The sequence below is a fragment of the Paraglaciecola sp. genome (assembly GCF_030730205.1).
Classification (GTDB): Bacteria; Pseudomonadota; Gammaproteobacteria; order Enterobacterales; family Alteromonadaceae; genus Paraglaciecola.
On the sequence record NZ_JANQVQ010000304.1, the window covers coordinates 1 to 57671 of the forward strand.

Annotated in this window: 45 protein-coding genes (1 of these 45 running past the window's edge); 26 read left to right on the forward strand and 19 right to left on the reverse strand. The window is 43.8% G+C overall.

The annotated features are described in order from the left end of the window. Entirely contained in the window at positions 1-102 is a 102-nt protein-coding gene (locus tag NWQ57_RS19765; protein ID WP_306023976.1) for a hypothetical protein, read from the forward strand. A gap of 90 nt (positions 103-192) precedes the next feature. On the opposite strand, the gene NWQ57_RS19770 is transcribed toward NWQ57_RS19765, so the two are convergent. Beyond that, positions 193-2277, reverse strand: coding sequence for a TonB-dependent siderophore receptor (locus tag NWQ57_RS19770; protein ID WP_306023907.1), 2085 nt, complete (start codon positions 2275-2277; stop codon positions 193-195). 214 nt (positions 2278-2491) lie between these two features. After that, entirely contained in the window at positions 2492-3169 is a 678-nt protein-coding gene (locus NWQ57_RS19775) for a hypothetical protein (RefSeq protein ID WP_306023908.1), read from the reverse strand. Between the two features lie 300 nt (positions 3170-3469). Between NWQ57_RS19775 and katG the strand changes: the two genes are divergently transcribed. After that, the gene (katG, locus tag NWQ57_RS19780) at positions 3470-5698 is read left to right on the forward strand and encodes a catalase/peroxidase HPI (protein WP_306023909.1); all 2229 of its coding nucleotides are present in this window, start codon (positions 3470-3472) and stop codon (positions 5696-5698) included. A gap of 294 nt (positions 5699-5992) precedes the next feature. Continuing rightward, on the forward strand, positions 5993-6868 hold the full coding sequence (locus tag NWQ57_RS19785; RefSeq protein ID WP_306023910.1) for a putative RNA methyltransferase: 876 nt from the start codon (positions 5993-5995) through the stop codon (positions 6866-6868). Positions 6869-6950: 82 nt separating this feature from the next. On the opposite strand, the gene NWQ57_RS19790 is transcribed toward NWQ57_RS19785, so the two are convergent. Further along, the gene (locus NWQ57_RS19790) at positions 6951-8495 is read right to left on the reverse strand and encodes a DUF3413 domain-containing protein (protein ID WP_306023911.1); all 1545 of its coding nucleotides are present in this window, start codon (positions 8493-8495) and stop codon (positions 6951-6953) included. Between the two features lie 9 nt (positions 8496-8504). Then, positions 8505-8723, reverse strand: a complete 219-nt coding sequence (locus tag NWQ57_RS19795) for a DUF1414 domain-containing protein (protein ID WP_306023912.1) — start codon at positions 8721-8723, stop codon at positions 8505-8507. 147 nt (positions 8724-8870) lie between these two features. Here NWQ57_RS19795 and yejK point away from each other — a divergent pair, with 147 nt between their 5' ends. The 4 genes from yejK to NWQ57_RS19815 all read left to right on the forward strand — a co-directional run bounded on the left by yejK (position 8871) and on the right by NWQ57_RS19815 (position 13075). Continuing rightward, positions 8871-9893: a nucleoid-associated protein YejK gene (gene yejK, locus NWQ57_RS19800; RefSeq protein WP_306023913.1), complete on the forward strand. Its 1023-nt coding sequence runs from the start codon at positions 8871-8873 to the stop codon at positions 9891-9893. A 58-nt stretch (positions 9894-9951) separates the two neighbouring features. Further along, positions 9952-10827, forward strand: a complete 876-nt coding sequence (locus tag NWQ57_RS19805) for a 6-carboxytetrahydropterin synthase (RefSeq protein ID WP_306023914.1) — start codon at positions 9952-9954, stop codon at positions 10825-10827. Next, positions 10820-11626, forward strand: a complete 807-nt coding sequence (locus NWQ57_RS19810; RefSeq protein ID WP_306023915.1) for a M23 family metallopeptidase — start codon at positions 10820-10822, stop codon at positions 11624-11626. Before NWQ57_RS19805 ends, NWQ57_RS19810 begins: the two co-directional genes overlap by 8 nt. 936 nt (positions 11627-12562) lie before the next feature. Further along, complete coding sequence (locus NWQ57_RS19815; RefSeq protein ID WP_306023916.1) at positions 12563-13075, forward strand: VC2046/SO_2500 family protein; 513 nt, start codon at positions 12563-12565, stop codon at positions 13073-13075. Positions 13076-13113: 38 nt separating this feature from the next. Here NWQ57_RS19815 and NWQ57_RS19820 read toward each other — a convergent pair whose 3' ends face one another. Together NWQ57_RS19820 and NWQ57_RS19825 are read right to left on the reverse strand one after the other, a co-directional pair. Next, positions 13114-13701: a CBS domain-containing protein gene (locus tag NWQ57_RS19820; protein ID WP_306023917.1), complete on the reverse strand. Its 588-nt coding sequence runs from the start codon at positions 13699-13701 to the stop codon at positions 13114-13116. A gap of 47 nt (positions 13702-13748) precedes the next feature. Beyond that, entirely contained in the window at positions 13749-14069 is a 321-nt protein-coding gene (locus tag NWQ57_RS19825) for a hypothetical protein (protein WP_306023918.1), read from the reverse strand. 283 nt (positions 14070-14352) lie between these two features. Here NWQ57_RS19825 and NWQ57_RS19830 point away from each other — a divergent pair, with 283 nt between their 5' ends. Together NWQ57_RS19830 and NWQ57_RS19835 are read left to right on the forward strand one after the other, a co-directional pair. Beyond that, positions 14353-15348 carry a rhodanese-related sulfurtransferase gene (locus tag NWQ57_RS19830; RefSeq protein ID WP_306023919.1) on the forward strand — a complete coding sequence of 332 codons (996 nt, stop codon included), beginning with the start codon at positions 14353-14355 and terminating at the stop codon, positions 15346-15348. 105 nt (positions 15349-15453) lie between these two features. Further along, positions 15454-15702, forward strand: a complete 249-nt coding sequence (locus tag NWQ57_RS19835; RefSeq protein WP_306023920.1) for an EF-hand domain-containing protein — start codon at positions 15454-15456, stop codon at positions 15700-15702. Positions 15703-15768: 66 nt separating this feature from the next. On the opposite strand, the gene NWQ57_RS19840 is transcribed toward NWQ57_RS19835, so the two are convergent. From NWQ57_RS19840 to NWQ57_RS19850, 3 genes are all read right to left on the reverse strand, one after another. Next, positions 15769-16944 carry a trans-acting enoyl reductase family protein gene (locus NWQ57_RS19840; RefSeq protein WP_306023921.1) on the reverse strand — a complete coding sequence of 392 codons (1176 nt, stop codon included), beginning with the start codon at positions 16942-16944 and terminating at the stop codon, positions 15769-15771. Between the two features lie 179 nt (positions 16945-17123). Beyond that, the gene (gene pyk / locus NWQ57_RS19845; protein WP_306023922.1) at positions 17124-18557 is read right to left on the reverse strand and encodes a pyruvate kinase; all 1434 of its coding nucleotides are present in this window, start codon (positions 18555-18557) and stop codon (positions 17124-17126) included. Positions 18558-18772: 215 nt separating this feature from the next. Next, positions 18773-19624: a MurR/RpiR family transcriptional regulator gene (locus NWQ57_RS19850; protein ID WP_306023923.1), complete on the reverse strand. Its 852-nt coding sequence runs from the start codon at positions 19622-19624 to the stop codon at positions 18773-18775. Positions 19625-19905: 281 nt separating this feature from the next. On the opposite strand from NWQ57_RS19850, the gene zwf reads away from it, so the two are divergent. Genes zwf through NWQ57_RS19875 form a run of 5 tightly spaced genes read left to right on the forward strand, consistent with a single transcriptional unit; the run spans position 19906 to position 25538 of the window. Beyond that, positions 19906-21396, forward strand: a complete 1491-nt coding sequence (zwf, locus tag NWQ57_RS19855) for a glucose-6-phosphate dehydrogenase (protein ID WP_306023924.1) — start codon at positions 19906-19908, stop codon at positions 21394-21396. Then, positions 21396-22088, forward strand: coding sequence for a 6-phosphogluconolactonase (gene pgl, locus NWQ57_RS19860; protein WP_306023925.1), 693 nt, complete (start codon positions 21396-21398; stop codon positions 22086-22088). Before zwf ends, pgl begins: the two co-directional genes overlap by 1 nt. Positions 22089-22097: 9 nt before the next feature. After that, a complete protein-coding gene (edd, locus tag NWQ57_RS19865) occupies positions 22098-23915 on the forward strand; it encodes a phosphogluconate dehydratase (protein ID WP_306023926.1) in 1818 nt (605 codons plus the stop codon). Between the two features lie 22 nt (positions 23916-23937). Next, the gene (locus tag NWQ57_RS19870) at positions 23938-24891 is read left to right on the forward strand and encodes a glucokinase (protein ID WP_306023927.1); all 954 of its coding nucleotides are present in this window, start codon (positions 23938-23940) and stop codon (positions 24889-24891) included. Between the two features lie 5 nt (positions 24892-24896). Beyond that, positions 24897-25538, forward strand: a complete 642-nt coding sequence (locus NWQ57_RS19875) for a bifunctional 4-hydroxy-2-oxoglutarate aldolase/2-dehydro-3-deoxy-phosphogluconate aldolase (RefSeq protein WP_306023928.1) — start codon at positions 24897-24899, stop codon at positions 25536-25538. A 78-nt stretch (positions 25539-25616) separates the two neighbouring features. Here NWQ57_RS19875 and NWQ57_RS19880 read toward each other — a convergent pair whose 3' ends face one another. After that, on the reverse strand, positions 25617-29552 hold the full coding sequence (locus NWQ57_RS19880; RefSeq protein WP_306023929.1) for a GDSL-type esterase/lipase family protein: 3936 nt from the start codon (positions 29550-29552) through the stop codon (positions 25617-25619). Positions 29553-30189: 637 nt separating this feature from the next. Between NWQ57_RS19880 and NWQ57_RS19885 the strand changes: the two genes are divergently transcribed. The 3 genes from NWQ57_RS19885 to NWQ57_RS19895 all read left to right on the forward strand — a co-directional run bounded on the left by NWQ57_RS19885 (position 30190) and on the right by NWQ57_RS19895 (position 38326). Beyond that, the gene (locus tag NWQ57_RS19885; protein ID WP_306023930.1) at positions 30190-34056 is read left to right on the forward strand and encodes a carbohydrate-binding protein; all 3867 of its coding nucleotides are present in this window, start codon (positions 30190-30192) and stop codon (positions 34054-34056) included. A gap of 101 nt (positions 34057-34157) precedes the next feature. Then, positions 34158-37145 carry a TonB-dependent receptor gene (locus NWQ57_RS19890; protein WP_306023931.1) on the forward strand — a complete coding sequence of 996 codons (2988 nt, stop codon included), beginning with the start codon at positions 34158-34160 and terminating at the stop codon, positions 37143-37145. Positions 37146-37243: 98 nt separating this feature from the next. Further along, on the forward strand, positions 37244-38326 hold the full coding sequence (locus NWQ57_RS19895; protein WP_306023932.1) for a HupE/UreJ family protein: 1083 nt from the start codon (positions 37244-37246) through the stop codon (positions 38324-38326). 49 nt (positions 38327-38375) lie between these two features. On the opposite strand, the gene NWQ57_RS19900 is transcribed toward NWQ57_RS19895, so the two are convergent. From NWQ57_RS19900 to argC, 7 genes are all read right to left on the reverse strand, one after another. Further along, positions 38376-38720, reverse strand: coding sequence for a HopJ type III effector protein (locus NWQ57_RS19900; RefSeq protein ID WP_306023933.1), 345 nt, complete (start codon positions 38718-38720; stop codon positions 38376-38378). Between the two features lie 90 nt (positions 38721-38810). After that, positions 38811-40121 carry an amino-acid N-acetyltransferase gene (gene argA, locus NWQ57_RS19905; RefSeq protein ID WP_306023934.1) on the reverse strand — a complete coding sequence of 437 codons (1311 nt, stop codon included), beginning with the start codon at positions 40119-40121 and terminating at the stop codon, positions 38811-38813. A gap of 32 nt (positions 40122-40153) precedes the next feature. Continuing rightward, positions 40154-41530 (reverse strand): argininosuccinate lyase, encoded by a 1377-nt coding sequence (gene argH, locus NWQ57_RS19910; RefSeq protein WP_306023935.1) that lies wholly within the window; start codon positions 41528-41530, stop codon positions 40154-40156. Next, complete coding sequence (locus NWQ57_RS19915) at positions 41530-42771, reverse strand: argininosuccinate synthase (protein ID WP_306023936.1); 1242 nt, start codon at positions 42769-42771, stop codon at positions 41530-41532. The genes argH and NWQ57_RS19915 overlap by 1 nt, the downstream gene beginning before the upstream one ends. Before the next feature lie 44 nt (positions 42772-42815). Next, positions 42816-43745, reverse strand: a complete 930-nt coding sequence (locus tag NWQ57_RS19920) for an ornithine carbamoyltransferase (RefSeq protein WP_306023937.1) — start codon at positions 43743-43745, stop codon at positions 42816-42818. A gap of 17 nt (positions 43746-43762) precedes the next feature. Next, a complete protein-coding gene (gene argB, locus NWQ57_RS19925) occupies positions 43763-44557 on the reverse strand; it encodes an acetylglutamate kinase (RefSeq protein WP_306023938.1) in 795 nt (264 codons plus the stop codon). 4 nt (positions 44558-44561) lie between these two features. Then, positions 44562-45578 carry an N-acetyl-gamma-glutamyl-phosphate reductase gene (argC, locus tag NWQ57_RS19930; protein ID WP_306023939.1) on the reverse strand — a complete coding sequence of 339 codons (1017 nt, stop codon included), beginning with the start codon at positions 45576-45578 and terminating at the stop codon, positions 44562-44564. 303 nt (positions 45579-45881) lie between these two features. Here argC and argE point away from each other — a divergent pair, with 303 nt between their 5' ends. From argE to trmL, 8 genes are all read left to right on the forward strand, one after another. Beyond that, the gene (gene argE, locus NWQ57_RS19935; RefSeq protein ID WP_306023940.1) at positions 45882-47033 is read left to right on the forward strand and encodes an acetylornithine deacetylase; all 1152 of its coding nucleotides are present in this window, start codon (positions 45882-45884) and stop codon (positions 47031-47033) included. A 38-nt stretch (positions 47034-47071) separates the two neighbouring features. Continuing rightward, positions 47072-48214 carry a diguanylate cyclase gene (locus NWQ57_RS19940; RefSeq protein ID WP_306023941.1) on the forward strand — a complete coding sequence of 381 codons (1143 nt, stop codon included), beginning with the start codon at positions 47072-47074 and terminating at the stop codon, positions 48212-48214. Between the two features lie 44 nt (positions 48215-48258). After that, positions 48259-48666, forward strand: a complete 408-nt coding sequence (locus tag NWQ57_RS19945) for a methylglyoxal synthase (RefSeq protein ID WP_306023942.1) — start codon at positions 48259-48261, stop codon at positions 48664-48666. Between the two features lie 165 nt (positions 48667-48831). After that, positions 48832-49527: a response regulator gene (locus NWQ57_RS19950; RefSeq protein ID WP_306023943.1), complete on the forward strand. Its 696-nt coding sequence runs from the start codon at positions 48832-48834 to the stop codon at positions 49525-49527. Then, positions 49524-50957, forward strand: a complete 1434-nt coding sequence (locus NWQ57_RS19955; RefSeq protein ID WP_306023944.1) for an ATP-binding protein — start codon at positions 49524-49526, stop codon at positions 50955-50957. The genes NWQ57_RS19950 and NWQ57_RS19955 overlap by 4 nt, the downstream gene beginning before the upstream one ends. Before the next feature lie 104 nt (positions 50958-51061). Further along, positions 51062-51496 (forward strand): CBS domain-containing protein, encoded by a 435-nt coding sequence (locus NWQ57_RS19960; RefSeq protein WP_306023945.1) that lies wholly within the window; start codon positions 51062-51064, stop codon positions 51494-51496. Between the two features lie 77 nt (positions 51497-51573). After that, complete coding sequence (locus NWQ57_RS19965; protein ID WP_306023946.1) at positions 51574-52551, forward strand: alpha/beta fold hydrolase; 978 nt, start codon at positions 51574-51576, stop codon at positions 52549-52551. An 84-nt stretch (positions 52552-52635) separates the two neighbouring features. Next, positions 52636-53100: a tRNA (uridine(34)/cytosine(34)/5-carboxymethylaminomethyluridine(34)-2'-O)-methyltransferase TrmL gene (gene trmL / locus NWQ57_RS19970; RefSeq protein WP_306023947.1), complete on the forward strand. Its 465-nt coding sequence runs from the start codon at positions 52636-52638 to the stop codon at positions 53098-53100. Positions 53101-53113: 13 nt separating this feature from the next. Here trmL and NWQ57_RS19975 read toward each other — a convergent pair whose 3' ends face one another. Together NWQ57_RS19975 and NWQ57_RS19980 are read right to left on the reverse strand one after the other, a co-directional pair. Next, complete coding sequence (locus tag NWQ57_RS19975; RefSeq protein WP_306023948.1) at positions 53114-54166, reverse strand: FecR domain-containing protein; 1053 nt, start codon at positions 54164-54166, stop codon at positions 53114-53116. Next, positions 54163-54732, reverse strand: a complete 570-nt coding sequence (locus NWQ57_RS19980; protein WP_306023949.1) for a sigma-70 family RNA polymerase sigma factor — start codon at positions 54730-54732, stop codon at positions 54163-54165. The genes NWQ57_RS19975 and NWQ57_RS19980 overlap by 4 nt, the downstream gene beginning before the upstream one ends. 366 nt (positions 54733-55098) lie before the next feature. Between NWQ57_RS19980 and NWQ57_RS19985 the strand changes: the two genes are divergently transcribed. Further along, on the forward strand, positions 55099-57671 hold the 5' portion of the coding sequence (locus tag NWQ57_RS19985) for a TonB-dependent receptor (RefSeq protein WP_306023950.1). 511 nt of this gene lie beyond the right edge of the window; the window shows 2573 of its 3084 coding nt (coding positions 1-2573); the start codon lies at positions 55099-55101; its stop codon lies beyond the right edge, outside the window.

Genomic DNA, 57671 nt, shown 5'->3' on the forward strand with positions numbered 1-57671 from the left:
ATGTTGGTCAATCAAGGTCTATTAGGAATTAAATATTGGACAGGGCAAGATGCTAACAGTGATGTTATGCGTCAGACCTTAAACGCTATTTTTGCTAAGTAAACGCCCTTTTTTGTTGAGCAGTAGTCAGGCCACATTGCACTATTGGCTGAGCCTCAAGCCACTTTAAGCTTGGAGGCTGTTAAACGTTTGTTAGCCCTTAAAGCGGATCCTGACACCTGCGTTGACAATAAATCCATCGTTACGTGACCAAATATCGGTGGTCCACTGACCATCTGGTGCTTGGGCGGGCAAAACCAAGGGGTCTTCTTTGGTCTGGCGAATATTAAGCAGATTTTCTGCATTGATAAACCAGCTGAATTGGCCCATGGTTATTTCACCCAATAAACCCAGGTGCCAATACGCTTTACTCGTAGCGCGATACGGATTGCCATCAAGGCGTTGATCGCCAGTATAATAGGCTTCAAAACCTACACGTCCTTCGCCGTGTCGCTCCCACATGGCAACCAAACCAGCAGAATGACGAGGTGTAAGCGCTATGCGCTGGCGTGTTTCACTGTTTACATCAAACTCGGTGGCGTCTAAAAACAGGTAACTGCCGGTTACTTTAACGTCTTGCCATTTATAACGTAACATCAGCTCAGAGCCGTAGATGCGAGATTTACCCCTTGCATTGACTAAACGAACGCGGTCCAGTGGTCCAGCGGTTTGCGACGAAAAGGCCTCCAACTCGGTCACACCCTCCACCATTGAGCTAAACAAGGTTAAGCTGGTTTCAAGTTGTTTATACTGATAAACCGCATCCAACGAAGATGTTACCGCGCTTTCTTCTTGAATATCACGTAAGGGCGCAAGGCGAGCAAGACCCGCCGCTTCAATCGCCTCAACAAAGGGCGTGGGGGCAAAATAACCTCGCCCATAGGATGCCCTGATAGTCCACTCATCGGGCCGGTAAAGTAAAGAAATGCGTGGGCTGAACTGCGTGCCAAATTCGCTATGATCGTCTAAGCGACCACTCAACGAACTTGATAGTTGCTCGCTGATTTCATAATCGGCTTGAGCAAAGATGCCAGGTACGTCGTAGCGATAGTTGAAGCTGGGAAAATCCGCTGATTGAAAACGATCAGATTGCAAGGCAACGCCGACCACCCATTGAGTGCTTAAGGTGTAGCCGGCAACGGCACTTTCAAGTAGATAACTTTCGTGACGGTCGTCATCTACGACCTCTCCAAACTGTTTGTTATGATTTTGCACCATGGCCGAACTACGCAAAGACCAATCTAAGGCTTCACTTAAGGGCACGTTTGCAATCATACCTGCATCAAAGCGTTCGCTGTCTTGGTTTTGCACAAAGGCATTACCATCAGGAGTGGTGCGGCCAGATATCGTGCCACCTTGACGCTCCTCTGTCATGAAACCAGCTGTCGCGTATAGGTTTGCGCCGTTTTCACCTTGCCAAAACACACGGGGTCTTGCGGTAAAACGTTCATAGCCCGCCAGATCAATCCATCCATCATCGTCAAAATCCTGCGTGCTTTGATGATGGCCACCGAGGGTCAACGAAGCCCCTAGCGAATCATTGACGGGCGATGCAACGTACCCAGTGATATCTTGTCCATCTCGTGATGTCGCGTTTAAAAGCAACTCGCCTTCTGCCTCATCTTTAGGCTTACGTGAAATTAAATTGATCACTCCGCCCATCGCCGACCCCCCGTAAAGGGATGATGCTGAGCCTTTAATGATTTCGACCCCAGATAAATCAGTTGGAGGAATTTGCAGCAAACCAATAGAGGCGGCCTGGCCTCCGTAAAGCGGTAACCCATCATTCAGTAGCTGGGTGTAACGACCATACAGGCCTTGTAAACGAATATTCGCACTACCGAGAGCCGGAGAGGTGGTTTGAACTCGTACCCCACCTGTTTCTGCCACTAGCATAGAAATATTACCCGGGCGCATCATGGCTTTTTCTTCGAGCTCTTCTTGATTAATAATTTCTACACGGATGGGCTCATCATTGACTGAGCGCCCTAAACGGGTTGATAACACAACGATAGATTCGACCTCTTCGTCATGCTCGTGGTGTTCGCCCTCATCTTCATGCGCCTCTTTTGGCTCGTCATGCTCGTGAGAGTGTTGTTGCTGAGGGACTTGTTGAGAAGCGCTTAGCTCTGGGACCCGACTATCGAAGGCACTATTGGCGCGTGATTCAAAACTCCCAAGCAGATTAAAAATGATAAAAAGTACGCTGGTAGTTTGGTGTGTAGATAAAGAAAACATCGTATGGCTATCCTTAAACGAAGAAAAATAAGGCTCTGTGCAGTGTAATATTGCTAAAAAATAAAGCCTCGAACAATAGCATTAAAGCCAAGGTCGACCGAGGAGATTTAAGGGCCAATTTATAGCGGCGAGCGACAAACTCGTTGGACTTTATTCTCTAGATCACCGCTATCACTGATGTCGTTAAATTGAATGTTTGGTGACATAATTTGTTTTAAGGCTTTTTAGCCAAAAAGATAGTGTGTTTACTGCCCTTACCTGGGCGCGAACGCACGATACGAGTATCTACCTTAAAACCAGCGTTTTTCAAACGTACAGTGAACAAATAATCAGGACCGGCTGACCACACCGCAAGCCTGCCGCCAGGGCGCAAGGTGGTAAAAATACTCTCTAATCCTTCAATTGAATAAATCCAATTGTTATCCGCATGAGTGAGGCCTTCAGGGCCGTTGTCGACATCAAGCAAAATGGCATCAAAGGTGGGCGTGTTGCTCACTAACAGCTGTTTGACATCACCGATGTGTACTTGTGTACGCGGATCAGCTAAGGGGTTTTTAGCACAAGCGCCTAAAGGACCTTGGTTCCATTTAACGACTTCTGGGATAAGTTCTGCCACGGTGACCAGTGCGCTACTGTTTACCGCTTTTAATGCGGCCGCCAAGGTATATCCCATGCCAAGTCCACCAACCAAAACGTGCGCTTTATCGGTATGTGTGAGGTGAGCACAACCAAGCTCAGACAGGACTTTTTCAGAGTTAAACACTCGGCTATTCATTAACTCACCGCGTACCCCTGACAAACGAATTGAAAACTCGTCACCTCGCTGCATAAATTTTAATTCGCCGCCATTGTTGGGAATGTGGGCGCTATCTAGATGGGTCCAAGGGATCATATTCTGCCTAATCGATATGTAAAATACGCACTAATACCAATTGGTATAAATAAGCCGCGCACAGTAGCATATTTTGCGGCGTTTACCTCGTGGATTACGTCATTATCTTCAGTTTTAATGGCGTTAAGGCCATTGGCATAAGGGATTTAGTTTACAGCGCATAACATAAGTCGCTAAAAAATAAAATGCTACAAATGATTAACAAAGCCGATTAGGTCAATCTGTTTTTCCAGCTCTGCTATTTGCTCATTGCTATCTATGCTTATCAGCGGACATCAGTGCAACAACAGGACAACTATTATGCTGAAAAAACCGCTCCATATCCTTACTGCTATTTCATTGGCGCTTACGCCACTGCTTAGCTCGCAGTCAGCTTTTGCTGAAGGCGAACCTAAAACCAATCAATTTTGGTGGCCTAAACAACTTAACCTTCAACCTTTACGCCAGAATGACCCAGCGTCTAATCCACTTGGTGCATCATTTGATTATGCCCAAGCTTTTAACAAACTTGATCTTGAAGCTGTCAAAAAAGATATCACTGAAGTATTGACCACCTCACAAGATTGGTGGCCTGCAGATTATGGCCATTATGGGCCTTTCTTTGTGCGCATGGCGTGGCACAGCACAGGCACCTATCGTATGTCTGACGGTCGAGGCGGCGGTGCAGGCGGACAACAACGTTTTGAACCCCTTAACAGCTGGCCAGACAACGTTAACCTAGACAAAGCACGCCGTTTACTGTGGCCGATTAAGCAAAAATATGGCCGCAGTATTTCGTGGGCTGATTTGATGGTGTTAACTGGTAACGTGGCGATGGAGTCCATGGGCTTTACCATTTTTGGTTTTGCCGGTGGCCGTGAAGATGACTTCGAGCCTGACCTCGTATATTGGGGACCAGAAAAAGAATGGCTTGGTGGAGATGAACGTTACAGTGGTGAAAGAAAGCTAGAAAAACCTCTAGCGGCTGTGCAAATGGGCTTGATTTACGTAAACCCAGAAGGCCCAAATGGTAATCATGATCCGATATCAGCTGCTGCTGATATTCGTGATACCTTTGGTCGCATGGCAATGAACGATGAAGAAACGGTTGCTTTGATTGCAGGTGGACATACCTTCGGTAAGGCGCACGGTGCGCACAAACCGGAAGAATGTGTGGGCGACGCTCCCGCTGCGGCTGGGGTTGAAGAGCAAGGTTTTGGCTGGAAAAACAAATGTGGTAAGGGCAACGCTGAAGATACAGTCACCAGTGGTTTAGAAGGTGCTTGGTCAGTGAGTCCCACTCAATGGACCATGCAATATTTGGATAACCTCTTTGGTTTTGAGTGGGTAAAAACCCTCAGTCCAGCGGGTGCGACGCAGTGGATACCGAAAGACGGTGCCGCCGCTAATTTAGTACCTGACGCGCATGTGGCAGGTAAGCGTCATGCGCCGATTATGTTCACTACGGATTTAGCCTTAAAAGAAGATCCAAGTTACAACAAAATCGCTAAAGCGTTTCATGAAGATCCTAAAGCCTTTGAACTGGCGTTTTCAAAAGCGTGGTTTAAGTTAACGCATCGCGATATGGGGCCAAGAGCACGTTACATCGGTACCGATGCGCCCAAAGTGGATTTGATTTGGCAAGACCCGATTCCAGCTGTCGACTATAAACTGGTTAGTAGTAAAGACGTTGAAAAGCTTAAAAAAGCCATTCTAAAGTCTGACTTAACGGGGCCAGAGATGATCAGAACGGCGTGGTCAGCGGCCTCTAGTTTCCGTGGTACGGACATGCGTGGCGGTGTAAATGGGGCACGCATAGCCTTAGCACCACAAAAAGACTGGGCAGCCAATAATCCACAAGAAGTGGCAAAGGTGCTGGGTGTATTAAGCAGCATTCAGAACGACTTCAATAAAAACGCCAGAGGCGGTAAGCAAATATCCTTGGCTGACTTGATTGTATTAGCGGGTTCAACTGCGGTTGAAGAAGCGGCTAAACAAGGTGGATATAAACTATCGGTACCTTTCGCGCCTGGTCGTAACGATACAACGCAAGAGCAAACCGATGTTGAATCTTTTGCGGTGCTCGAACCTCACGCAGATGGTTTCAGAAACTATTTTGCCGAAGGTAACACGCTTTCGCCTGCCCAGTTGTTAGTAGACAAAGCCAATATGTTGACCTTAACTGTGCCGGAAATGACGGTGTTAGTTGGTGGCCTGCGCGCACTTGATGCCAATATAGCAGGCAGCAAACATGGCGTACTTACCAGTAAACCGGGCGTATTAAGCAATGACTTTTTTGTTAACTTGCTAGATATGTCAACCATGTGGCGCAAGTCTGATACAACGGAAGGGTTATACCAAGGTTACGATCGTAAAAGTGGTGAATTACGTTGGACTGCAACGCCTGTTGACTTGTTGTTCGGTTCAAACTCAGAGTTAAGAGCGGTGTCTGAAGTGTATGCGTCAGACGATGCTCGTCAGCAGTTCGCCGATGACTTTGTTAAAGCCTGGACTAAAGTGATGCGCTTAGATCGCTTCGACATGATGTAAACACCCCCTAAAACATAGTGGAGTAAAAAGGCGATCAGTGGATCGCCTTTTTTGTGACGTTTACGATGCCACACAAAAAGCTGGCTAGTAGCAAAAACAGCCGAAGCATAGACGGGATACTTTGTTATAAAGTTGGAGTATTTAGGCGTATCGCTAAACCAAGGTCATCGGCATGATAAGGAGACCCTTACATTAACAGTCTCATATCAGCAGTATACGATGAGCTAAGCAGTAAATGGGTTAAATCTGTTATCATCGCGATTTTGCTACTCAAAGTGGGTAAATAGGACGCCAATGCACAGTAACAATCACAATCACTCTCCGTTTTGGCTATGCCCCAGTTGTCACAATCCACTCTTGCTGCAAGACAAGGTATGGCGTTGTGACAAGCAACACAGTTTTGATTGTGCCAAAGAGGGTTACGTTAATTTATTATTAGCCCAGCAAAAGAGCAGTAAAGATCCTGGCGACAACAAAGAGATGGTCGCTGCCAGAAGAGCGTTTTTAGCACAAGATCACTATTTACCTTTGGCCAGCAAAATAGCTGAGCTGCTATTTGTGGCGCTAAAGAGTGATAAGACGGCCGCTGAGAAACAAGCAGTCTATTCGATTTATGATGCGGGATGTGGTGAGGGTTACTACCTTGCTACCATTCGCAGCATGTTGGCTGAAAAAGGCTTCACGCTTAATGCCAGCGGCAGTGATATTTCAAAATCTGCTATTCAAAAAGCGGCGAAAAAATATAAAGATATTCAGTATGCGGTAGCCAGTAGTTTTAATTTACCGCTTACGGATGACAGCCAAGATGCGCTGATTCAGGTATTTGCTCCTAGTGATAGTTCACAAGTGAGCCGAGTGCTAAAAAGTGGGGGGCTATGGCTCAAGGTTACCCCAGCCAGTCAGCATTTATTTGAACTGAAACAATACGTCTACGAGCACGCGGTAAGTCATGATGTTGACACATCCATACCCGCTCACTTCAATCTAGTAAGTCAACATCGTTTAGCCTTTACCTTACGCTTAGACTCTGATTCAGAGCGTGAAAGTTTATTGATGATGACACCATTCTACTGGACTATATCAGCAGACAAAAAGCGTGAATTACTGCAAGACCTAAAGACAGTAAGTGCTGACTTTGACATTACCTTAATGATCAATAACAAAGACTAATATTAGCTATCAAGGCGCATAAAAAAGGGAGGCTGAGGCCTCCCTTCTTATTTAAATCGTTTCTTGCTTGTATTTATGACGCTTAATTTTTTTGCTTCGCTGAAAATCGACTGAGCTTTTTAATCGCCTGACTGAGCAAGTTAACATCTACCTGATTAAATACCTCTTCGCCGGTTTGTAAGTCATAAGCTCTAACATTACCGTTACTTAAGACTTCAAAGCGGTTAGTCGGCGTAAACAGCATCACTCGGTTACCTTTAGTACTGACCACATAATCAGACGTATTAGCATGGGTTAAACTGGTGCCAGTGCTATACGCTTTGGCAGGCGCATTACACCCTAATAAACGCAGGGCGGTTGGGGCCAAATCTTCACGATTAGAAATACTGTGATTTACACTAAAGTTGGTCATTAAACTTTGTGAAAAGTTGGTATTATTGGCAAAGGTACTGAGCATTATTTTATACTCATTGACTACGTTTTGGGCAAGTAGCTCAGTGAGTTGCTCGCTATCAATAAAACCAACAGAGAGATTGCTGGTGCCGGAATTTAGGCCCAATTTAAAGTCTTGCCATGATTGCTTAAAGTCAGACCAACTAGCGTCTTTATTACTCTCTTTATTTAAATACACCGATACGTTTAGGCCTTGGGTTTGCGGCAAATCAAACAGAATGGGTGTATAGCCTTTTAGCGCATTGTGATACAGCTCTGGCAGACCATACACAACCGAGCTAATGGCATTGTCAGTGCTACTGTTAACACCGAAGTTATTCTCAACGCGCATCAAACCGGGCAAGCTAGCTGGCAGGTCACCGTCCATTACAATTAATATCGCCACTTTGTTCGCGCTATCCACTGGGCAGTAAATAGGCTCACTGGGGTAGGCGATACCGGTAATATTTTGATTAAACTGTAACTCTTTGCGCTGTTGGTAATCTTCAATATCAAGCAAGTTATACTTTGCCAATAAGGTTTTGGCTTTTGCTGGATATGAAAGAGGGAACATATCGTCTTGGCGCACAATAGGTTGATACAGATTAGCATCAGCCCAAACGTGCATGGCATGACTCGCGACAAAACAGGTCACAAAAAAAGTGGTAATAGGTAAGCCTAATTTACGCTTTTGCAGGCGCTCAATACGTTTCCATAAGGCGTTGGCCACAATAAGCTGAAAGGATAACCACACCACGAACAGTAAAAACAAAAATCCCCACTGTTGCCAGCCAAATTCGGCTAAGGCGGTTTGTGCTTCGTCACGTATTAAGTTGGCAGAACCAAAACTAAGGTGTACGCCATATTTGTTATACAGCAGTGCATCAAAGGCCAATAAAGCCAGCGCAATCGCGGCGGTTACCGAGGCGGTGACTTTGACCACTTTGGCGTTTTTAACCCAATAACACATGGGCAGAATTAAAATAACAAAACCAAAAAAGGTCAGAAAGCCGATGTGGCTGAACCAGTTAGTAAATAAATATAAGGTGCCCAGCGGTGTACCTGGAGCAGGTGAGTTCAATATATAAATCGCCGCAATTATAATGGCAATAACAATATTGAGCAGTGTAAACCAATGTCCCCAATTAACTAATTGGGTGACTAATTTGCGACGTGGCGTTTCAACTAAAATCATAGAACTTTTTTATTTTCCATTGATACTTTTAAGTAGCACTTGTGTAAACTGTTCGGCCATTTTAGCCCGCTGATTATCTGGTACTTGTTGTTGAAAAATAGTGGTTAAGATATTACCTAGTACCATGAGCGATAAATCGCGATTTACTTGATGTTTTTCCAGCACAACAATAATGTCATGCATGATGGTTTCAAACTGATTGTCAGAATATTTTGATTGTTGTGGCATGTAAAATAACTCAGAAAATAATGGCGAGTGCAATTAGCGAGATAGTAACAATGCACGGGGAAAAATGCGAATAAACCTCGCGTTTTGGCCTAACATAGTTAGTGCACTTAATTTTAATCGATTCGTAATAGCGCAAAAGGATATACCGTGAGTGCTCTAATACACCACTTTGTTGTACACCAACTTAGTATTAACCAACAACAAGAGTTGGTATTAATTCCTCGAAATAGCTGTTTTGACGTCAGTCCAGCCATTGAAGATTTAGCGCAGCAAATTAATCATGCGTTTAACGTAAAACCTGCCAAAGGTGTAGGTGGTTTTGTTGAACCAGCAGCAGAAGACGACGAGCCTCAAGTACCGTTTGCTGAGATGTTAAAAGAAGCCATTCGTGATGAAGGTGACTTTGTTAAATTTAGCGTGAACGCAAGTGAACGCCTTAAAAAATCTCTGTTAGATACCGGCAGTGTTGAAACCGGTTTTGTTATTTTTAGTCACTATCAGTTTTTAGCCACGGATTATTTACTGATCGCTATTATCAACACTAAGCAACACGTTGAAATCAACAGTGCACTTGAACTCACTGCCAGTGACCATCTAGATTTGGCTAAAATGCAGTTAGCGGTACGTATCGATTTAACGCAGCTAAGCGTGATGCCTGAACAACAGCGCTATATCAGCTTTATCAAAGGTCGGATGGGTCGTAAAGTCTCTGACTTCTTCATGCACTTCATTGGCTGTGAAGAATTGGTTGATATCAAACAACAAAACAAGCAGTTACTGAATACGGTTGATGCATACTTAGCCGCTGAAGCGCTTGATCCGCAAGAAAAAAATCAAGCCCGTCAAAAGGTTGCAGAATACTACAAAGAAAAGCTCGAACACGGTGAAGATATTCAGGTGAAAGAGTTGGCCAGCAAACTGCCAGGTGAAGAAAACAGCTTTTACCAATTTAATCAAAACGCTGAAAAACCCGTTGAAGAAACCTTTCAAGCTGACCGCAGTGCGCTTAAAACCCTCGCTAAGTTCAGTGGCGCAGGGGGGGGCATTACCTTGAGTTTTGAGCGCAGTTTATTAGGTGACCGTATCAGTTACGATGCATCTAGTGATACCCTGATGATCCGTGGCATTCCGCCTAATTTGAAAGACCAATTAACCAAGTCACAAAGCTGACAGATTATAATGACTCGATATACTTACGAAACAGTGACAGAGGACAACGGACGCAACCATGCAATTATTTGTTAACGATTTAACCGTGATGGATTTTTCTTATCTTTGCCCAGAAAGAGGCATGGTAGGCGAAAGCTGGATTGTCGATGTGATCCTAAACGGTGACCTTAATGAAGAAAGCATGGTGCTGGATTTTTCTAAGGTTAAAAAACAATTAAAATATTTAATCGATTTGCACATCGATCATAAGCTATTAGTACCGGTCGAGCATGCTTACACTCAGCTAGAGCGCAATAACAAAACCGATTACGTCAAAGTAGATTTTTTGCGCCCGGGTGGCCGCTCGATTCATTTAAATTGTCCCGCCGAAGCGTATGCCTTTGTGTATGCTGACAACGTCACGATGCCCAGCGTCAGTGACTATCTTAAGGACGTGATTGCCACGCACCTACCTGACAACGTAGAAGGTATTGAGTTGATGCTCCGTGCTGAAGTGATCAATACGCCCTATTATCACTACACCCATGGTTTGAAAAAACACGACGGAAATTGCCAGCGTATCGCCCATGGTCATCGTTCAAAAGTGGTGGTGTTTACTAACGAGCAAGAAAACCTTGAGTTAGAAGCGTATTGGGCACAACGCTGGCAAGATATCTACATCGGCTCATCAGAAGACATTGTTGATGAAACACAAGTCTGTTTTACTTTAAGCGAAGGGGATTTTTCACAGCACTGGTTATTTGCGTATGAGTCTTCACAAGGGCGTTTTGAGCTGGCCATCCCCCAAGCCGAGTCTGAAATAATCGATACGGATACAACCGTAGAGTGTTTAGCCCAATTTATGGCCAATGAACACCAACGTTTAGCGCCGCAGCTTGCTTATAAAGTGTTGGCCTTTGAAGGTGTAGGTAAAGGGGCGATTGCCTATGCTTAGTAAACTGTTTTTTTGTGTGGGTTTGCTGCTTTCATCCAGCCTTTTTGCACAAGGATTTGAGTTAGTCGGGCAATTAACCCAAGGCAGTTTGCTACGCGGTGAATTAAAAAACGGATCTGAGCTAAAGCTCAATGGTAAGGATATTACCGTATCGTCAGAGGGCTATTTTGCCGTCGGCTTTGGGCGTGATGCCGAGCTCAGCCAGACCTTAAGCTGGAAAGACGCCAGCGGTAAACTTATGCAAAAAACGCTGCAACTTAGCCCACGGGAATATAACATTCAACGAATCGAAGGCGTGGCGGGAAAGTATGTTTCACCGCCCCCAGAAGTCACAGAACGCATCCGTTTAGATAACAGCCAAATAGCCGCTGCACGTCAACGTGATGATGATCGCAGCGACTTTATGCAAGACTTTATTTGGCCCGCACAAGGCCCGATAAGCGGTGTTTATGGCAGCCAGCGGGTGTTTAACGGTACACCAAAAAATCCTCACTACGGGGTAGATGTGGCTGGGCCGACAGGCACACCAGTGTATGCGCCAGCTGATGGCATTGTGACGCTTTTTGTGCCAGATATGTATTACTCTGGTGGCACCATGATCATTGACCATGGCTTAGGTGTTAGCTCAACGTTTTTACACTTAAGTAAGGGCTTAGTTGAACCAGGCACACCGGTAAAACAAGGGCAGTTAGTCGCTGAAATTGGTGCGACAGGCCGAGTGACAGGCGCGCATCTTGACTGGCGGATCAACTGGTTTGGTGAAAGGCTGGATCCTGCGTTGTTAGTGCCTAAACGCTAACACTTTGATTGTCGCTTTGCGACAATGCATGCGCGTTACTTACAAAGCAGCAGCATGTGCTTCGCACACTAAGCATGGCCTGCGGCCACTAAGATTATGCGCTGCGCTGCGCGCACCAAGCATGCGCTGGCGCTTATGGCATCCATGCCTAATTTCAAACCACGTCCCGTGGCTCGACTCACTTTTTACCAACAGCCGTAAAAAGTAAGCAAAAAGGGCCGCTCTCCAGCAAGGCTCTCACTCCGATTATTAACCAAATTAAGCAGGCCGCTTTTAGCTGTTCCCGACAGCGAATAGCTCAATTGGCTATCCCGCGCGGCGTCCGCATGCCAATTGACCTACTAAATTTAGCCAATAACCGGCGAGCCTTGAGTCGAGAGTACATGGCCTGAGGCCACCAAGACAATGCGCTTCGCTTACCGCAATCTATTGCGGATATGACATGTCATCCCTGACATGCCAGTTACTCTTTCTTCAACAGCTAAGAAAAGTAGGCAAAAGAAGCCGCCCCCACTAAACGTTCTGATCCTGAGTAGCTTGAATTTACCAAGCGGCTTTGACGTGTTCCCGACACGACAAAGCTAAACTGGCTTTCCCTGCCAGTTTGCTCAGTAAATTCTGGTGCAACTCAGGGAACGTTTATACGGGGAGAAAAAAACAAAATTTCTTCGAACTAGGATGCAAGTTGAGGACTACGTCGGCCGAAGAACGGCCCTTTTGGGTTACTTCTTCTGGCTGTTGAGAAGAAATGTCTGGCTGACCATGGATGGTCAGTCATATCCCGCATGGATGCGGGTAAGTAAAGCGCATGCCCTATCGAGTAGCGATACTTTGCCGGCCGCAGGCCAACTCTTTTATCTTTAAAAAACGATAAACCCCTCAAGTATGCACCGCACTCAGCGATACAGTACATAGGATATTGTTTGGAGTGTTTGTTTGCAGAATGTCAATTCGACAATTGAGTCTGGCTCGGTTTTTAGTGAGCAACTTAGGGACATTGAATATAACGGTGAGTTAAACCGCGCAGCCCAGCAGGGCGCTAAGTTTGCTTTACTGTTATCTATGCTTGAACAAAATATACTGTTTCGCCCACACATAGCAGCGGATGAAGCGCAAAGTCCAGCCTCTGACATTCCTTCACTTTCACATTATCGTAGTGCACCTTTAGCTGCGAATGTTGACTATTGGCAAGAGGTGGTACACACCGAGCGCTTTATTCAAAGGGGGGAGTTACAAAATGCAAGATTATGGTTGGCGATGCATCCCGAGCCTTTATCGCTGTTTAACGATGCGAAACACATTCCTGATGAGGTGCTAGAAAACTGTGCATTAACAACCCGTCAGCGTGTGAAGCCGGGTAATAATAGTGAGGTGGCCCAAGACCCCACTAAGCTGTTTGATTTATTGGCAGGCATTAATCAAACCGAGCCTATTGCAACAAGCGCTTAATAAAAAAGAGAGCCAATGCTCTCTTTTTTATCGTGGTATCAACCTAATTCAGTGTGCTCATGAATGACATTAAAGACATCTTTAAAGCTATGGGCAGTGGCGTTGATGTCCAAAGGAATACGTAAGGCGCGACCAATATCGACAGCTGAAATAACACCGCGAATATGTTTGTCGTTATCGTACACTAATAGATGTTGTTCGCCTAAGTTGCGCATGGTGGCCAATATATCACCTATGCTTGAGCCTTGAACTTTTTGTAGCTTCACCGCGTGTAAATCAGATACTTTGACCATCACATCAGTAAGGGCTATTTCAGAGCGTTTTACACCTTTTTGATTGGCCGTCATCAGTACCTTGCGACTCATCAAATCCGCTAAATTGACAATACCAATAAGGCTGAGGTGTTTGTCGACCACTAACTTTGAGCGCACATGAATTTTATTCATAATATTAATGGTTTCATCGATACTGGTATCGCCATCGATTATACGTGGGCTACGACGGCTAAAATCGGTCATGACAAAAGTTGCTGGACTATCAAGTTCTAGGGGTTCAACAACTTCATTTACGTTTAAGGTTTTTACTTGTGACAAGGGAATAGATACAAGTGTTTTGTATTTGCTCATGGTAATACTCCAACAATAACTAAATTAAAATAAGGGTTTAGTAGGTGTTAAAGTGAATAAGGCGGTGCGCGCGATTGAGGTACAGAGATGTCATGAAAATACACTGACAGCAATGTACTGAAATGAGGAATACTAAAAAATGAAGGAAGGTGCTTAGACGCTTGAGCTGGAATACCCAAGTCAAAATCGACATCTTCTGGGTGTAGATCTAAGAACGGTAATACATTTTGTTCAACTTTTGTAAAAGCGCTTTCGCTAGCGTTGGATTTGAAGCTCGCTTGCCACGTTAGCAAAATACAAACGATAGCACTTACCGTAATCCCCAAGAGGGAAGTACGTCTAACTTCTGTGTTAGTAAGTGTGCTCATTGTTTGCCTTAAAAATTATCAAAAGAAGTAAATAGACTCTTTATATTGCGCTATTTTACTGATGTTTCTTAACTCTACATTAAGCAATAGTGGTGCTGATAGGTTTATTCAATGCTAGATGGTTTTTTTTACGCTAATTTTACACTTAGACGTGATTATTTGTTAGAAGCGCTTAAAATATACACATTATTTATTGCGGTTGCTTGAATCACATGGCGCACTTTGTTAAATTCCACGCCCTTTTTTTGCTCTGGGATTACGCCCCAACTCGCAAGGTAATATTATGTCTAAATTTGTTGTTTGTGCCCTGTATAAATTTGTTACGTTAGAAAATTACGAAGCGCTACGTTTGCCCTTGCTGTCTTTTATGGAAGAAAGAAATATCAGAGGTACCTTACTCTTAGCCTCTGAGGGTATTAATGGAACGGTTTCTGGTACCCGTCAAACCATTGATGAATTACTCGCTTATTTAAACAGTGATCCTCGTCTAAAGCCAATATCGTTCAAAGAGTCATTAGATGAAACGCAACCCTTTCATCGCATCAAAGTAAAATTGAAAAAAGAAATCGTGACCATGGGCGTTGAAGGTATTGATCCGCTAAAAACGGTAGGTACGTATGTACAACCGTCAGATTGGAACGCCTTAATCTCTGATCCTGAAGTACTCGTCATCGATACCCGTAATGATTATGAAATAGAAATCGGTACCTTTACTAATGCGGTAAATCCCAATACCGAGTCATTTCGTGAATTTCCCCACTATGTAAAAGCGCATCTTGACCCAGCTAAAAACAAAAAAGTAGCGATGTTTTGCACCGGTGGTATTCGCTGTGAAAAATCCACTGCCTATTTGAAAGAGCAGGGTTTTGCTGAGGTGTATCATCTTGAAGGCGGTATTTTAAAATACCTAGAAGAAGTGCCCAAAGAGCAAAGTTTATGGCAGGGTGATTGTTTTGTATTTGATAATCGGGTTGCCGTTAATCATGATCTCGAGAAAAGCCACTACGACCAATGTTATGGTTGTCGTTTACCCATTACCGAAGAAGATAAGCACAGTCCGCAATTTGAAAAGGGCGTAAGCTGTCCCAAATGTTTTGGTACCCATAGCGAAGAGCAACTAGCCCGTTTTCGCGAAAGAGAAAAACAGGTTAACTTAGCCAAAGCGCGGGAAGAAGAGCATTTGGGATTAGATGCTCGCAAAGCAATTAAACATAGACGTCAGCAAAAAGCGGCTGTGCGCCGTGCTCAGCGAGCTGCTTTGGGCAAAAGTAACGGCTAATTGATGGTTTTAAGAGCAGAAAAAACAAGTGTTTGCATTACAGCCTAGACACTCGCTAGGCTTAAACGGTAAACTCACTGTAACAAAACTTAAATTGAATTGACTATGTCTGAACAAAATACGCTTTCCGCTGAAAAAGTTGCAGAAATCCGCAAAGAATTTGATTTTTTTGACACTGATGGCAATGGTGAAATTGGTCTTGCTGAATTTATCGATTTACTGACCATACTCTCGCCTAAAACTAAAGCTAGCCATGTTGAAGAAGGTTTTAACTTAATTGATGAGAACCACGATGGTTCAATTGATTTTGAAGAGTTTTTAGAATGGTGGCAGCAATCTTGGTGGGAATACTAAGCCCAGTTTGTTCATCAAAAAGCCCAATGAAACATTGGGCTTTTTAGTTTTTAAAGGGGGTAAGTGTTACTCTTGCTTAAAGCTCAAGCCTGCATTGTCTACCAAACGTTTAATGAGTTTGTCACCCATGGCCGGTGCTGTTGTCCAAATACCGCCTTTTGTGTCGGTGGCATCTTTGACTAAGCAAATAGCACTTTCTGCGATCATGCGTGATGTCGAGCCATAACCTGGGTCAAGTTCCCCTGAGACACTCACTTTGATTTGTTGTCCATTGGTATCGATACCGACAAATAATGCGTCGTAAAACCCTGCTTCACGTTCTTCTTTACTTGGCCCTTCGCCGGGTTTTGGCCCTTTGTCACCTGACATGCTTTTGTCAGAGGCAACAGCGTTTGCTATGGCTTCACCTTTTTCGCCTGGGCCGGTCATCAACATTTCATCGTAAACAAAATCTTCACCATATGCGTAATTAAGGAGGTGGTTAGAGCGGTGTACGTTACGAGTATTAATCGCTGCCATGATAAAGCTTGTTACCCAACTGCCCAAGTCTTCATCATAATAAGGTTTATTGCCGTGGGGCTGCTCTGTGCCCTGAAAACCTGGTGTAAGTGAAAAAGGATTGAGCAGCAATTGCATTTTTGTTGGATCTTGTTTGGCTGCCGCTAAAGTCGCTTTTAAACTTGCCGCGGTGCCGCCTGAAAAGGTGCCGCGCATTTTACGTACCCGGCCTTTCACGCGACTCACCGTATGGCCAAGTTGTTGTTTGGCGAGCTCTTGTAAGTGAAATACACCCAAATCAAAGGGAATAGAGTCAAAACCACAAGAAAACACAATTCGTGCGCCACTACTTTTTGCTGTTTCGCCATGGGCATCAATCATTTCACGCATCCAAACGGGTTCGCCACATAGGTCTACGTAATCTACCCCTTTGCTTGCACACATGGCGACGAGGTCTGAACCATATAATTGATAAGGCCCTACTGTGGTTAAGACGACTTTGGTCCGGTCTAGCATATGCTCCATGCTGACTTTATTTTCTGCGTCAGCTACCACTAAAGGTATGTCAGAGGGAGCGCCAATTTCATCACGAACTTGCGCTAGTTTTTGCTCGCTACGACCCGCCATTGCCCATTTTAGTGATGAGTCGTTGGCGTATTGCTTGACTAAATATTCTGCCACTAAACGGCCGGTAAACCCTGTCGCGCCATACACAACGAGATCAAATTCTTTTGACTTGTTCATGAGAGCTTCCTGTTGATAAAAGTTAACTATGAGTCGATATTCATATTCTAAAGCGCTTTATCTATTCGCTAAATTTATTTAAATAATATAGTTCCATTAACTAAGGTTATTAGTTATTTTGAGGCAAAAAAAAACGAACTCTATAAGTTCGTTTTTAATAGTGGCTTGAAGCCCTTTACTTAAGCGGTAACAATCTTACAAGCGTTGGTGCCGCCAACCGTTTCCATGGCGTCACCATAGGTCATGATGAACTGGTCGCCTTTTTCTATCAGACCTTTTTCGAGCATGATCGTCACCACGTCATTTTTTAATTGACCGGGGTCGCTGCCTCTTGAATCAAAAAACACTGGCTTGACGCCACGATATAAGGCCATCACGTTGAGGGTGGACTCATGACGCGAAAGAGCGTAAATCGGTAAGGAAGTGGTGATACGAGACATAAGCAGTGGCGTGCTACCACTTTCGGTCAAAGCTACAATGGCTTTGATGGTTTTTAAATGATTTGCAGCATATACCGCACTTAATGCCGTGGTTTCGCTAATGGTGTTAAAGCTTTCATCCATGCGATGTTTTGATATTTTGATGCTAGGATGGGTTTCAGCACCTTGACAAACACGAGCCATGGCGGCGACAGTTTCAACTGGAAACTCACCGGCTGCGGTTTCAGCTGACAACATCACTGCATCAGTTCCATCTAGTACTGCGTTGGCTACGTCCATGACTTCAGCGCGCGTTGGCATTGGGCTGGTGATCATCGATTCCATCATTTGCGTAGCAGTAATAACCACTTTATTTAGCTGACGTGAACGAGAAATCAGCTTTTTCTGTACGCCAACTAATTCAGCATCGCCAATTTCAACGCCTAGATCACCACGAGCAACCATGACCGCATCAGAGGCCTCAATAATATCATCCATGGCTTCGTCGCTGGCGACTGCTTCAGCGCGCTCTACTTTTGCACACATCATCGCCACACAACCCGCTTCTTCTGCAAGGCGACGGGCGTAACGCATGTCATCACCATTACGTGGAAACGACACTGCAAGGTAATCAACACCAATAATTGCTGCAGTTTTAATGTCTTCTTTATCTTTTTCAGTCAAAGCTTCAGCAGATAAGCCGCCGCCTAAACGGTTGATACCTTTATTGTTTGATAATTTACCGGCTACGGTGACTTCGGTATTAATTTTATTACCGTTAACGTCTATGACTTTTAACTGAATACGGCCATCATCCAACAACAAAATATCGCCAGAACTCACATCACCAGGCAGCGCTTTATAATCGATACCTACCGCTTGCTGATTTCCAGCACTGCGGTCCATATCAGCATCTAAAATGAATTTGTCGCCAATTTTAAGCACAATAGAATTGTTTTCGAACTTTGCCACACGAATTTTAGGTCCCTGTAAGTCACCTAAAATGGCGACATATTTACCTAGTTTTTTTGCTGCAGCTCTTACTCTGTTCGCTCGGTTGATATGGTCTTCTGCTGTGCCATGAGAGAAATTCATTCTGACCACATTTGCGCCAGCCGCGAGGATAGCTTCGATTTGTTCAACTGTGTCAGTAGATGGACCTAAAGTAGCGAGTATTTTTGTTCTTCGTAACATGATTACCTTGCCCTGTTTTGTTGGCGATTGTGGTGCTTAAAATTGAACAGCAAAAAATGAATCCTTCTTTGCCAGACTGCGTTATCTTTATTTGTTGTTATAAACTATCTGTTTTGTAATTTTATTACAAAATGGTAGTTCATTCATAACTTAAAGTGAATTATTTCAATTACTTTCTTTAATATATTGTAAAAAATCCGTGTTTGCGTAATCGCTTAATCATTTTTCTTGTCGAAACGGGAACCGCGCAGGGTGTCTTTGACGCGTTTTAAGTTTTCTCTAAACTTATTTCCTCTGCGCAAAGTAAAGCCAGTGGCCAATATGTCTATTAATGTGAGCTGAGCTATTCTGGAGGCCATGGGCATATACATGTCAGTGTCTTCGGGCACATCGAGTGACAAGACCAAATTACATTCTTTGCCTAAGGGGCTGTCTTTTGAGGTAATACCGACAACCGTTGCATCGTTACTGCGGGCTATTTGTGCTATCTCCACTAAGCTTTTGGTGCGCCCAGTATGAGAAATCAGCACTACTACATCATCTTCTGTACAGTTCATGCAGCTCATTCGTTGCATAAGTATGTCTTCGAAATACACAACTGGTACATTGAAGCGAAAAAATTTATTTAATGCATCATGAGCAACAGAAGCTGAAGCACCCAAGCCAAAGAACGAAATCTTTTGCGCTTGAGTAAGCAAATCTACCACGCGGTTGATCGTATGAATGTCGACTGATTGGCGCGCTACCTCTAGAGAGGCCATGGTTGATTCAAAGATTTTCTTGGTGTATTCCTCTGGACCGTCGTGTTCTTCTACGTGTCGGTTCACGTAGGGCGTACCGTTAGCCAAGCTTTGAGCAAGATGCAATTTAAAATCAGGGTAGCCCTTGGTATCTAGGCGCCGACAAAAACGGTTTACCGTCGGTTCACTGACATCAGCCATTTTGGCTAACGTAGCAATACTACTGTGGATCGCAGTTTGAGGATTAGCGAGAATGACTTCAGCTACTTTGCGTTCAGATTTACTAAACGCAGCGTTGTGTTGGGTTATTTTTTCTAGAATATTCATACTTGCATCAAAAACTTCATTATAATTGTTTTTTGTAGCTGTACTTTAACATTGTACATAGCTACCCGGGTACTAAAGTTGTAATTAATTAACAGAAACACTTCCATTTTACGCCTCTTTTTGGGTAAATAAAGGGGTTTTTGTGGTGGTAGACCCTGTAAAAAGTTGTAAATTTACTACATTTAATGTTAACTTTTAGCACAGATTCTTATTGATTGTGGTCTTACTTCATTAAGGTAACTGTAATCATTCAATTCGTTTAAGCAGATAGGCAGATAAAAATGGTTTTGGAAAATTCATTCGAACCTTGTGATTTTGTTTTGTTCGGCACCAAAGGTGATTTAGCACGTCGTAAGCTTCTTCCTTCTTTATATCAACTTGAAAAAGCAAACCTCATGCATGCAGACTCCAAAATAATTGGTGTTGCAAGAAATGAGATTTCAGATAGCGACTATGTCGCTATGGTCAAAGAGAACGTTGAAAAGTTTACTAAAGAACCTTTATGTGAGGAAACGTGGGAGCGCTTTTCGTCAAAACTGGCTTATGCTTGTGTTGATATGAAAGAGGCTAAAAGTTACTCCGCGTTTAAGTCCCATGCTAAATCTGGACGATTAATGGTGTGTTACTTTGCCACTCCTCCTTCTATTTTTGGTGATATTTGTCGTGGTTTAAAAGCAGCGAATGTTATTACCAAAAGCATGCGAGTGGTATTGGAGAAGCCAATTGGTCACGACCTCGCTTCTTCAAAAGTCATCAACGATCAGGTCGCTGAATTCTTTGATGAGTCACAGATTTATCGTATTGACCATTACTTAGGTAAAGAAACCGTACTTAACCTGATTGCCTTGCGTTTCGCTAACTCTATTTTTGCCACAAATTGGGATCACAACTGTATCGACCATGTACAGATCAGCGTTGCTGAATCCGTGGGTATAGAAGGCCGTTGGGGCTATTTTGACGAAGCTGGTCAAATGCGCGATATGGTGCAAAATCACCTGTTGCAAATATTGACTTTAATTGCCATGGAGCCACCCGCTAACTTAGACGCAGACAGCATCCGTGATGAAAAACTTAAAGTATTAAAAAGTTTGCGTCCTATTAACTCATCAAATATGCGTGAAAAAACCGTACGAGGCCAATATGTTAATGGTTTTGTAAAGGGCCAAGAAGTGCCTGGTTACTTAGATGAACCTGATGCAAACGTAAGCTCAAAGACAGAGACTTTTGTGGCTATTAAGGTTGAATTAGATAACTGGCGTTGGGCGGGAGTGCCTTTTTACTTGCGCACGGGTAAACGCCTACCTGGAAAAACCAGTGAAGTGGTTATTTATTTTAAACGCCAACCGCACAACTTGTTTAAAGACAGTTTCCCACAGTTACCGCCAAACAAGCTAACGATCAGACTACAGCCTGACGAAGGTGTTGAAGTGACGGTCATGAATAAAGTGCCTGGTTTAACCGGTACAGGTTCAATGGATTTACAGAAGTCTCGTTTAAACCTCAGTTTTTCTGAAACTTTCCAAGGTGAACGTATCGCTGATGCCTATGAAAAATTATTGCTTGAAGTAATGTTAGGTAATCAGGCTTTGTTTGTTCGCCGTGATGAAGTGGAAGCCGCATGGAAATGGGTTGACGGTATTCTAGATGCATGGCGCTCCAGCAATGAGCCTCCTGAGCCTTATCAAGCAGGAACGTGGGGACCAACTGAATCGATTGCCTTAATGGCACGAGAAAACCGTTCTTGGTACGAAAGTAAAATTGGGAAAAAATAATGCCTTTACGTCAATCATTGTTCGAAACACCTGATGCCCTTAACCAAGACTTTTGTCAGCGTATCAGTGCAATTTTGCAAGCCGCCATTGAAACCGACGGGCGGGCTAGCTTAGTTGTGTCTGGTGGTCGTACACCTGCAGCATTGTTTGAAGCGTTGTCTCATGTTGACCTTGCATGGAGCAAGGTTGACATCAGTTTGGCGGACGAACGCTGGGTTGATGTAGAGAATGATGCATCAAACGAAAAAATGGTCAGAGCAAAGCTATTAGTTAATAAAGCGGCTGAGGCCAATTTTGTTGGTTTAAAAACCGCCCACGCGAATGCGCAGGATGCTATCGAAGCCTGTAATACAAATTTTGCTAATTTTAAGCGCCCCTTTGATGTGCTTATTTTGGGCATGGGGGAAGATGGACATACGGCATCACTCTTTCCCTGTTCAACACAAATTGCTGCTGGCCTTGACCTTGATTCAGGTGAGACCTTTATTGCGGTACAACCTACTACCGCACCTAATCAACGCATGAGCTTTACTTTGCCAGCGTTAGTCAGTAGTAAACATGTATTCTTGCACCTTACCGGTGATGCAAAAAGAGAAGTGTTAGCGAAAGCCTTAGCCGATAACAATGAACTAGAGATGCCCATCAGAGCAATACTAAACAATGTCAACGTCGAATTAATGTGGGCACCATAGGAGAACGTCATGAATACGCTTATTCAAGAAGTAACACAACGAATTATTGAGCGCAGCCAAGCGACACGCAGTGCTTATCTCGCAAAAATCGAAAAAGCCCGTCTTCAAGGTCCCCATCGCGGCGTCTTGTCATGCGGTAATTTGGCTCATGGCTTTGCTGCCTGTGGTGCTGAAGAAAAAGCGGATTTACGTAGCATGATAAAAGCAAATATTGCTATTGTCTCTTCGTACAATGATATGTTGTCGGCCCACCAACCTTACGAAGCCTATCCTGCAAAATTGAAAAAAGCGATTGCTGAAGTCGGCAGTATTGCACAGTTTGCCGGTGGTGTTCCTGCAATGTGTGATGGTGTGACTCAAGGTAATCCGGGTATGGATCTGAGTCTTATGAGCCGAGATGTGATTGCCTTATCTACCGCTGTTGCGCTGTCACACAATATGTTTGATGGCACCTTGATGTTGGGTATTTGCGATAAAATCGTTCCTGGACTCCTAATGGGCGCCTTAAGTTTTGGTCATCTACCGACAGTATTTGTACCTGCAGGTCCAATGCCATCTGGTATTCCAAACAAAGAAAAAGCGCGCGTACGTCAAGCCTATGCTGAAGGTAAAGTAGGCCGTGAAGAATTGCTTGAGGCTGAATCTCAATCTTACCACTCAGCCGGCACTTGTACTTTTTATGGTACAGCGAACAGTAACCAGTTAGTGGTTGAAACCATGGGCTTGCATTTGCCTGGTTCATCATTTGTTAACCCAGGTACAGCTTTACGTGATGCCTTAACTGATGCAGCGGCTCGTCAAGTCACCCGTATCACCGACTTAGGTGATAACTACATGCCGATTGGCCATATTGTTGATGCAAAAGCTTTGGTCAACGGTTTGGTTGGTTTGTTGGCAACCGGTGGTTCAACTAACCACACCATGCACTTAGTGGCAGTGGCACGTTCAGCGGGTTATATTATCAATTGGGATGATTTCTCTGACATTTCTAACGCCGTTCCCTTGTTAACGCGTATTTATCCAAACGGCTCTGCTGACATCAACCATTTTACCGCAGCTGGCGGTATGGCCTTGTTATTCAAAGAATTATTGGACGGTGGTTTATTACATAATGATGTGAACACTATCTGTGGTCGTGGTCTTGATCAATATACCAAAGAGCCTGTGTTGAATGATGGTGTATTGGAATGGCGTGATGGTCCTACCGAGTCCTTTGATACCAATGTTGTGGCCAGTGTCGCTAAACCCTTCAAGCCAGATGGTGGTTTATCCGTCTTACACGGTAATTTGGGCCGTGCGGTAATGAAAACGTCTGCATTGCGTGAAACCCATTGCATCATAAAAGCTCCAGCTGTGGTATTTGAAGATCAGTTTGAACTAGCCGCAGCGTTCAAAGCGGGTGACTTAAATAAAGACTGTATTGTGGTAGTGCGCAACCAAGGGCCATCGGCTATTGGTATGCCTGAACTGCACAGTCTGACTCCTCCTCTTGGTGTGCTACAAGATAAAGGCTTCAAAGTTGCGTTAGTAACGGATGGCCGGATGTCAGGTGCGTCAGGTAAGGTACCCGCTGCTATCCACGTGACTCCGGAAGCCTGTAAAGGTGGTTTAATCGCCAAGGTACAAAGCGGTGACATGATTGAGCTTAATACCCAAACGGGTGTGATGAGTTTGCTTGTCGACAGTCATACCTTAGACGCGCGAGAAGCGACCATTACGGATGTTGCCTTACATCAAATTGGCATGGGCCGTGAAATGTTTGCTGGCATGCGCTCTACGTTAACAGGTGCTGAAGAAGGCGCTTGCTCGCTGTTCTTTGGTCAATAATAGACTAAGTCAGGAAACATCTATGAGTGCATGTTTTGTTGCTGATGTAGGCGGAACAAATATCCGCCTTGCACAAATTGATGATGGTAAATTAAGCCATATCAAAAAGTATTTGTGCAGTGATTACGGTTCGATTGATGCTGTTATCAAAATTTATTTGAGTGAATTCGCTGATACAAAATTCACCGCGGGTTGTTTAGGCTTGGCTTGTCCAGTAAATAGTGACTTTGTTTCTATGACAAACAATCAGTGGCAATTTTCTATCTCTGCGCTGCAAGAATCCCTAGGGCTGGAGTGGTTGGGCGTAATTAATGATTTTACTGCAGTAGCACATGCGGTCACTGTGTTGAATCAGCAACAAAAAGCCCAAGTCGGTCGTGGCCAATCGGTACCGACCGACAATATTGCGGTTTTTGGTCCGGGTACGGGCTTAGGTGTTAAACACTTGACCCAGACCGCAGAAGGTTGGTTAGCCTTAGACGGTGAAGGCGGCCATGTAGATTTCGCTCCTGTGGATGAAGATGACTTAGCTATTTGGCGCTTTTTGACCAAAAAGTATGGGCATGCGTCTGCTGAAGAGGTGATGTCTGGTCGCGGCCTCGTGCAAATTTATCAAGCATTGGCCGAAGACAGAGGTCTTACGGCGGTATTTGATGACCCAGCTGATATTACTGACCGTGCTTTAGATGGGAGTTGTCAGTTGAGTCTCGCTACACTTAAACAGTTTTGCCGAATTATGGGCAGTTTTGCCGGTAATTTAGCGCTCAATATGGGCACCCGCGGTGGTGTGTATATTGGTGGTGGTATTGCCCCGCGTTTTCTTAACTTTTTAAAGGACAGTGATTTTCGTCAACGTTTTGAAGCCAAAGGTCGTTTCCGCGACTATGTTGCCGGTATCCCTACTTTCATTATTACAGAGCCAGATCACGGATTAATTGGTGCCATGGCCTATTTAGCACAAAATTTTAAAAGGTAATTGCAATGACAAAAAATTGGAAATTAAGCTCTGAAGAAATCTTCAGCCAAGGACCCGTTGTACCTGTGTTGGTCATTAAAGACGTTGAGCATGCTGTGCCTTTAGCTAAGGCCTTGATAGCGGGCGGTATCCGCGTATTAGAAGTTACTTTGCGCACCCCCGCTGCGTTAGAAGTCATTGCTAAGATCGCGAAAGAAGTGCCGGAAGCATTAATTGGTGCAGGTACAGTAACCAATCGTGCGCAATTAAAAGAAGTGCAAGATGCAGGTGCGATGTTTGCAATCAGCCCAGGAATGACACCTGATTTACTCGAAGCGGGTAATGAGGGCGATATTCCACTCATACCAGGTATTTCATCTATTTCAGAATTGATGAAAGGTTTAGATCATGGTTATACCCACTTTAAATTCTTCCCTGCTGAAGCTTCTGGTGGTGTTAAAGCATTGAAAGCTATTGGTGGTCCATTCCCTGATGTCGCGTTCTGCCCAACCGGCGGTATTAGTCCCAGCAACTACTTAGATTATCTTGCCTTACCTAACGTACGTTGTGCGGGTGGTTCTTGGTTAGTGCCAGATGGCGCAATGGAAAACGGTGAGTGGGACAAAATTACTGAGTTAGCTAAGCAAGCTGTCGCTGGGGCTAAATAAGCCAAATTTACCTTATTTGAATGTTAAAAAGCCGCTTAAGCGGCTTTTTTAGTTTTTGGATATTCTACAAATAGTGGTTTAGGGTATCGTTATTTCTGCTTCTGGCGCGGTATTTGACGTCACGCCAGCTTGAGTAATTTTGAACATATACCAGTAAGTTGTGCCGCTCACCAAACCCATATCGACATAACTACCAGTAAGAGCCGGGCCTGCTATGATCCTGGTGCGCCCCGATGTACCATTTTGATCATTTCGATACAGTTCTAAATAGGTGATATCTGGATTGGCGCCTTGTAAGTCCCAGCTCACAGTAATATCGCTACCACTCACTGTGGTCGTCAGATTTGTGACAGGCAAGGTGATTACGGGCGGGATCATGGTCTCTGCTTCTGGTGTGGTATTGGTTGTGCTATCCCCCTGAGTGAGCTTAAACATATACCAATACGTTGTGCCCGCTACCGCGGTTTCGTCTTTAAATGTCCCCATCAATGGCGCGCCACTTAAGATGCGGGTTCTATCGCTAGTGTCATTTTTATCATTTCGATATACTTCAACAGCGGTAATGGCGGGTGTGAAGTTCTGCAGATCCCAGCTTAGTTCGATAGCATTGCCGTTCACGGTGGCCGTTAAGTTCGTGCTAGGGGCGCCCACGACAATTGGTATAAGGCTTTCTGCTTCTGGAGCGGTATTACCTGTCACACCATCTTGGGTCATTTTAAACATATACCAGTATGTTTTACCTGGCTCTAATCCTTGATCCTTAAATGTGCCAGCTAAAGACGCACCAGCAACAATTCGAGTACGTCCAGCGGTGTCGTTTTTGTCATTACGGTAGAGTTCTAAATAGGTGATATCAGGCGTAAAATTTTGTAAGTCCCAGCTTAAGTTAACATCAACACCATCCACCACTGCCGTTAGATTGGTTACGGGGCTAGTCGGCGCTGGTGTGCCTGGATCTGTTGGAGCAGGGGGAGTTGGTAACGCATCATTTGGTATAAGGCTTTCTGCTTCTGGAGCGGTATTACCTGTCACACCATCTTGGGTCATTTTAAACATATACCAATATGTTTTTCCCGGCTCTAAACCCTCATCTCTGTAGTTTCCTGCTAAAGCAGCGCCAGCAATAATTCGAGTACGTCCTGCGGTGTCATTTTTGTCATTACGGTACAGTTCTAAGTAGCTGATATCGGGGTCAAAGTATTTTAGATCCCAGCTAAGTTCTACTGCAGTGCCATCCACCACTGCAACTAAGTTAGTGACTGGCACTTCAGTGACATAGGGCACTCTTATTTGTGCTTCAGGCGCGGTATTGCTGGTAACCGTATCTTGTGTCACTTTAAACATGTACCAATAAGTTGTACCTTCAACTGCGGTTTCATCGATAAAGGTCCCTGTGTGTGCTGCACCAGCAACAATTCGTGTACGGCCAACCGTGTCTTCTTTATCATTACGATATAGCTCAAGATAACTAATGGCTGGATCGAAGTTTTGTAAGTTCCAATTTAATACCACCTTGGTACCATCTAAGTGGGATACGAGGTTGGTACTTGGCATACCAAGTCCTTCACTGTTGTTAAACACGGCACGTAATAGCGAGTCACTGTCGTCAGAACTGAATTGGTAAATGGCCTTATCAGATAATTGAGCACTATTTTCATCTAGCCATTGAGTAAAGATATTGTCTGTTTTGGCCAACGCTTTGACCGTCAAGGGGCTTCCAATAGGATAGGCATAGCCTTTAGTAAAAACGCCAGCCTCAGGTGTAGGACTTTCGACCGTTAAGGTATAAAGCGGTTGCAAAGCGTCAATCAGCGGTGCAATTGCTTGATTGGTACTAAGCTCTGCTACGCCTTCTCGAACCAAACGGGCAATTTCAATCGCTCCTGCTTGTTGAAAATGAACGGTGTCATCACTACCATTTTTGAAATTGTCATACTCATTCGCAGCAAAACCCATGTAATAAAATTGATTGGCGTAATCCTCACCTACTTCTTCAAGCAGGGCTTTGTTTTTGCTATCTAAATCGATGAAGGCTAGGCCTAGAGTTTCAGCCAGTTCGCCTGTTACGATAGGGTGCTCGTGATAGGCATCGTAGGGTGCACCTGCTTGCCACTGGTTACGGCGCACTGAGCTAATGAATACTGGTGTCGCACCTGCATCGATGGTTTCTTGTGCAAAAAGCGTGAGAAAACCTTCAAAAGCTCCGCCGGTTGGGGCGGCTCGATCGGCATCAGTACTGCGATCATTGATACCAAATTGAATAAAGACAAAGTCACCTGCTGAGATATCCGCTTTTACCGAATCCCAATGATTTTCATAGAAACTTTTTGAGCTGGTGCCGCCTAACGCCCTGTTATCTACGGTGATTTTCGCGTCATCAAAATGCGTTTGAAATACTTGTCCCCAGCCTGTTTGCGGGTAGTAGTTGTCGGTGTAATCAGCAACCGTCGAGTCGCCAATAATAAATAATGTTGCTGCATTAAAATTGGCTATGGGAATGGCGCCATTAAAGGCGGCTACAACGGTATATTTACTGGCTGGCATCGTCGTTTGATAAATACTCGTTTCAGTGACTTTCTGTCCCCAGTTGTACCAAGCATCGAAGGTATCACTATCACCTTCAATTGTTTTGAAGGTCAGGGGGGTGCCGGCAGGGTAAGCGTTCCCAGCGGTGATAATGCTGTTATTAGCGCCGACATTTTCAACACTTAATTCGTAGCGATGCTGCAAGGTTGACATCAGAGGGGCGATGTCTACTCGGTCTTTTAATTCAACCAGTCCTTCAACAATAAGTCGGGCCATTTCAACCGCGCCCGTTTCTTGAAAATGTGTACCGTCATTTGAGCCATTCGGATAGTTTGGGTATTCGCCCGGATCAAGAATTAAATATAAATAATGTGATGCTTGTTCTTTACCAAGAGCAGTAACCAGCTCAAAAGATTTCATATTCAAATCAATAAAGGGCACATTTAGCTCCGTAGCTACTTTTAGCATCGCACCACGATAGTCATTGCCGGTTTCGGTAAACACATTACGCAAGACGTCACCGTTGTAGGCATTCATAATCATCGGACTGACTAACACTGGAATTGCACCTTTTGCTCGCGCTTCGTTTACATAATTGGTGAGGTACGTTTCATAGTCTGCTGGTGGGGTATATCGCTCTGCTTTACTAAAGTCCCGGTCATTATGGCCGAATTGAATAAGCAGGTAATCGCCACTGTTGATCTCTGCGAGTACTGCATCCCACACGCCCGCCTCAGTGTAATAACTTCTTGAACTGCGTCCGCCTCTTGCGCGATTAACCACTTCAATATCTGTGTCTTTGAAAAAAAGTTGTAATAGTTGGCCCCATCCTTTTTGCGGATAATATGAGGCGCCATAGTTGGCTACCGTTGAATCGCCAATAACATACACGCGTTTGTCAGCCGTCGGGACGTCAACTTCCGGTATGGTTGCTTCAAAAACACAAGCGCCAGCAGTCAAGCCTTCACCTTTTACTGTAAGAGAGTCAATATTGGGTAAGCCCTCAGCTTTTGTGCCGCTGAGTGTAATGGTATTTTCACCTGCAGCTAGGAATAAAACGGCTGAGTCTGTCGTCCAAAGGTCCCATGCTGTTGTAGAGGCTAAGGCAATGTTGACACGATTATTATTGCCTGAAAATGTGGCGGGTAAATCAATAGGTGCTGCGTAGTGAAGCTCGAGAGTATATTCTCCCGCTTTAGTGACATTGACTTGCCACTTCACTATTGAGTTTTCAGTATCACTCGGATTGGCATAGCCTTCACCTGTGAATCCCGTATATTCGTTTTCGACTTCCCCAGTTAAGGTACAAAAGCCAGCTGTCATTTCTTCAATGATGACTTCATTCGGTTCAGGTGTTGTTGGCGGCGGATTGCTTGGTTCTGCAGGGGCGATAATAGGAGGGGCAGTGCTGCCTATCTCTGTACTCTTTTGTCCACCGCAACCTATCACTGATAGCAGTAATATTGATAAAACAAGATATTTATTCATGTCATTCCTCGATTCGTGTCCCGCATGTTAGTTTTTTCTTAAAGTTTACGTAAATTATACCTTTCGTTAACAAATGAAGGCTGCGCGCAATATAAAGTTTTATGATGCAAATGCAATCAAGTTTATTAACATTCTGACTGTATTTGATTGGTTGTGACTTTGTTTTGGATTTCATTAAGTGTGTTTTTTCATCAACTTAGCGACACAAATGCCATTCACGAAAAAATGTGAAAAGTTTTATATATGAATATTTAAATGGTGACAGGCTTAAATCTAGTGTTCAGGAAGTAAATTAAGGTCATTGATAATTCTAATATTTTTAAGTCATATTTAGATAAGGGGGCGCACTGTTCCTTGCCCACCCCGAAAATAGATTTATTCTCCCCATTTTGCTGAAACGTAAAAATAATTATTCATATATGAATAATGTTAACCAAGTGTTATAGGAATTATTCATTTGATTACATATGATGGCTTATGATTAATTTGGGTTGGTGTGGCTGATTTTGGTTACTTTTTGCTTAAAGTACTACCGAGCCTGTTTATACCCTCATTATTGATACCGCTTTTCCAATGGTGTGTTGCTTAAACATCGACCAAATATATAGATGAATATTATTTTTAGGAGATAACAACAATGAGTTCGGATGGTTGGGTACAAAAAGAGAAAGGTCGTTTATTCGCAAAAGTAATGCTGCCCCTTATGTTATCGACGGCAATAACAGGCTGTAAGCAGGACTTCACGCCAGATAATGAGGTTGTGGTAGATACCGGTACACCGCCAGTCGTTGTCGAACTTAGTGATCCCGCACGAGATGGTAAGGCGCTTGAATTTTTAGATAGAGGCCTAGTGGTTATGCCGACAGCAGATGGCAATGCGCTCAGTTGGCGTTTTTTAGGCTCTGATTCTCAAAAGGTCAGCTTTAAAATTTATAAAAATGATGAATTATTGACAACAAATTATGTCATTGATCGGACCTTTTACGAAGACAAGACAGGCCTTGCCACAGATAGTTACCAGGTAAAAGCCTTTGTATCCGAGCAAGAAGTTGGTGCTTCTAAAAAACGCTCAGCATGGACTCATTCCTATCTAAGTATTGCACTGAATAAACCTGAAAATGGTTTTGTTGAGGGTAGCGAATACAGTTACAGCGCTAATGATGCTTCAGTCGCAGACTTAGATGGTGATGGTCAGTATGAACTGCTGGTCAAATGGTATCCCAGTAATGCCAAGGATAATGCCCAATCAGGGGCAACAGGCGATACCTTAATTGATGCCTATACCATGGAAGGCAAACAACTGTGGCGCATTAATCTTGGTCCTAATATTCGTTCAGGGGCTCACTACACCCAATTTATGGCTTTTGACTTTGATCAAGATGGTCGTGCTGAAATCGCCATGAAAACCGCCGATGGCACCATTGATGGTCGCGGCACGGTTATTGGTGACCCAACGGCAATTTATCGCAATGCTTCGGGCTATATATTGGATGGCCCAGAATTTTTGACCATGTTTGATGGTTTATCAGGTGAAGCACTCGACACCATTAACTATGAACCCGCTCGCGGTAACGTCGGTGATTGGGGCGATACTTACGGCAATAGGGTCGACAGGTTTTTGGCTGGAGTGGCTTATTTAGGTGACGATTCTCCAAGCTTACTTATGTCTCGCGGGTACTATACTCGCGCCGTTGTTGCGGCGTACGACTGGCGGGATAACAAATTTGTGAGCCGCTGGACCTTTGATACAAATTTCGGTGCTGCTGATGCTATCGTTGCTGGACAAGGTGCGCACAGCTTAACGATTGGCGACGTCGACGCTGATGGATTTGACGAAATCATCTTTGGTGCCGCTGCCATCGATAATGACGGCACAGCTTTATATAGCACTGACTTAGGGCATGGCGATGCCTTGCATATGTCTGATATTGATCCAAGTCGCCCCGGCTTAGAAGTGTTCATGGTGCATGAAAGCCCAACGAGTTACACCAAAGATGGTATCGAGTACGGCGTAGAGCTTCACGATGCCGAAACAGGCGCAATTTTATGGCGTCGTCCTTCTGATGGTGCTGACGTTGGTCGCGGTGTGAGTGTGGATATTGACCCTAATTATAGCGGCAATGAAAATTGGGGATCCCGCGGTGGGCTAGTGGCTGCTGATGGAACGGTTATTTTAGAAGGGCACACCGAAAGACCTGCTCAAATGAATTTTGCCATTTGGTGGGACGGTGATTTACTCAGAGAGTTGTTAGACGGAACGAATATTTATAAGTGGAATCCTCAGACTAGTAGTTCTGAAGTGATATTTGAAGGTAGTGCCTTTAATGCAGTATCAAACAACGGTACTAAGGCAACCCCAAGTTTATCTGCTGACTTGTTCGGTGATTGGCGCGAAGAAGTTGTCTTTGCTAATACCGACAGCACAGAGTTAATGATCTTTTCAACTACAATACCTACGGATATCAGGTTACCCACTCTAATGCACGACGTGCAGTATCGTGAAGCCATTGCTTGGCAAAATGTTGCGTACAATCAACCCCCACATCCTAGTTTCTATTTAGGCAGTGACACCGATACAGCATTAACCTCGATACGTGAGTGGCCCCAATTCACCATGCAAACCGTGGAATTGGGTGAGTTAACAAAGTTAGTGGCGCAAGGTGATGAAGATAGTGTTTCAATCAATGTTTATTTAAATAATGTTGATGCCGACAGTATCGAAATATTCCGCAACACCACCGACAGTGTGGCCGGAAGAGTCAGTGTGGGGCTAATACCTCAGGGGCAAACCACCTTCGATGATGATACTGCACTACCTGATGTGACCTATTACTATTGGGCAGTGTTAAAAGACAGCAGTGGCGCTGAAATTTCTGAGCTTGCACTATCGAAAACCAAACTCACATCAAGTTTAATTCCTCTTGTAGTGTTTAACGGGGTCAGTTCACCAGATGGCGTAACACTAGAATGGTCAACTAAAAATGTTGATGCCAATACCATCACAATCTACCGAGCGGATGCCGTTGATGAAAATACCCCACCTGATTCAGCAACGCGTGTTTCAGTAGGCTCTCCTGCGGTATCGACGAGCTCTTGGCTCGATCCATCAACGGTGCCTGGTGGCAAGTATTTTTACTGGATAGAGTTTGAGGTTTCAGGCAGTGATCCAATAAGTGCCGACCCTGTTTTTGGTGAACATATTATTGTACCCGTGACAAATCTCACCTCTACGTACACAGATGCTGGTATCGCCTTAAGTTGGGATTTACAAAACTTCCCTGTAATAGTCGGTTCACAATTGTACCGTAATACCTTACCTCAAGCGGGTGGTCGTACTCGTTTAACGATACTGCCTGACACTGATGTATTGCAAGGAACCTTCCTCGATACGACAGCTGAACCAGGGGTTACCTATTGGTACATGTTCAAACTCACCTTAGCGGATGGATCAACCCCAAGTACCGATGTTGAAGGTGAAATTACCAATGCGGCCAATATAACCAATATGAATGTGCAGTCTGATGGTCAACAAGTGGATATCACTTGGAACTTGCAAAACTTTGGTCAAGAGATTGATTATATTGAGCTTTATCGCAATACGATTGCCGGTACAGCGAATCGAGTCAGGGTGGCAAGCAGCGTTCCTGTCGCAGGTAGCTACACCGATACCACCGGTTTAGTGGATGGCACCACCTATTGGTACATGTTTAAAGTGCGTCTGGCTGACGGTACAACAGTGAATACCGATGCAGAAGGTGAGACCTTGTTTGCCGTGCCTATACCTAAGGCGAATTTGTTCTCAGTACTTAGTGATGGTGGGATTAGTTTGTCATGGAAATTAGAAAACTTCTTCACCAGCATCAGCGGAATTGAGTTGTATCGGAATACTACAAATGCCCTTGATGGTCGTGAGCGCATTGCCAGTGGAGTTGATGCTGAAGGCGTGTATCAAGATACCACCGGTCTGGTTGAAGATACGACTTATTGGTACATGTTCAAAGTTACCATGAGTGATGGCACGGTGATAAATACTGATCCTGAAGCTGAGGTGAAATTTGAGGCCGCCCCGGTGGTGACGTCTTTGCAATTAGAGGAGGACCAAGTGGGTTTCTGTAAAGTGGATGGCGCGGTTGAAAACAACAACCCTGGTTTTACTGGGACTGGTTTTTCCAATACCGCTAACGAACTCGACAAAGGTGTTTACTGGAAAGTGAATGTGCTTGAGGCGGGTAGTTACACCTTTACCTTTGTTTACGCCAACGGCGGCACGGATAACCGTTGGGGCAGGCTCGACATCAATGGTACTGAAGCGGTAGCCAAAGTAGACATGAACCCAGGTGATTGGACGACTTATGTACCGGTTACCGTCACTGTTGAGTTACAAACTGGGGAAGCTGATATTGCCCTTATTTCAAGAACGGCTGGTGGTTTGGCTAACGTTGACAGTTTAACTATCGAGTCAACCTCGGGCGGCAATGCTCCCCTCCCGATTGCGTGTCAATAAACCCAAGGGCTGCCATAAAAATCGTTTTTTATGGCAGCGTTATCACGATATGAAAAGAGAAATTTAGCTCTCCAGATAACTCAAATTAGAATGAGGGAATCATGATTAATTTCAAACACAATACTTTAGGTAAAACTATCGCTGCCATTCTCGCCAGTAGTGCAGCGCTGGTTGTAATGACCCCAATTTATGCCGCTCAAGAGCCGCAAACGCTCGCAGAGCAGCAAGTAGAAAAAAATCCGGCACCAGCCGAATTAGAATCAGAAATCAGTGACACTGAGGCCGATGAATCCGGAGTCGAGGTCATTGAAGTATCGGGAATGCGCTTTAGCCAGTTAAAAGCCTTAGACCGTAAAAAGAATGGCGGCACCATGATGGATTCGTTAGTCGCTGAGGATATTGGCCAGTTTCCCGATAAAAACGTAGCTGAAGCGCTACAACGTATTCCGGGTGTGCAACTCAGTCGCGATTTTGGCGAAGGGAATCAAATTAGTTTACGGGGTGTTGAGCCCGACTTAGTGAAAGTTGAAGTGAATAATGTATCAGCCCTTGGTTTTGGTGGAACTCGGGGCGTAGATTTCCGTGATATGGCCTCTGAATTAATTAAGGCTCTTGATGTGATTAAAGGCTCTGAAGCCCGTATGACGGAAGGAGGAATTGGTGGCACGATACAAGTTGAAACCCGCAAACCTAATGAGTTTGAGTCAAACTTTTTGTCTGTAAGTGCCGAGGGACAATATAACGATTTGATTGGTAACGTCAGTCCGAAATTTAATTTTGTTGGTGTGCACAAGTTTACTGAAGACTTAGGTTTGCTTCTCAATGTGACTGGTTCCGACAAAAGCACCATGATCCACGCGATTAGAAACACTGAATGGAATCGTTACGCTGATTATGATGGTGTAGATGAGAAAACGTCTATTGATGCGGCCTATGCCGATATTACTGTGCAAGCTGATTGTATGGCAGCCACCGATCCGATTGCCTGTGAAAAACAGTGGTGGGAATTTTCACCAGCAACGCCTCGATATGGTATTTGGGGGCGAGATGAAAAACGCCTAAGCTCGCAAGTGATGCTGCAGTATCGTTTAAATGATAGCCTTTCGACTCATGTAGGTTACACCTACAACACCCGTGACAAACAAGCGCTCGACTTAAATATTGATTTAGCAGTGGGGTCAGCAGCGCGGGTGATGCCTGAGTCAGTTGTGGTTGATGAGCTACATAACGTTAAATCCTTTGTGACACAAGCCGCTAGTGTTACCAATCGAACCTTAGACTTTGCATGGGATCAAACAACCAGTTTATTAGATGCTGGTTTTGTGTATGCCCGTGACGCATGGCGAGTTGAGGGTTTGGTATCGCAATCTACCTCCGATCAAGATATTGATTCTCGTGATACGCAAACCACGACCAATGATATTGCTGGGATTAAAGTGACCTTAGATGAGCGCGGAATACCCTCATGGGATTACAACCAAGGGTATTTTTACAACAGGCTTCCTGGCTCAGAGGATGACACATCAGATAGGTTTAATATAAACGACCCAGCCAGTTATCGTAACCGAGTACGTTACAAATATGCACCCACTGCTGACGAAGCCAAAGAAATAATGGCAAAGCTCGATATTACGTATATTCCTGATTCTGATTTTTTTACCATTTTCCGAGGTGGCTACCGCAGTAGTTCAGTGTCGGTAGAAAACATTAATTATGAATACAACATTATTCGTGACGTGGGTGCTTCCTATAACGGTGTACCTTGGACATTGCAAGACAATATCAATGTATTAACAGGTCGCACATTTGAGTCACGAGAATTGTTTGAAGGGTATGATTTAGGGGTTGATACCATAGGCACTTATTGGGCAGTGAATAGTGAACCTTTCCTTGAAGTCATGAAATTTGTTTCACAAGAAAATGTAAGCCGCAATGATTTAGATGCCAAACTTGGTAACTTTGATCAGGTGGTCAACACAGATGCTTATTATTTGCAGGCTAATTTTGAACGGGAGGTAATGGGTTTACGGTTCTGGGGTAACGTAGGCTTACGTTATGTGGAAACCGAAATCGGTGCCAACGGCGATGTAAGAGAAACGGTATATGTTGACCCAAAAGATGAATTGGGTAATGTGCTTGTGGGCGCAAATGGTCTGCCTCAAGCCCCCATTGAAGATCCTGATCATCCGGATAATTTCTTAGGTCGCAAAACCGTGGTTGAAGGTTATTCAGATACCCTGCCCAGTATTAACTTAAATTTGGGTCTTATTCCTGACCAATTGGTGTTGTATGTTGGCGCAGCTAAGGTATTAGCTCATCCTAAAACTAGCGATCTTAACGTTAATGCCACCTGTAAAATTTATTACACAAGGTTGTCAGAATTAGGAGATGAAAACAGAAATACCTGTTCTGCAGGCAACCCCGCTTTGAAACCTTATATGGCTGAACAATGGGAAGTGGCGCTAAATTGGTATCCGGACGACCAATCCATTATATCGGGCAGCTATTTTGTTAAAGACATTACCAGCTGGATCATTGATGCCGATACCCGCTACGATGTGGATTTTTTTGGTGATGGTCGCCTGTGGGATGTAAAACAGAAACTCAATGGCAGTGGGGTCAAAAACAAAGGCCTTGAGTTACAGGCCTCGACTATCTTTGATTTTCTACCCGGAATATTGAGTAACATGGGGGGGAGTGCTAACTACACGTATATGGAATCTGCCGATGTAGGCATATTTAATAGTCTAACTGGAGAGGAATTACCTTTCCCTTCTATGTCTAAAAACTCATATAATTTGTCTGTTTTTTATGAAGATACCCATTGGAGTGCACGTATTGCTTATAACTACCGAGACGAATATTTAGCCCGCGCTACTTCTGACCGCTCAGGCAACCCTGTGTTTGTAGATAAAGCCGGTTACATGGATGCTAAGCTGATTTACACCTTTGATAATGGCTTAAAAGTGTATATTGATGGCCGTAACTTACTAAGCGAAGTAAAAAGCGAAAATGCCGGTCCTGGTCGTCTTACTGATTTGCAGTGGTCTGGACGAGAGTACTCAGTAGGTTTTTCTTATAAGATGTAAGTAAGTGAAAAATGAAGGCACAAGTCAAAAAACTTGTGCCTTTTTCGTGGTATGAAATGAATTGTTGTTGGTTATTGCTAATTGTATAGAGTATTTTGATGTTAATACGCGCTGTCATGTTTATCGCTTTACTGATGCTTACTTGGGTGAGTCATGCCCATGATGTATTTTCTGGCGAGGCAAAAGTCAACATAAACCAACAACATCAACTGACCCTTGAGCTGTATTTAGCTGCCGTAACCGCGGATATTTTCACTCAAGATCTGATTAATCAGAATAATCAGCTCAGTGTCGAGAATCTGCCGAATATACGGACACACCTTAGTCACAAAGCCAAACAATTTTTTGAGATAACCCTCAATGGTGAGCCTATGAGCGCTGACACTGTTGAGATAAAAATCATCCCAGAAACCGACTCTGTGATTTTTACACTTTTTTATCCTGATTCAGCCTTAGGCATGCTGGGTTTTCGCAGTGATTTTATTGATCAGACCAATCCAGAATTTAAACTTACCCTAAGTATTTTTAATTCTCAGCATATCCAAGTGGGTTTATTTATTCACACTTTTACTCACCGTTATGACGAAGTGTCGTTTGATGGCAAGACCAAACAAGCGAATTACGAGGGGGTATTTTTAAGCTTTCTGAGCTTGGGTGTGCATCATATTTTAATCGGCTTTGATCATTTACTATTTTTATTGGCCTTATTGATTGTATGCAGAACGTGGAAAGCCGCCGCGCTCATTATTACCTGCTTTACTGTGGCGCACACCATCACGTTATCCTTGGCTTCACTGCACATTTTCAACTTACCGCAACACTGGATTGAACTGGCGATTGCGCTAACGGTCGTGTATGTGGGGCTAGAAAATCTCTACTATCAACATCGTCCGCCGAATCGATGGTTACTTACTAGCGCCTTTGGTTTACTGCATGGTTTCGGTTTTGCTAATGTGTTAACGGGTTTAGGGCTTGGCAGCGCGGGCGCACCTATTTTCATTCCATTACTGGCATTTAATTTAGGCGTAGAAATAGGCCAGCTTGCCTTATCAGCCCTTGTTTTACCTGCATTGTGGTGGCTGAGTAAATATGCCTTATACCGCCACTATATAGTGCCGCTGATATCCGTGGCGACGGTCATTCTTGGCTGTATCTGGGGAGTTGAACGCTTTTTTAATTAAAAGGGCGCTGTGTTAGCGCTCTTTCGTGTTTTGTTGTCATTTGTCTGTGTTATTTTTCAGCCAGCGCCACGCCCTCAAACTGCACGCCCTGCCAACCAAATTTCATAAAGTTTCGAATATTGCCATGATCACTACCACTTGGGTTTGCCAATACATCTTGACGATAGTAATCCCCAAATAAATGCAAGGTTTGAGTCTCGGACAACTGCTTGAACTGAGCAAAATACAAGAGTTTGCATGAGCCTTCATTACTTCCTGCTTCGTTGACAATGTCGCCATTTTTAAACCTTGTGGCTTGATAATCGAAGTGGGTGGTTATCATCTGGATCACATCACTAAATTGAACAAGCTCAGGTGTCGTGTTGAGTTGTAAAAGTAATTCTTGCTGGGTCATGATGGGTCCTGTTTGTAGCGAATGTGTCATAGGGGGCAGAATCTAGTTTGAACGAGGGCAAACAGCAAAAGACTGCAGCCCCTTGTATTATTATAAATGTAAGATAAATACTTTGGATTTACGCTGAAAATTATAAAGCTCTTTCTTTTTAGCTGGTAAGTCTTCCAGACTGGCAGGCATAAAACCTTGTTCTAAAAACCAATGCCCCGTCACGGTGGTTAAAACAAAAATAGACTTAATGCCTTGTTGTAAGGCTTGGGTTTTAATAGCGTGTAACAATCGTTCACCGCGATTACCACCACGGTAGTCGCTATGAGTAGCAACGCAGGCTAACTCAGCCATCTCTTCTTCTGGGTAAGGATAAAGTGCAGCGCAAGCGATGGTCATGCCGTCTCGGGCAATTAAGGTAAATAACTCGATTTCACTTTCTAAACGCTCTCTTGAGCGCTTCACCAAGATACCTTTTTCTTCAAGTGGATTAATGAGTTTTAGTATCCCGCCCACATCTTCGATATTGGCCGCGCGTAATTGTTCGTAAGAACGCTGGGCAATAAGCGAGCCTGCACCATCACGAGTAAAGAGCTCTTGTAATAAGGCGCCATCTTGACGGTAACTTACACAGTGACAACGACTAATTCCTGACTCCAAACTTGAAGCGATAGCTTGCAAAGAGAGTTTTTGCGCGGCATAAAACGGGTTATTCAGCATACCGTACAATTGGTCAATTTCTATATTACGCAGCAGGTGAGCATCTTCACTTATGATGCCATCATCAGGGGTAAATAAAATAAGCTTGTCGGCTTTTAACGAAATAGCCGCATTGGTTGCCACATCTTCGTGCGATAAATTAAATACTTCGCCTGTTGGCGAATAGCCCATTGGCGAAAGCAGTACAATTGAGCCATCGTTGAGATGGTCGTTGATACCATTGACATCAATGCGGCGTACCAAGCCGGTATTTTCAAAATCCACGCCGTCACGCACGCCAATGGGCATAGCGACGACTAAATTACCTGAACAGACGCGAATTTGCGCACCGTGCATGGGCGAGTTGGGCAAGCCCATGGTTAATAGTGCTTCCACTTGTGCCCTTACCGACCCTGCTGCATCTTTAACACATTCAAGGGTTTGTTTATCGGTAATGCGGATATCGTCTTGAAAACGAAAGGGCAAGTTGCGTAATTGCACACGTTGATCAATTTGCGGCCGTGCGCCGTGCACTAATACCAGTCTTACTCCTAAGCTATTAAGCAGGGCGATATCATGAATAATATTAGCGAAGTTAGCGTCTTCTATGGCTTCACCACCAAACATCAAGACAAAGGTTTTACCACGATGAGCATTGATATACGGGGCTGAATTACGAATAGTTTTGACACTATCTATATGCGAAACGACCACATTGATTCCTTTTCTTGGTTTAGGTTTTGCGACTATTGTTGGTTAAACGCGACAGCACTAGCTAAGGCTTGTTTGACCGGCTCTATGCCAGTACCGCCCAAAATGCTGCGTTTATTGACCAAATACTCAAGTTGCAAAATTTCATAGACATCGTCTTCAATTAACGCTGAATATTCCTTGAGCTCAGGCAAGCTGAGTTCTTCAATGGCTTTTTTCTGAGCAAGCGCAGCCAGTACTACTTGGCCAGAAATATCATGAGCGGTTCTAAAGGGGATCCCTTTACCCACTAAATAATCAGCCAGTTCAGTGGCGTTGGCATAGCCTTCACGGGCCGCTTTAGCACAGCGTTCTTTATCAAGTTTGATGGTGTCGATGACTTCACTGGCGATACATAAACAAATATGCCATTGTGTCATTGCGTCAAACAGGCCTTCTTTGTCTTCTTGCATGTCTTTGTTGTAGGCCAAAGGTAAGCCTTTCATGGTCACCAACATAGCTTGCAAGCTACCAAATACCCGACCACATTTACCGCGAATGAGCTCTAGGGCATCAGGATTTTTCTTTTGTGGCATTAAGGATGAACCAGAGGTGACTTGGTCACCTAAGGTGATAAAACCTGCTTCGCCGGTGTTAAAGAAGATCAAATCTTCTGCCATGCGCGACAAGTGCATCATGCTGGTGCTGGCAGCAAATAAGGTTTCTAACACGTAGTCGCGATCAGAAACCGCATCTAAGCTGTTTAAACATGGGCTGTCGAAGCCCAACTGCGTGGCTATTTCTTGACGATCAATAGGGTACACCGTACCGGCCAAGGCACCACTGCCTAGGGGGCATTGGTTTAAACGCACTTTTAAATCGTGTAATCGACTTAAATCACGTTTGAACATCTCTACATAGGCTAAACACCAGTGCGGATACCGAACGGGTTGCGCACGTTGTAAATGGGTATAACCCGGTAGAATAACGTCAAGATTATTATTTGCGGTACTGAGTAAAGACTGAATAACGTGTCGTAAATCTTGACTAAGAAGCTCGACATGTTCACGGCACCACAAACGAAAATCGGTGGCCACTTGGTCATTACGACTGCGGCCGGTGTGGAGTTTACGTGCGACGTCACCTAACTGTTCAATCAGGGTGGCTTCAACAAAGCTATGTATGTCTTCTTCACCACTTGCATCAAAATCAAGCTCGCCAGCGTCAGCTTTAACCAACAAGGCGTTTAAGGCTGTTTCGAGTTGAGCTTGCTCGTCTTGCGTTATTACGCCAGCTTTACAAATGGCACGAGACCATACAATCGAGCCACGAATGTCTTGGCTTGCCAAGGCACGATCAAAGGGAAACGAATCGTTTACCCGTCTGAACATGGCGCTGCTGCCATCTTGAAATCGACCACCCCATAAACTCATTAGGCTTTACCTTCTTCTTTAAGGGCGCGAGCCTTTTGGTTTAAGGTGCTGATACGGCTCGATAAACTGTATAAGCGAATAAACCCTTCAGCATGGCTTTGATCGTATACGTCATCGGCACCAAAGGTGGCAAAGTCTTCAGAATACAAGCTATTGGGTGAACGACGTTGTACCACTGTGGCTTGACCTTTATACAATTTTACCACGATGTCGCCAGTCACTTTCTTAGCGAAGCTGGCAGCGCCCGCTAATAGGGCATCATTTAAGGGGGTGAACCAACGACCGTCGTACATAACGTGTGAAAATTCTAAGCCAATTTGCTCACGATATTTAAGGGCGGCTTTGTCGAGGACTAAGGTTTCTAGGGCTTTGTAAGCGGCAACGATTACTGTGCCTCCTGGCGTTTCATAACAACCACGAGACTTCATGCCGACTAAACGGTTTTCAACGATGTCGATACGGCCTACACCATGCGCTCCAGCAATGGTATTTAATTTCATTACTGCTTCATAAGGTGTCAATGCTTCACCGTTAACGGCAATGAGTTTGCCTGCATCAAAACTTAACATGACTCGCTCTGCTTGATCAGGCGCATCTTCTGGATCAGTCGTTAATGTCCAAACCCCTTTACTTGGCTCACACCAAGGATCTTCAAGCTCACCACCTTCATGACTAATGTGCCACGCGTTAGCGTCACGGCTGTAAATCTTGGTGGCAGAGGCTGAGGTTTTAATGTCACGCTCGGCTAAGTAAGCGAGTAAGTCTTCACGTGAGACCATGTCCCACTCGCGCCAAGGCGCAATAACCGTTAATTCAGGGGCTAAGGCCGCAAAGGTGCCTTCAAAACGCACTTGGTCGTTACCTTTACCGGTACAACCGTGGCATAAGGCATCAGCCCCGACTTTTAGCGCGATTTCAACTTGAGCTTTGGCGATAATAGGACGTGCCATAGATGTACCAAGTAAGTATTCACCTTCGTATACGGCACCCGTTGTAATGGTGGGGAATACGTAGTCAGCGATGAACTCTTCTTTTAAATCAACGATGTAACACTCACTTGCGCCGGTTTTTAAGGCTTTTTCACGCAAACCGATAAGCTCTTCTTCGCCTTGACCTACGTCTGCGGCAAAGGCGATAACTTCACAACCCTCGTAATTTTCTTTTAACCAAGGAATGATTGCTGAGGTATCTAAACCACCTGAATAGGCGAGTACTACTTTTTTAATTTGTTTTTTAGCCATGTTGTTTGTTCCTGCTGTAAGTCGTTTTCTAAATGTGATGAGGTTTAGTTAGCTGGTGTAAAATTAGCAGCCAGTAATTGTACTAATATTGCATTTTGCCCATGCATGCGGTTTTCAGCTTGTTGCATGAGTAAAGATGTGTCGCCATCGATAAGGCTGCCACTGATTTCTAGATCGCGATGAGCGGGTTGGCAATGCATCACATAGTCAGCGCCTGTTAATTCCATCAAGGCTTCATCGATTTTATAGGGGTCAAAGACTTCTTTGATTTGTGCCAGTGGGGTAGTGTCGCCCATAGAAATCCATGTGTCGGTGTATAGAACATGGGCGCCTATGGCAGCCTTTATATCGGTGCTGACGGTTAATTTTCCGCCGAATTGCGCTGCACGTTGCTCGGTCAGCGTTATGATTTCTGCATCAACTTCGTAGCCTTTTGGCGTGATCACGATAACTTCACAACCTAAAGCCACACCCACTAACATAAGTGAATGGGTCACGTTATTGCCATCACCAATATAAGCTAATTTTACCTTGCTTAGGTCCTCATAGTGCTCACTGATGGTTAAATAATCAGCAACTGCCTGACAAGGATGATATTTATCGCATAGGGCATTGATAACCGGAACATCTGCTGATTCTGCCAACTCTTCTAAGGTTGAATGAGCAAAAACTCGCGCCACAATAGCATCAGCCCAACAGGCTAAATTTGCGCCCATGTCTTTTACATCTTCACGTCCGGCCAATTTATTTGACTGACTGTCTAGGTAGACTAAATGGCCGCCTAGTTTGTTAATGCCAATGTCAAAACTGACGCGGGTACGCAGTGAGGGCTTTTCAAATAACGCTACGATCGATAGGCCGTCTAAGGCTTTACGGTAGCCTTTAGGATTTGCTTTTATGGTGCGTGCTAAGGTAAGTAACTGCTCTAATTGTGTTTTATCCCAATCCTTCAGAGTCAATAAATCCTGTTTCATTAATCTGCCTTTAACCTTTATTGTTGTGGTTGAATTGCGCTTGGCGCAGGTGAAATTTGCGTACCAACTGGTTCGTTGTGCAAAAAGCCTAACAGTTTAGGCGCAGATTTCCAGCTTGCTATGGTGACACTGCGGCCCAAACTTTGCGCCGCGGTCAAAGCAGCTTGCACTTTAACAACCATGCCGTCACGAATGACGCCCTCTTCAATCAAGGCATCAATCTCCTTTTTATTTAATTTTTCGATTAAGGTTCGGTTGGCATCTAATACCCCAGGGACATCCGATAAGAGAATGAGTTCCGCTTTTAGTAATTGGGCAATGACGGTAGCAGCTTGGTCAGCATTCACATTGAGTAAGCGCCCCTCAGGATCCGCGCCAATAGAACTGATAATGGGTAACATGTCGTTGCTAACCAATAATTGTAGCAAGTGCGCATTGCCCGCTACCACTGAGCCTACTCGGCCCAATTCGGGGCTTAATACTGAGCCAATACATATTTTTCCGTCGGCTAAACTCAAACCCACTGGATTTAAGCCTGCTTTTATAGCTAAGCCGCAAAGTTGCTTATTGGCAGTGCCAGCAAGAGCGCCGGTAATAAAAGGCATTTGTTCTTCTGGTGTGACCCGTAAACCATTGACTTTATTGCTGCGTAAATTAAGTGCGGCTAAGAGTTCTTCGACCATGGGACCACCACCATGAACAAGCACCACGCACACTTCTTCTTGCAACTTCTTAATCGTATCAAGCAAAGCTAAAGCAAGCTCGTCGGCTTGCATAAATGCACCGCCTACTTTTATGACTATGGTTTTCATGGCGTTAACCTACTAAATCCAAATGACTTTCAAATCCAAAACGCAAGTTTGCGCATTGAACAGCTTGAGAAGCGGCGCCTTTTAATAAATTGTCAATGGCACTACCAACGACCAGATAACCGCTTTGCTCATCATACTTCCAAAATAAGTCACAAAAAGGACTATGCGCTACATCGTCTATTTTTGGCCATGAATTACGTAAACGAACGATAGGATTACTGGCATAAGCCAGTTGGTAAGCTTGATTGATTTGTTCTGCGCTTACGGCTGCTTTTACTTTGACAGTAATTGTGGCGAGTATGCCCCGTTTAAAATTACCCAAATGAGGCGTGAAAATAACTTCATTGCCCAAATAAGTGGCGATTTCAGGTTGATGTCTGTGACCTAGCACGCCGTAAGCTTGTAGGCTCACTTCGGTAAAACTACTATTCAAGGCCGCTTTGCGACCCGCGCCAGAAACGCCAGACACCGCATTTATAATGGGGCGGTGACTTATATCAAGCAATCCAGCCTCTTGTAGCGGTTTTAAAGCGGTGAGTGAAGCAGTTGGGTAACAGCCCGGCACGGCAACCACACTTGCGGTTTTGATTGCGTCTTGATGCCAATCTGCCAAGCCATAAACAGCCTGCTCCAGCCAATGCGCTTGGGTGTTTTCAAAACCGTAATATTGCGCAAACACAGCAGTATTTTTTAGACGAAAGGCGCCTGATAGATCCATGACCACAGCTTTTTTCCCGGCTAACTTGTCCATCCACTCATGGCTCGCTTCGTGGGGCGTCGCTAGAAAAATAACGTCCATTTCGTTAGCTAATAACCCCATGTCTGCGTCTTTTAGCGGCTGTAAAGCCAGATCAATACGGCCGTATAAAAAGCCATGCAAGTCACCGAGCTGTTTATGCGCGTCGAGACTTTTTTCTGATACATATAAGGCACTGAGTTCGAATTGGCTGTGCTGCTGCAGTAATAAAGCGAGTTCAGCGCCGGTATAACCGCTCGCGCCGATAATACAAGTTTTCAACATTTAATAATCTCTTCTTACGAACAAGGTAACAAAAACAAAAAAATCACTCCTTACCTTTAAGTATTAACCTCAAAGGTAAAGAGTGTGCTATACGCATCAGACGTCGACTATCGTCGATACAACTTGCTGGCGAAGCTAGGCAGGGAAATAGTTGATGAAATGAACATTACCATATTCGTTATGAAACCAAATTGAGCTAAAGTATGGTTTATAGACCAAAGGGGCATAAACCGCATTGACAATAGAATGCCATATGCGGGATAGTTATGCAATAAAAGTGAATAAATATATATGCAGAGGCTTATGCAACATTCTTCTTTCTTAGAACACTATCGACAAATCATTCAAACCCCTTCAATAAGTGCATTTGATGAAAAAATAGACATGTCAAATCGAGCGATTATTGACTTGTTAGCAAGCTGGTTAGCAGATTTTGGTTTTTCAATAAATATTCAAACTGTACCTGGTACCAATAATAAGTTTAATATGCTTGCTCAAATAGGGTCTGGTGAGGGTGGCTTATTACTTTGCGGCCACTCTGATACCGTTCCTTTTGATGAAGGTCGTTGGCAATCTGACCCTTTTTCATTAACGCAAAGAGATGGAAAAATTTACGGTTTAGGCACTTGTGATATGAAAGGTTTTTTTGCCTTCATCTTAGAAGCATTAAAAGAGGTTGATTTAAAAAAGCTAAATAAACCGCTGTATATACTTGCTAGTGCTGATGAAGAAACCTCTATGGCGGGCGCGCGCTTTTTTGCCGATCAGCAATTAATAAAACCTGATATGGCAATTATCGGCGAGCCTACTGAGCTTATTCCGATCTATAAGCATAAGGGCCATATCGCGCAAAGCTTAAACATAGAAGGAAAGGCAGGGCATTCTAGTGATCCTGCCAAAGGCGTTAACGCCATTGAGATCATGTATCGAGCGATTGGGCAATTAATGACTCTACAAGAGACTCTAAAGCAGAAATATCACGATGATGCGTTTAGCGTTCCACACGTAACAATGAATTTAGGGCATATCCACGGTGGTGATGGTGAAAACCGTATTTGTGGTCAGTGCCTCCTCAATTTTGATTTACGCGCAGTCCCTGAATTAAGTGATGAAGAAGCATTGGCGATGATAGATGCCGCTCTTGCGCCAGTGCGCAAGCAGTTTCCAAATCGACTGAGTTTAGACTTAATGTACCCCACAGCACCTGCATTTGCGTGTAAAGATGAGCAAAACATTATTGCACTAGCAGAAAAATTAACAGGTAAAACAGCGAAAAGTGCGAACTACGCGACCGAAGCCCCCTTTATTAATTTGCTTGGTTGCGATACTTTGGTGTTAGGACCTGGCAGTATTGACCAAGCTCATCAACCAGATGAGTTTATGCACTTAGACTATGTTGAGCCTACAGTAAATTTATTGCAGAAATTTATTCATCAAGTGTGTATAAACAAGTAGTTCACTCAAATAGGTTTTTTCTCTTGCTAGGATAGCTATTGATAAATGAAACATGGCCTAAAAGCGTGAATGAAAATATTGAGCCTCAATTAGATAACTTAATGGGACGATCTGACCATGATTTCGAGGCAAACTCCCGAGCGGGCTTATTTGTTTACATTGTGGCTTGGACTGTCATGCTTTTCGGTACTGGCTTTTATCAGCAGCAGCCGCTATTAAGTCTGCAACTTTCCATCGTTTTAGTGACGATTACCTTATTTCGTCTATGCCACATTCTTTTGCACCAATATGTCTACTTCAAGCTGCCCAAAAGATGGATGCTATTGCATTATGGATTGCTGCTCACTCATGGTGCCTTTTGGTCAGTGTTGTTCACCTTAGCAATAATTGATGAGCGCTTTAGTGTTTTGTTATTAGCACTGGTGATGTTTATCGCTATTATTGCCGGTGGCGCCGTGGCGAGTTTTAGAGCTAAGTTTCTGGTGCCGCAACTTTATGTCGCTATTATGCTTGTACCGGCCATGATCTTTAGCATGCTAAAACCCGAGTTAAACGGGATCTGTTGGATCATTATGCTGCACTGGTTTTTCTTAATTTCATTTGGCTACCGCTTAAATAAAGACTACCGCAACGCTTATAAACAAGAGCTGGATTTACAAGTTCAAAAACAAAACCTTGATTTGTTGAGTAAGACAGATTCATTAACCAAAATTTATAATCGTCAATATTTTACTGATTGCTTTGAGTATCAATGGAAATTAGCCATTAGAAACGAATCTGTCATTGCGCTGTTGATGATTGATGTCGATGATTTTAGAGGCATAAGTTTAAAACATGGCCCGGTTTTCGGAGACAAATGTCTAGTGCACGTCGCTGACATTATTCGAGATAGTGTTAAGCGCGTCACAGATTTGGTGGTGCGCTATGGTGGAGAGCAATTTGTGGTGATATTAACCGAAACCCAAGCTGATGTAGCGCAGAAGTTAGCTGAGCAGATTCGGCAAAATATACTGTCGAAGGACTTTGTACACGCTGACCATACTCAATTTTTAAGTGCCACCATTGGGGTTGGTGTTATCAAACCGAAACAATTTTCATCCTCTACTTTACTGATTCAAAAAGCCGAAATTGCTCTTTACCAAGCCAAGGTAAAAGGCCAAAATCGGGTAGAAGTCATGTAATTCAATGTTTATTAATTGTCATTTTTATAAGGGTTAGCGTGAGTATGCAAAAAACCATCGCTCTAGTGGCACATGATCATAAAAAGCCTGATTTAGTTAGCTGGGCATTGCAGCATAAAAGTGAGCTGAGTAAACATAAATTGGTAGCAACGGGCACAACTGGTGGCTTGATTGCCCAAGAATTAGGGTTAGATGTGCATCGTTATAAAAGCGGTCCCTTAGGGGGAGACCAGCAAATTGGCGCCTTGATTGCTGAAAATAGACTCGACTGCTTAGTATTTTTTTGGGATCCCCTCAATCCTGCTCCCCATGATCCAGATGTGAAAGCCTTGTTACGCTTGTGCTCAGTCTGGAATATTCCGGTCGCATGCAATACCTCAACCGCTGATATGTTAATTACTTCTCCCTTGTTCATCGATGGAGAATATCAACGCTTGTTGCCAAACTTGTAACGTGTTGACTTAACCGTATTTAATACCCTTATTACGGTTGAAGAGTCATTTCAACTAGGGCTTTGTGTAAAGCTTGTGTAAATGTGCCTCTGCACTCACTTGCAGCTGGGTTATAGTAACACTCGGTTTATCAACATCAATCCGCTAGGATAAAGCACGAATTACATGAAAAATAAGCAGCTACTTCTCATCGATGACGATATTGAATTTACCGCTCTGCTAGTTCAATACCTCAAACCGCAAGGATACGAAATTGACGTATGCCATGACGGCGAATCGGGTTTACTCAGAGCGACGTCTAATAAAAAATATGACTTAATTTTATTAGACGTGATGTTGCCGCGTATCGATGGCTTTGAAGTATTAAAAAAGCTGCGTATTAGTCATCACACGCCAGTATTAATGCTGACAGCCAAGGGGGATGATTTTGATAAAATCTTCGGCTTGGAGTTGGGCGCCGACGACTATTTACCTAAACCGTTTAACCATCGAGAGTTATCTGCCCGAATTAAGGCTATCGTCAGACGTATGGAACTGCTGCCCAGTACTAGCATGCATCAAACCTTAACGCTGGATGATGTCATCATCTCCCCGTCAAACCAAATGGTAAGTTGTAACGACAGTGTTTTGGAGCTAACCGGCACTGAGTTTTCGATATTGCATTTATTAATGCTCAATCATGGAAACTTGGTTAGTAAACAGGATTTAAGTGAAAAGGTATTGGGCAGAAAGTTAGCCGCTTTTGATCGCAGTGTTGATATGCATGTTAGCAACATTAGGCGGAAGTTAAGTCACAAAAATGCAGATGAAAAAATTAAAACTCACCGCGGTGCCGGTTATATTTATATGGTTAAAAAATGAAATTCTTATCTCATTTTAATCCCGCTAACCACCTGTATATCAAGTTGTTTTTATGGTTTTGGATCGTCACCGTTATTATGATGAGTGGGTCCATGTGGATCATGAAACAATTAAGTGATGAGGTGCGATTTAGCCCAATGCGCTCAGCGGATGTCAGTGAGCTCAATTATTACACTCAAATTTTGCAAGATAGATTGCACCAGCAAGTCAAAACCGAAAGCATAGATAACGTGGTATTGCACATGGGCAAGCGAAATCAAATCGGTTTAGTGCTGGTGGATGTTGCGGATGGCCGTGTTATTAGCTCTTTACCCCCTCGTATGGGAATAAATGAAAATGCCTTTTTAAAACTCGCGCCCTCTACCTCACCCATCAGTGTCGATATAGGCTTAGGTAGTTTTGTGGGGCCAAGTTCGATTATTTACTCGGGCAAAAACTACTTATTGTTTGTGGGAAGGCTCGCCCCCCCAGAGTTTATGGGCAGAGTAAAGCGCCAGCATCCGGAATTTATTTTTGCCATTGCGTTGTCGATAAGCGCGTTACTGTGCTTTTGGTTTGCACGTTCATTAGTCAACCCCATAAAACAATTGCAGGATGCCAGTAAGCAAATGGCGACAGGAAATTTAGCCATCCGAGTTGGTAGTGCGAGCAAGCGCCGGGATGAAATAGGGCGTTTAGGCCGTGATTTTAATTTTATGTCAGAGCAAGTTGAGCGTTTGATGGGCAGTCAAAAACGCTTGCTTGCCGACATTTCACATGAGCTACGCTCACCCTTAGCGCGTTTACAATTATCGATCGGCATTTTACAGCAACAATGTGAAGAGGATGAGGCTGAGCGCATAGAAAAGGATGTATTACTGTCGTCAATTACGCGCATTGAAAAAGAAGCCGCGCAAATCGATAAAATGATAGCTCAGGTGCTTACTTTGTCTCGTTTAGATAACCCTCAGTCATTGCTGCACAAAAGCATAGTGGATATTCAGTCATTACTGGTGCCCCTTATTAGTGACGCTCGATTTGAGGCGCAGGAACAAAATAAGCACATCATTTTTGATTCGGCGCAGCACTGTTATTTAGATGGCGATGGCCAAATGTTAGCCAGTGCAATCGAAAATGTGCTCAGAAACGCCATCAATTACGCCAGCAATATCATCGAGGTCTCTCTGGTTCATCAAGACTCTTGGTTGACTATAGATATAAGGGATGATGGAAAAGGCATTGAACAAGAGCAATTGAGTCGGATTTTTGAGCCTTTCTATCGTGAATCGCTGGCTCGGGACAGAGCATCGGGTGGGGTAGGCTTGGGGTTGGCGATTGCCTACCAAGCGATACTTCAACATCAAGGTAAGATCCGAGCGGTAAATTTACCCAATGGAGGACTAAGCGTTACGATTACCTTGCCCACAGTTAATGACGCAGCGCTAACCTAAATCAATGGCGCTTACCCGTGATTTTCGTTAACGTAGCTTTACATTTAAACAGCTTGTGAATATTTATAAAGTAAGCAGGATTTTACGTCAGCAAAGGGGCCGAGATGCTTGTCAGTAAGTTAATGACTCAACCTATAGTCAGTGTTGGGCTTGATGATACGTTAAAAGTAGTAAAACATATTTTTGAAAACGCTAAGTTTCATCATTTACTTGTGGTTGAAGACGGGGTGTTATTCGGGGTGTTATCTGACCGAGATTTGTTAAAAGCCTTAAGCCCCTTTATTGGCACCCCTAGAGAAACACCCCATGACACGGTTACCCTAAATCGTAAAGTGCATCAAATAATGACTCGTAAACCGATTACCTTGTTACCGAATGCCGATGTACATACTGCTATCAGTATTTTTAATCGCTATAATATTTCATGTATTCCAATTGTAAATGAAGACGGTAAACCCGTTGGTATTGTAAGTTGGCGCGATATTTTGCGTTCAATTGAAAACAGTTATATGAAAAAGCAGAGTAAAAAGCCGCACTAATAATTTGAGTAAAAGCATCGTCAGTTTACGTCTCACTTGATACCATAGTTGCTTAATACCTAGGCCTTTTTACCCTGATGACTGATTCTTTTTTATTAAGCTCAGATGAGCGACTCGCCAAAACGTACATCGACCTTATCCAACCTTTTTGGAAAAAGCATGTTCAACATGGGCAGGTTATTACCCATGACAAGCTGAGTCTCGCCTATGCGTGGGTTAAACACCCCAATGCCATTGGTTCAATTGTTATTTCGTCAGGCCGTATCGAAGCCTATGTAAAATATAAGGAGGTGATGTATGACCTCTATCAAAATGGCTACTCGGTTTTTATTCATGATCATCGCGGCCAAGGATTGTCTGACCGGATGACGGGCAATCCACATATGGGTTACGTTGATGACTTTGGCGACTACGTTGCTGATCTTGATCTGTTTATACAGCAAATCGTCTTACCCAATAGTCAAGAAAAACCGCACTTGTTATGTCATTCTATGGGCAGTGCAATAGGGGCTTTGTATTGCATGCATCATCCAGGACAGATTAAATCCGCGGTATTTATGGCGCCTATGTTTGGTATCAGGCCTGCTTTACCCAGTTGGCTTGCCAGTTTGTTAGTGACTGTTCACGTTGGATTTAATCGTTTGTTAGGAAGGCCGCATGGCTATTTCATTGGGCAAAAAAATTATGTTAGTCATGGCTTTAAAAACAACAGACTGACAAGCAGTGAAGTCCGTTATGCGATCTTTCGACAAGAATATGCTGACCTACCCGAGGTGCAATTAGGCGGCGTAACAGGGCATTGGTTGCATGCCGCTGGTAAGGCGATGGACACCATTGAACATAAAGCAGAGAAATTTTGCATTCCTAGTCTTGCTATCCAGGCTGGTGATGATCAGGTGGTAGATAATGCCCGGCAACGTCGAGTCGTGGCTAAATTACGTACCTGTAAATTGCACACTATTGTAAATGCACAACACGAAATTTTAATGGAGCGAGATGTGTATCGTCGACCAGCTCTGCGAGCAGCTTTAACATTTTTTGCTGAACATCACTAAGTCTTTAGGGGGTGAGTGAAAAAGTTGGATCGCAAATTAAATGCTAAATTCGGATTTTTTAACTAATTAAGAGTCAGCTACTAGATGTTAGATATTGTATTGTACCAACCTGAAATACCACCCAACACCGGTAATATTATCCGTTTATGTGCCAATACCGGATTTAACCTGCATTTGATTGAACCACTAGGCTTTGATTGGGACGATAAAAAAGTGCGCCGTGCGGGATTGGATTACCATGAATTTGCTAAAGTACAGCGTTACGCTGATCTATCCGCCTACGTTACCGCTCGTCAGCCCTCTCGCATTTTTGCTTGTACCACCAAAGGTAAGGCCTATTTTGCTGACGCTAAGTTTGAAAAAGGCGATGCTTTGCTGTTTGGTCCTGAAACACGTGGCTTACCCATGGATATCATTGAATCCTTGCCTGCGGAACAGCGTCTTCGGATCCCCATGTTACCAGAGAGTCGCAGTATGAACTTATCAAATGCAGTATCAGTATTTGTGTATGAAGCGTGGCGTCAATTGGACTTTGCTGGGGCGGTGTAATAACAACCTCAGGCTAGAGCTGAGGTTGGTGGCTCGCTTGCAATAGAATGGTTTGACCATCGACGCGCTGATGTTCAATGGCAAAATTCTGTTCCAGCGCAGTTAATAAGCCCTCAATGTCATTAGTGCGAAACAAACCTGCTATTTGTAGCGTTTTTAGTTGTTCATCAGCTACCTTGAAATGATAGGGGGTGTAGCGACTGATTTCTTTTAAGGCATCCGCCAAGGATTCGCCTCTAAAAATGAGTTCGCCTTTTTGCCAAGATAAATCCACTTCAATTTCCGATGTTTTCAGCTGTAATATCTGCGGTTGTTGAGCACTCAGTTCTACTTTTTCACCTTTACTTACCGCTAGGGAAGCATGAGATAAACGCACACTCTGCTGAGTAAGAGGCGTGCTATTGTCAAAGGACTGATCTGCCACCAATACCTTGCCGTCGGTCACAATTAGCTCAACGCCGGTATCTTGCAGTTGCACGTTAAAAGCGGTGCCAACGGCTTGAATAATCTTTCCGCCAGCATAAACACTCAAAGGCTGCTTAGTATTATGGGCAACAGTAACATGCAGCTCACCTTTTACTAATTCAAATAAACGTTGTTTATCGGTATATGTGACTTTTACCTGAGTGTTGGTATTTAACACAACCTTGGTTTTGTCTTGCAAGTAAAAGGTAGCGTGTTCGCCCACTTTGGTTGCGTAAACATTTTCAGAGTAAATATGTTGTGCCGTTAAACTATTTTGTTGATTTATTGACCATTGGTAAGCGCCAATCGAAAAAAGGCTGGCAAAAATAATACTTGCCGCAACGGCCCAACGTTGACCACTAACCTTAGATGCGTGATTGGGGGTATGAGGAACGACGTCGCTAAGATGATTTAATACATCCATTTTACCCCATAGATTTGCCATTTTAGTTAGCACCCTACGATGCTCTTTATTTGCAATTAACCATTGCTCTAGTTCATTCGCTTCTGTTGGGCTTAAGCCTCTGTCTAATTTACTTATCCATTCGCTGGCTTGCTCAATATATTGTTCGTCCGACTTTAACGGGTACACATTACTCATTTTCTTATCCCCCGTGTTGTCAAATTGTGTTTTGTGGCTTGAGTCAATTCACTTTCTTTTTGCATCATATAGCTCGCACAACGTTTCAACCCATCAGCGATATGTTTTTCAACGGTACTCTGAGTGATAGACAGCTCTTTGGCGATTTCTTTTTGTGAATAGCCGTAGACTTTTTTTAATACAAACACTCGCCGGCACTGCAATGGTAAACGTCTTACGCTTTCGCAAAAATAAGCAAATTCTTCATTACTTGCCGCTTGTTGAAATAAGGTATCTTCGTTCGTGTCAACGTCATATTGATCATCATTTTCAACACTATCACTTAAGCGACTTTCTGCTTTTTTTACATAATCTAACGCTAAATTACGTGCCGTTTTCATGACAAAAGATTTGCTGTGGGTTATGGCATCATGATTTTCTATTTGGCAAATTCGCACGTATGTTTCTTGCACTATATCTTCTATTTCTTTTGGCGGCACGATACGTGACACCATTCGAACAATACTGGTTTTTGCCAGCATAAACGTGTCGAATAAACCTGATTTTTTGAAATCGGGATGAGCCATAATTGTCCAGTTATTTTTGCTTTCAGGAATAAGACGATTGAAAACTGAAATTCCTCCATTTTATTTTAGGTAATCCAGTTTGGTTAAGAATATTCTATTAATATCAGTCGCTTATTTTGAGTGGAAGACTTAAGTTTATTTATTCCATTAGGTATGATTTATGTAATTAAGTTGTTAAATTATGCCATCGATATGAAATCAAAGAATAGCTTTTTTGCTACGGTATTTAATAGTGGGCGCGAAAAAAAAGTTTTAATGAGGTTAGTTTGAGTCCTTTAAATCATGTGCAACTGGTTTTTCATTTTGCCGTCTAAAACTTGTTCATCGCCCTTCGATACGAAAGATTTAATGTCTGGGTTTGCGCCTATGCGCACACTTCCTCATTTTATATTGGCTAGCAGCATATTGGCTTTTGCTGGCCCTAATAAAGCGCAAACTTTACCCGTCTTACCCATAAGAGCCTGCTCAATCAATTTTGCCATTGAAGAAAAGTCAGCGGATGAAGCACTCATTGAATTTGCCAAACAAACTTCCTTAACCGTGGTATTTCCTTTCAACAAAGTTAAAGAAAGTATGGCCAACGGACTTAGTGGGCAATATTGCCCCGCACAAGCCATTGAGTTGCTACTTGCCAACACCGGTTTGGCTGCTGAGTTTAGCAATAGTGGAACCTTAGTCATTAAGTTGTCAGAGGATACACAAAACCAAAAACACCAATCGCTGCTGTCGCATGTTATCGAATTGTTCACTGACGAAGGAGACAGTCTGCTCACTTACCCAGAAGCGATGGACGCTGAATATGAATTGATTTTAGTCAAGGGCATGCGGGCTAGTGCACAACGAGCTATGGATTTTAAGCAGAGTTCTCTCGAAGTGGTAGACGCGATAAAAGCCGAGGACATAGGTAAGTTTCCGGACTTAAATTTAGCTGAATCTTTGCAGCGCATCACTGGGGTGTCGATTGATCGCTCAGAAGGGGAGGGACAGTTTGTTACTGTGCGAGGTTTTGGTCCTCAGTTCAATACCGTTTTAACCAATGGGCGACGTTTAGCTACCGACAACCAGGGCCGTGAATTCAGCTTTGACACCCTAGCGTCTGAATTAGTTAGCGGTGTCAGTGTCACAAAAACATTTTCTGCCGCCACGCAGTCTGGTGGCATAGGTTCAACAATCAACATTGAAACGGCTCGCCCCTTCAGTGAGCGTGGATTTAAAGTGGCTGGTAGTGTTAAAGCCATGTTCGATGATAATAGCGAACAAACTACCCCGCAAGGAACCCTGCTAGTGAGCCATAGCAATGATGTCTTTGGTTGGTTACTGTCTTTTTCTCAACAAGAACATGAAGCCCGAATTAATGAAGCACAAACTGATGGTTGGTTGCTCAATACCAATATCCCGCAAGAGGAGTTAACAACGTCGAGTGACAACATTTTTGTTCCTCGAAATTACGACCAGCGAGTTAGGTTTGACAAACGAACTCGAACTGGTGGCACCATGGTTTTGCAATATCGCCCCAATCCTGATGTGGATTTAAGTCTAGATTATTTAAGTTCTAGTTTTAATGTTCGGACGCAATCTACGTCCATGGGGCACTGGTTTACATCGAGTAATCTCGAAGATGTAATAACGGACGAAAATGGTACGGTGATTGAGTTTTCACAAAATGTCGGGCACGCCACTGATTTTCATTCGCGCACATTTGATAGACCATCAAAAATAAGTGCTTTGGGATTCAATGTCGCATGGCAAGCAAGCCCTAATTTCAGCTTTCATGTTGATGCTTCGCTATCTGATGCTTCTTTTAAAGACACCCAAGGGGCTGCAAATGCTTTGTCTTTAGTGGGGTATTTGAATCGATCCCACTTTGCTTTGTATGAAAATGCTATTTTACCAGCGATTTCGGGATTCGCTGAAGCCAATCCTTATATCATCAATGCAGAAGGTGAAATGGCTGGCGTATCAGATTACCTTGATCCCGCAAATGGTAAAGCCCATGTCATGCTGCGCCGAGGTTGGAATTTGCGAGACGAACTTGAGCAATTTCGTACTGATGGGGTGTGGGACAGCCCTTGGCAACACCTTCATTCCGTGTCATTTGGATGGATGTCGAGTCGGCAAATTAAACATATCGAACGCTGGGATAATGAATATAACTTTGTACACTGTTCATTTTGTGGCTATTTTAGCGAGCCTGACCTTCCCGATAATTTTCAACAAGTATTTGATGCTGGTGATGATTTTTTACAAGGTATCAGCGGCAGTCAGGGTATTCCTCATGTGTGGCTAAGGCATAGTGGAGAAGACGTATTTACGTTTTTAGAATCAATTAGTGACGTAAGTTTTGCTGCCGTAAAGCGAGATAATTCATTTACCCTGCAAGAACAAGTTAATGCCGCCTATCTTGATTTCAGTTTTTCAGCGCAGCTCCTGCAACGCGATATTAGTATAAAAACCGGACTGCGATTTGAAGATACTCAAGTCAGTGTCGTGGGTATCGAAGCTGACCTAATTGCGCTAACGGTGCTAGACCAAACTGAATTAGGGCAAGTGTACTCCGAACCCAGAGCGCTGAATAAAACATCTGATTATCAGCATTGGCTACCGAGTTTTACTGCTAAATGGGAGCTAAGCGATAACGTGGCGGCGCGCTTCGCGATGTCACGTAGTTTGACTCGCCCAACCATGAGTCAGATGTCGCCTAGTTTAACAATTGAAACAACACGCCAGGGCGGTGATTTGAGAGTCAGTTCGGGTAACCCGGCCTTGCAGGCTTTTGAATCTCAAAATCTTGATCTTGCCCTAGAGTGGTATTTTGCCGATGCCAGTTATATGTCACTGAGTTATTTTCGTAAAAAAGTGGACAACTTCATTGTTAGCCAAACATCTAAACTTGTCATCAATGGCGTCACTGATCCCAGTACCGGTAGTGATAGCAGTCA

Coding starts and splice junctions, on each gene's coding strand:
- argE (WP_306023940.1), top strand. CDS start 45,882: ATGCAACATTCTTCTTTCTTAGAACACTATCGACAAATCATTCAAACC.
- NWQ57_RS19955 (WP_306023944.1), top strand. CDS start 49,524: ATGAAATTCTTATCTCATTTTAATCCCGCTAACCACCTGTATATCAAG.
- NWQ57_RS19890 (WP_306023931.1), top strand. CDS start 34,158: ATGATTAATTTCAAACACAATACTTTAGGTAAAACTATCGCTGCCATT.
- NWQ57_RS19960 (WP_306023945.1), top strand. CDS start 51,062: ATGCTTGTCAGTAAGTTAATGACTCAACCTATAGTCAGTGTTGGGCTT.
- NWQ57_RS19850 (WP_306023923.1), bottom strand. CDS start 19,624: ATGAATATTCTAGAAAAAATAACCCAACACAACGCTGCGTTTAGTAAA.
- katG (WP_306023909.1), top strand. CDS start 3,470: ATGCTGAAAAAACCGCTCCATATCCTTACTGCTATTTCATTGGCGCTT.
- NWQ57_RS19795 (WP_306023912.1), bottom strand. CDS start 8,723: ATGCCACAACAATCAAAATATTCTGACAATCAGTTTGAAACCATCATG.
- NWQ57_RS19775 (WP_306023908.1), bottom strand. CDS start 3,169: ATGATCCCTTGGACCCATCTAGATAGCGCCCACATTCCCAACAATGGC.
- NWQ57_RS19965 (WP_306023946.1), top strand. CDS start 51,574: ATGACTGATTCTTTTTTATTAAGCTCAGATGAGCGACTCGCCAAAACG.
- NWQ57_RS19870 (WP_306023927.1), top strand. CDS start 23,938: ATGAGTGCATGTTTTGTTGCTGATGTAGGCGGAACAAATATCCGCCTT.
- NWQ57_RS19980 (WP_306023949.1), bottom strand. CDS start 54,732: ATGGCTCATCCCGATTTCAAAAAATCAGGTTTATTCGACACGTTTATG.
- argB (WP_306023938.1), bottom strand. CDS start 44,557: ATGAAAACCATAGTCATAAAAGTAGGCGGTGCATTTATGCAAGCCGAC.
- argH (WP_306023935.1), bottom strand. CDS start 41,530: ATGAGTTTATGGGGTGGTCGATTTCAAGATGGCAGCAGCGCCATGTTC.
- NWQ57_RS19885 (WP_306023930.1), top strand. CDS start 30,190: ATGAGTTCGGATGGTTGGGTACAAAAAGAGAAAGGTCGTTTATTCGCA.
- NWQ57_RS19900 (WP_306023933.1), bottom strand. CDS start 38,720: ATGACCCAGCAAGAATTACTTTTACAACTCAACACGACACCTGAGCTT.
- NWQ57_RS19820 (WP_306023917.1), bottom strand. CDS start 13,701: ATGAGCAAATACAAAACACTTGTATCTATTCCCTTGTCACAAGTAAAA.
- NWQ57_RS19950 (WP_306023943.1), top strand. CDS start 48,832: ATGAAAAATAAGCAGCTACTTCTCATCGATGACGATATTGAATTTACC.
- NWQ57_RS19835 (WP_306023920.1), top strand. CDS start 15,454: ATGTCTGAACAAAATACGCTTTCCGCTGAAAAAGTTGCAGAAATCCGC.
- NWQ57_RS19875 (WP_306023928.1), top strand. CDS start 24,897: ATGACAAAAAATTGGAAATTAAGCTCTGAAGAAATCTTCAGCCAAGGA.
- argC (WP_306023939.1), bottom strand. CDS start 45,578: ATGTTGAAAACTTGTATTATCGGCGCGAGCGGTTATACCGGCGCTGAA.
- NWQ57_RS19790 (WP_306023911.1), bottom strand. CDS start 8,495: ATGATTTTAGTTGAAACGCCACGTCGCAAATTAGTCACCCAATTAGTT.
- NWQ57_RS19920 (WP_306023937.1), bottom strand. CDS start 43,745: ATGAAACAGGATTTATTGACTCTGAAGGATTGGGATAAAACACAATTA.
- NWQ57_RS19765 (WP_306023976.1), top strand. CDS start 1: ATGTTGGTCAATCAAGGTCTATTAGGAATTAAATATTGGACAGGGCAA.
- NWQ57_RS19785 (WP_306023910.1), top strand. CDS start 5,993: ATGCACAGTAACAATCACAATCACTCTCCGTTTTGGCTATGCCCCAGT.
- pyk (WP_306023922.1), bottom strand. CDS start 18,557: ATGTTACGAAGAACAAAAATACTCGCTACTTTAGGTCCATCTACTGAC.
- edd (WP_306023926.1), top strand. CDS start 22,098: ATGAATACGCTTATTCAAGAAGTAACACAACGAATTATTGAGCGCAGC.
- NWQ57_RS19770 (WP_306023907.1), bottom strand. CDS start 2,277: ATGTTTTCTTTATCTACACACCAAACTACCAGCGTACTTTTTATCATT.
- NWQ57_RS19915 (WP_306023936.1), bottom strand. CDS start 42,771: ATGGCTAAAAAACAAATTAAAAAAGTAGTACTCGCCTATTCAGGTGGT.
- NWQ57_RS19895 (WP_306023932.1), top strand. CDS start 37,244: ATGTTAATACGCGCTGTCATGTTTATCGCTTTACTGATGCTTACTTGG.
- pgl (WP_306023925.1), top strand. CDS start 21,396: ATGCCTTTACGTCAATCATTGTTCGAAACACCTGATGCCCTTAACCAA.
- NWQ57_RS19830 (WP_306023919.1), top strand. CDS start 14,353: ATGTCTAAATTTGTTGTTTGTGCCCTGTATAAATTTGTTACGTTAGAA.
- NWQ57_RS19805 (WP_306023914.1), top strand. CDS start 9,952: ATGCAATTATTTGTTAACGATTTAACCGTGATGGATTTTTCTTATCTT.
- NWQ57_RS19880 (WP_306023929.1), bottom strand. CDS start 29,552: ATGAATAAATATCTTGTTTTATCAATATTACTGCTATCAGTGATAGGT.
- NWQ57_RS19810 (WP_306023915.1), top strand. CDS start 10,820: ATGCTTAGTAAACTGTTTTTTTGTGTGGGTTTGCTGCTTTCATCCAGC.
- NWQ57_RS19825 (WP_306023918.1), bottom strand. CDS start 14,069: ATGAGCACACTTACTAACACAGAAGTTAGACGTACTTCCCTCTTGGGG.
- zwf (WP_306023924.1), top strand. CDS start 19,906: ATGGTTTTGGAAAATTCATTCGAACCTTGTGATTTTGTTTTGTTCGGC.
- NWQ57_RS19975 (WP_306023948.1), bottom strand. CDS start 54,166: ATGAGTAATGTGTACCCGTTAAAGTCGGACGAACAATATATTGAGCAA.
- NWQ57_RS19840 (WP_306023921.1), bottom strand. CDS start 16,944: ATGAACAAGTCAAAAGAATTTGATCTCGTTGTGTATGGCGCGACAGGG.
- trmL (WP_306023947.1), top strand. CDS start 52,636: ATGTTAGATATTGTATTGTACCAACCTGAAATACCACCCAACACCGGT.
- NWQ57_RS19945 (WP_306023942.1), top strand. CDS start 48,259: ATGCAAAAAACCATCGCTCTAGTGGCACATGATCATAAAAAGCCTGAT.